The 57,074-nt window shown below is 66.4% G+C and carries 49 protein-coding genes, 1 tRNA gene and 1 pseudogene (1 of these 51 running past the window's edge); 18 read left to right on the top strand and 33 right to left on the bottom strand.

What is annotated here, in order from left to right; genetic code table 11:
- Together xerD and L879_RS0111370 are read right to left on the bottom strand one after the other, a co-directional pair.
- Positions 1 to 435 carry the beginning of a site-specific tyrosine recombinase XerD gene (gene xerD, locus L879_RS0111375; RefSeq protein ID WP_027316210.1) on the bottom strand. Its footprint begins 501 nt before the window's first position, so the window shows 435 of its 936 coding nt (coding positions 1-435); its start codon is at positions 433 to 435; its stop codon lies off the left edge, out of view.
- The gene (locus L879_RS0111370) at positions 432 to 584 is read right to left on the bottom strand and encodes a hypothetical protein (protein WP_027316209.1); all 153 of its coding nucleotides are present in this window, start codon (positions 582 to 584) and stop codon (positions 432 to 434) included. The genes xerD and L879_RS0111370 overlap by 4 nt, the downstream gene beginning before the upstream one ends.
- Before the next feature lie 137 nt (positions 585 to 721).
- Here L879_RS0111370 and L879_RS0111365 point away from each other — a divergent pair, with 137 nt between their 5' ends.
- The 3 genes from L879_RS0111365 to L879_RS21415 are packed head-to-tail and all read left to right on the top strand — an operon-like array spanning position 722 to position 3,824.
- Positions 722 to 1,354, top strand: a complete 633-nt coding sequence (locus L879_RS0111365) for a shikimate kinase (RefSeq protein WP_027316208.1) — start codon at positions 722 to 724, stop codon at positions 1,352 to 1,354.
- Positions 1,351 to 2,499: a 3-dehydroquinate synthase gene (aroB, locus tag L879_RS0111360; RefSeq protein ID WP_027316207.1), complete on the top strand. Its 1,149-nt coding sequence runs from the start codon at positions 1,351 to 1,353 to the stop codon at positions 2,497 to 2,499. Before L879_RS0111365 ends, aroB begins: the two co-directional genes overlap by 4 nt.
- Positions 2,496 to 3,824, top strand: coding sequence for an HlyC/CorC family transporter (locus tag L879_RS21415; RefSeq protein WP_051435251.1), 1,329 nt, complete (start codon positions 2,496 to 2,498; stop codon positions 3,822 to 3,824). Before aroB ends, L879_RS21415 begins: the two co-directional genes overlap by 4 nt.
- Here L879_RS21415 and L879_RS0111350 read toward each other — a convergent pair.
- The 6 genes from L879_RS0111350 to L879_RS0111325 form a co-directional block, all read right to left on the bottom strand.
- Entirely contained in the window at positions 3,790 to 4,659 is an 870-nt protein-coding gene (locus L879_RS0111350; RefSeq protein ID WP_027316206.1) for an alpha/beta fold hydrolase, read from the bottom strand. The genes L879_RS21415 and L879_RS0111350 overlap by 35 nt on opposite strands.
- Entirely contained in the window at positions 4,656 to 6,452 is a 1,797-nt protein-coding gene (locus L879_RS0111345) for a glucan ABC transporter ATP-binding protein/ permease (RefSeq protein ID WP_027316205.1), read from the bottom strand. Before L879_RS0111345 ends, L879_RS0111350 begins: the two co-directional genes overlap by 4 nt.
- Before the next feature lie 68 nt (positions 6,453 to 6,520).
- A complete protein-coding gene (locus tag L879_RS21410; RefSeq protein WP_161634662.1) occupies positions 6,521 to 8,452 on the bottom strand; it encodes an ABC transporter ATP-binding protein/permease in 1,932 nt (643 codons plus the stop codon).
- A gap of 133 nt (positions 8,453 to 8,585) precedes the next feature.
- On the bottom strand, positions 8,586 to 9,083 hold the full coding sequence (locus tag L879_RS0111335) for a CAP domain-containing protein (protein ID WP_027316204.1): 498 nt from the start codon (positions 9,081 to 9,083) through the stop codon (positions 8,586 to 8,588).
- Positions 9,080 to 11,584 carry a DUF3772 domain-containing protein gene (locus L879_RS21405; RefSeq protein WP_035459398.1) on the bottom strand — a complete coding sequence of 835 codons (2,505 nt, stop codon included), beginning with the start codon at positions 11,582 to 11,584 and terminating at the stop codon, positions 9,080 to 9,082. Before L879_RS21405 ends, L879_RS0111335 begins: the two co-directional genes overlap by 4 nt.
- Positions 11,585 to 11,757: 173 nt before the next feature.
- Positions 11,758 to 12,045: a hypothetical protein gene (locus L879_RS0111325; protein ID WP_027316203.1), complete on the bottom strand. Its 288-nt coding sequence runs from the start codon at positions 12,043 to 12,045 to the stop codon at positions 11,758 to 11,760.
- A gap of 332 nt (positions 12,046 to 12,377) precedes the next feature.
- Between L879_RS0111325 and L879_RS0111320 the strand changes: the two genes are divergently transcribed.
- A complete protein-coding gene (locus L879_RS0111320) occupies positions 12,378 to 15,128 on the top strand; it encodes a glycoside hydrolase family 2 protein (RefSeq protein ID WP_027316202.1) in 2,751 nt (916 codons plus the stop codon).
- An 18-nt stretch (positions 15,129 to 15,146) separates the two neighbouring features.
- Here L879_RS0111320 and L879_RS21400 read toward each other — a convergent pair whose 3' ends face one another.
- The 10 genes from L879_RS21400 to L879_RS21385 form a co-directional block, all read right to left on the bottom strand.
- On the bottom strand, positions 15,147 to 16,379 hold the full coding sequence (locus L879_RS21400) for a glycoside hydrolase family 1 protein (RefSeq protein ID WP_035459396.1): 1,233 nt from the start codon (positions 16,377 to 16,379) through the stop codon (positions 15,147 to 15,149).
- Positions 16,369 to 17,679, bottom strand: coding sequence for a family 1 glycosylhydrolase (locus L879_RS0111310; protein WP_027316201.1), 1,311 nt, complete (start codon positions 17,677 to 17,679; stop codon positions 16,369 to 16,371). Before L879_RS0111310 ends, L879_RS21400 begins: the two co-directional genes overlap by 11 nt.
- 18 nt (positions 17,680 to 17,697) lie before the next feature.
- Positions 17,698 to 18,852, bottom strand: coding sequence for a UDP-galactopyranose mutase (gene glf / locus L879_RS21395; RefSeq protein ID WP_035459395.1), 1,155 nt, complete (start codon positions 18,850 to 18,852; stop codon positions 17,698 to 17,700).
- A 6-nt stretch (positions 18,853 to 18,858) separates the two neighbouring features.
- Positions 18,859 to 20,076 (bottom strand): glycosyltransferase family protein, encoded by a 1,218-nt coding sequence (locus tag L879_RS0111300; RefSeq protein ID WP_027316200.1) that lies wholly within the window; start codon positions 20,074 to 20,076, stop codon positions 18,859 to 18,861.
- A 194-nt stretch (positions 20,077 to 20,270) separates the two neighbouring features.
- Positions 20,271 to 20,582: a polyhydroxyalkanoic acid system family protein gene (locus L879_RS0111295; RefSeq protein WP_027316199.1), complete on the bottom strand. Its 312-nt coding sequence runs from the start codon at positions 20,580 to 20,582 to the stop codon at positions 20,271 to 20,273.
- A 66-nt stretch (positions 20,583 to 20,648) separates the two neighbouring features.
- Positions 20,649 to 20,954, bottom strand: coding sequence for a hypothetical protein (locus L879_RS0111290; RefSeq protein ID WP_027316198.1), 306 nt, complete (start codon positions 20,952 to 20,954; stop codon positions 20,649 to 20,651).
- A 126-nt stretch (positions 20,955 to 21,080) separates the two neighbouring features.
- Complete coding sequence (locus L879_RS21390; RefSeq protein ID WP_051435249.1) at positions 21,081 to 21,437, bottom strand: hypothetical protein; 357 nt, start codon at positions 21,435 to 21,437, stop codon at positions 21,081 to 21,083.
- A gap of 58 nt (positions 21,438 to 21,495) precedes the next feature.
- On the bottom strand, positions 21,496 to 21,915 hold the full coding sequence (locus L879_RS0111280; RefSeq protein WP_027316197.1) for a septal ring lytic transglycosylase RlpA family protein: 420 nt from the start codon (positions 21,913 to 21,915) through the stop codon (positions 21,496 to 21,498).
- Between the two features lie 433 nt (positions 21,916 to 22,348).
- On the bottom strand, positions 22,349 to 23,770 hold the full coding sequence (locus L879_RS0111275; RefSeq protein WP_027316196.1) for an MATE family efflux transporter: 1,422 nt from the start codon (positions 23,768 to 23,770) through the stop codon (positions 22,349 to 22,351).
- Between the two features lie 197 nt (positions 23,771 to 23,967).
- Positions 23,968 to 25,458: a response regulator gene (locus L879_RS21385; RefSeq protein WP_154664186.1), complete on the bottom strand. Its 1,491-nt coding sequence runs from the start codon at positions 25,456 to 25,458 to the stop codon at positions 23,968 to 23,970.
- Between the two features lie 140 nt (positions 25,459 to 25,598).
- Between L879_RS21385 and bglX the strand changes: the two genes are divergently transcribed.
- The 3 genes from bglX (at position 25,599) to L879_RS0111255 (ending at position 29,629) form a co-directional block, all read left to right on the top strand.
- The gene (gene bglX, locus L879_RS0111265) at positions 25,599 to 27,854 is read left to right on the top strand and encodes a beta-glucosidase BglX (RefSeq protein WP_027316195.1); all 2,256 of its coding nucleotides are present in this window, start codon (positions 25,599 to 25,601) and stop codon (positions 27,852 to 27,854) included.
- An 86-nt stretch (positions 27,855 to 27,940) separates the two neighbouring features.
- On the top strand, positions 27,941 to 28,735 hold the full coding sequence (locus L879_RS0111260) for a YoaK family protein (protein WP_438268101.1): 795 nt from the start codon (positions 27,941 to 27,943) through the stop codon (positions 28,733 to 28,735).
- A 54-nt stretch (positions 28,736 to 28,789) separates the two neighbouring features.
- Entirely contained in the window at positions 28,790 to 29,629 is an 840-nt protein-coding gene (locus L879_RS0111255) for a DUF1206 domain-containing protein (protein WP_027316193.1), read from the top strand.
- Positions 29,630 to 29,651: 22 nt separating this feature from the next.
- Here the strand turns inward: L879_RS0111255 and L879_RS0111250 are convergent.
- Positions 29,652 to 29,728: transfer RNA gene (locus tag L879_RS0111250), tRNA-Arg, on the bottom strand.
- A gap of 114 nt (positions 29,729 to 29,842) precedes the next feature.
- Between L879_RS0111250 and L879_RS21380 the strand changes: the two genes are divergently transcribed.
- The gene (locus tag L879_RS21380) at positions 29,843 to 30,652 is read left to right on the top strand and encodes a thermonuclease family protein (RefSeq protein ID WP_154664185.1); all 810 of its coding nucleotides are present in this window, start codon (positions 29,843 to 29,845) and stop codon (positions 30,650 to 30,652) included.
- Positions 30,653 to 30,658: 6 nt separating this feature from the next.
- Positions 30,659 to 32,080 (top strand): M48 family metalloprotease, encoded by a 1,422-nt coding sequence (locus tag L879_RS21375; RefSeq protein ID WP_035459391.1) that lies wholly within the window; start codon positions 30,659 to 30,661, stop codon positions 32,078 to 32,080.
- A gap of 98 nt (positions 32,081 to 32,178) precedes the next feature.
- Here L879_RS21375 and L879_RS0111235 read toward each other — a convergent pair whose 3' ends face one another.
- The 6 genes from L879_RS0111235 to L879_RS0111210 form a co-directional block, all read right to left on the bottom strand.
- Positions 32,179 to 33,051: an RNA polymerase factor sigma-32 gene (locus L879_RS0111235; protein ID WP_027316192.1), complete on the bottom strand. Its 873-nt coding sequence runs from the start codon at positions 33,049 to 33,051 to the stop codon at positions 32,179 to 32,181.
- A 171-nt stretch (positions 33,052 to 33,222) separates the two neighbouring features.
- Complete coding sequence (locus L879_RS0111230; RefSeq protein ID WP_027316191.1) at positions 33,223 to 33,801, bottom strand: CarD family transcriptional regulator; 579 nt, start codon at positions 33,799 to 33,801, stop codon at positions 33,223 to 33,225.
- 517 nt (positions 33,802 to 34,318) lie between these two features.
- Positions 34,319 to 34,657: a ferredoxin FdxA gene (gene fdxA, locus L879_RS0111225; protein ID WP_027316190.1), complete on the bottom strand. Its 339-nt coding sequence runs from the start codon at positions 34,655 to 34,657 to the stop codon at positions 34,319 to 34,321.
- A 44-nt stretch (positions 34,658 to 34,701) separates the two neighbouring features.
- Entirely contained in the window at positions 34,702 to 35,004 is a 303-nt protein-coding gene (locus L879_RS0111220; protein ID WP_027316189.1) for an RNA-binding S4 domain-containing protein, read from the bottom strand.
- A gap of 12 nt (positions 35,005 to 35,016) precedes the next feature.
- Positions 35,017 to 38,115: a helicase-related protein gene (locus tag L879_RS0111215; RefSeq protein ID WP_027316188.1), complete on the bottom strand. Its 3,099-nt coding sequence runs from the start codon at positions 38,113 to 38,115 to the stop codon at positions 35,017 to 35,019.
- Positions 38,116 to 38,305: 190 nt separating this feature from the next.
- Positions 38,306 to 39,181 carry a DUF3108 domain-containing protein gene (locus L879_RS0111210; RefSeq protein ID WP_035459389.1) on the bottom strand — a complete coding sequence of 292 codons (876 nt, stop codon included), beginning with the start codon at positions 39,179 to 39,181 and terminating at the stop codon, positions 38,306 to 38,308.
- Between the two features lie 233 nt (positions 39,182 to 39,414).
- On the opposite strand from L879_RS0111210, the gene rpmB reads away from it, so the two are divergent.
- Complete coding sequence (rpmB, locus tag L879_RS0111205; protein WP_027316186.1) at positions 39,415 to 39,705, top strand: 50S ribosomal protein L28; 291 nt, start codon at positions 39,415 to 39,417, stop codon at positions 39,703 to 39,705.
- A 98-nt stretch (positions 39,706 to 39,803) separates the two neighbouring features.
- On the top strand, positions 39,804 to 40,436 hold the full coding sequence (locus tag L879_RS0111200; RefSeq protein WP_027316185.1) for a queuosine precursor transporter: 633 nt from the start codon (positions 39,804 to 39,806) through the stop codon (positions 40,434 to 40,436).
- Between the two features lie 99 nt (positions 40,437 to 40,535).
- Here the strand turns inward: L879_RS0111200 and L879_RS22815 are convergent, their stop codons facing one another.
- From L879_RS22815 to L879_RS21370, 5 genes and pseudogenes are all read right to left on the bottom strand, one after another.
- Positions 40,536 to 41,462, bottom strand: a complete 927-nt coding sequence (locus L879_RS22815) for a calcium-binding protein (RefSeq protein ID WP_051435246.1) — start codon at positions 41,460 to 41,462, stop codon at positions 40,536 to 40,538.
- Positions 41,463 to 41,613: 151 nt separating this feature from the next.
- Positions 41,614 to 42,618, bottom strand: a complete 1,005-nt coding sequence (locus L879_RS0111190; RefSeq protein WP_027316183.1) for an esterase-like activity of phytase family protein — start codon at positions 42,616 to 42,618, stop codon at positions 41,614 to 41,616.
- A complete protein-coding gene (gene cobT, locus L879_RS0111185) occupies positions 42,615 to 44,513 on the bottom strand; it encodes a cobaltochelatase subunit CobT (protein ID WP_027316182.1) in 1,899 nt (632 codons plus the stop codon). Before cobT ends, L879_RS0111190 begins: the two co-directional genes overlap by 4 nt.
- Positions 44,514 to 44,652: 139 nt before the next feature.
- A complete protein-coding gene (gene cobS, locus L879_RS0111180; RefSeq protein WP_027316181.1) occupies positions 44,653 to 45,642 on the bottom strand; it encodes a cobaltochelatase subunit CobS in 990 nt (329 codons plus the stop codon).
- 115 nt (positions 45,643 to 45,757) lie between these two features.
- Positions 45,758 to 46,383 (bottom strand): annotated as a pseudogene (locus tag L879_RS21370) (J domain-containing protein).
- A gap of 88 nt (positions 46,384 to 46,471) precedes the next feature.
- Between L879_RS21370 and L879_RS0111170 the strand changes: the two are divergent.
- Positions 46,472 to 46,738, top strand: coding sequence for a BolA family protein (locus L879_RS0111170; RefSeq protein ID WP_027316180.1), 267 nt, complete (start codon positions 46,472 to 46,474; stop codon positions 46,736 to 46,738).
- Between the two features lie 63 nt (positions 46,739 to 46,801).
- Here L879_RS0111170 and L879_RS0111165 read toward each other — a convergent pair whose 3' ends face one another.
- Positions 46,802 to 47,968, bottom strand: a complete 1,167-nt coding sequence (locus tag L879_RS0111165; protein ID WP_027316179.1) for an acetyl-CoA acetyltransferase — start codon at positions 47,966 to 47,968, stop codon at positions 46,802 to 46,804.
- A 156-nt stretch (positions 47,969 to 48,124) separates the two neighbouring features.
- Here L879_RS0111165 and L879_RS0111160 point away from each other — a divergent pair, with 156 nt between their 5' ends.
- On the top strand, positions 48,125 to 48,703 hold the full coding sequence (locus L879_RS0111160) for an LOG family protein (protein ID WP_027316178.1): 579 nt from the start codon (positions 48,125 to 48,127) through the stop codon (positions 48,701 to 48,703).
- Between the two features lie 243 nt (positions 48,704 to 48,946).
- Here the strand turns inward: L879_RS0111160 and L879_RS0111150 are convergent, their stop codons facing one another.
- Positions 48,947 to 50,095, bottom strand: coding sequence for a 2OG-Fe(II) oxygenase (locus L879_RS0111150; RefSeq protein WP_027316176.1), 1,149 nt, complete (start codon positions 50,093 to 50,095; stop codon positions 48,947 to 48,949).
- Between the two features lie 370 nt (positions 50,096 to 50,465).
- Between L879_RS0111150 and L879_RS22810 the strand changes: the two genes are divergently transcribed.
- A complete protein-coding gene (locus L879_RS22810; protein WP_154664184.1) occupies positions 50,466 to 51,923 on the top strand; it encodes a M10 family metallopeptidase in 1,458 nt (485 codons plus the stop codon).
- A 116-nt stretch (positions 51,924 to 52,039) separates the two neighbouring features.
- Here L879_RS22810 and L879_RS0111140 read toward each other — a convergent pair whose 3' ends face one another.
- Positions 52,040 to 52,942, bottom strand: coding sequence for an EamA family transporter (locus L879_RS0111140; RefSeq protein WP_027316174.1), 903 nt, complete (start codon positions 52,940 to 52,942; stop codon positions 52,040 to 52,042).
- Positions 52,943 to 53,130: 188 nt separating this feature from the next.
- Here L879_RS0111140 and L879_RS21360 point away from each other — a divergent pair, with 188 nt between their 5' ends.
- The 4 genes from L879_RS21360 to L879_RS0111120 form a co-directional block, all read left to right on the top strand.
- On the top strand, positions 53,131 to 54,507 hold the full coding sequence (locus L879_RS21360; protein ID WP_051435271.1) for a D-alanyl-D-alanine carboxypeptidase family protein: 1,377 nt from the start codon (positions 53,131 to 53,133) through the stop codon (positions 54,505 to 54,507).
- Positions 54,508 to 54,671: 164 nt separating this feature from the next.
- Positions 54,672 to 55,577 carry a DMT family transporter gene (locus tag L879_RS0111130; protein ID WP_027316173.1) on the top strand — a complete coding sequence of 302 codons (906 nt, stop codon included), beginning with the start codon at positions 54,672 to 54,674 and terminating at the stop codon, positions 55,575 to 55,577.
- 5 nt (positions 55,578 to 55,582) lie between these two features.
- The gene (locus L879_RS0111125; RefSeq protein ID WP_027316172.1) at positions 55,583 to 56,731 is read left to right on the top strand and encodes a CobW family GTP-binding protein; all 1,149 of its coding nucleotides are present in this window, start codon (positions 55,583 to 55,585) and stop codon (positions 56,729 to 56,731) included.
- 125 nt (positions 56,732 to 56,856) lie between these two features.
- The coding region (locus tag L879_RS0111120; RefSeq protein ID WP_027316171.1) for an IS630 transposase-related protein at positions 56,857 to 57,074 on the top strand (218 nt) is incomplete at its 3' end.

The following is a 57,074-nucleotide window of genomic DNA, read 5'->3' as shown; positions in this document are numbered from 1 at the left end:
GGCCATGCGGGCCGCCCGCAGGCGCTCCGCAGGCGGGGCATCGGGGTTTTGCACGCCCTCATGGGCGACCCGGAGCAGGCGGTCGACCTCGGCAACGGACAGGACCTTGGGCAGCGCCCTGCCCCGCTTCGGGGCCGACACGGCGGCCGTCGGATCGGCGGGGGCATAGCCCTCCACGTAGAGGAACTTGTGGAACTGGCGCACGGCGGAGAGGCGGCGGGCGGCGGAGGAGGCCTTCAGGCCCCGCTCCTCGAGGCTCGCCATGAAGCCGCGGATGGTGGCGGCGACGGCTTTATCGGGCTGCCCCCCGGTTTCCGCCAGATAGGCGAGGTAATCGTCGAGGTCGCCCCGATAGGCTTCGAGCGTGTTCCTGGAAGCGCCGCGCTCGGCGGCGAGCATGTCGAGGAAAAGGCTTGCGAGGCGCGCGCCGCTCATGAAGCGGAGGGCGTGGTGCGGTGGGTGGGCACCGGAACCGTGATCTCGCGCGGGTCGGGGTCGACGAGGGTCGCGAGGGCGAACATGGCCGCAAAGCCAAGGCCCGCGAGAACGACGAGAACGACGAGGAACCGAAAGAGCGTGGGCAACCTGAGCCTCTTGATGCGTTATCCCGCTAGAACCATGCCATGGACCCGAAGGCAAGTCCCTGCCATTGGTCAAGTTTCCGAGGACAGGGGGATAACGTCCTTGTGACAGCGCGCCGCGCCCGTGCTAGGACAAACCCATGAACAATTTCAGCCGCTTCAATTCGCTCGATGAAGGCGGCGGGCAGGACCAGTCAAGCCGGCGCGGCCCTTCCATCAGCCGCCAGCTCGGCATGCGATCGCTTGTGCTCGTCGGTCTCATGGGCGCCGGGAAAAGCACCGTGGGCCGCAGGCTCGCGCAGGCGCTTCACTTGCCGTTCCGGGACGCCGACCACGAAATCGAGGCCGCGGCGGGCATGACCATCCCCGAGATCTTCGCCATCCATGGCGAGGAGCATTTCCGGGACGGCGAACGCCGCGTGATCGCCCGCCTGCTGCAGGAGGGCCCCATCGTGCTCGCCACAGGCGGCGGGGCCTTCATGAACGAGGAAACCCGCAAGCGCATCGCCGAGCGGGGCATCTCGATCTGGCTCAAGGCCGATCTCGACATCCTCATGCGCCGGGTCCGCAAGCGCTCGACGCGGCCGCTCCTCCAGAACCCCGACCCGGAAGGAACCATGCGCCGCCTCATGGAGCAGCGCTATCCGGTCTACGCCACGGCGGACATCACCATCGATTCCCACGAGGCGCCCCACGACCGGGTGGTGGCCGATATCGTCAAGGCCCTGAACGCATGGCTTTCTCAGGAACATCAGGGAAGCGCCCGAGCATGACCAGCGCCGCCGCCCGGACGGGCAGCCCATCCTTCATCGCGGTCCCCGTGCCGCTCGACGGCAGGGCCTACGACATCCTGGTCGGACGCGGCCTGATCGGGACCGCGGGCGCGCGCATCGCGGCGCTCGGCGCCCGGGCCGCCGCCATCGTGACCGACGAGCATGTGGGCCCGCTCTATGCCGGGGCGCTCGCCCGGTCGCTGGAGGCGCAGGGCCTGCGCTCATCAATCATCACGCTTCCCCCCGGCGAAGCCACCAAGTCGTATGCCGGCCTCGAGCGGGTCTGCGATGCGGTGCTCGCCGCGAAGATCGAGCGCGGCGACCTCGTGATCGCCCTCGGCGGCGGCGTGATGGGAGACCTCGCGGGCTTCGCCGCAGCGGTGGTGCGCCGGGGCGTGCGCTTCGTCCAGGTGCCGACCACCCTGCTCGCCCAGGTCGATTCCTCCGTCGGCGGCAAGACCGGCATCAACTCGCGCCACGGCAAGAATCTCGTCGGCGCGTTCCATCAGCCGAGCCTCGTCATCGCCGACACCGCCCTCCTCGATACGCTGCCGGTCCGCGAGATGCGCGCCGGCTACGCGGAAGTGGCGAAATACGGCCTCATCGACGACGCGCGCTTCTTCGCCTGGTGCGAGGCGAACTGGCAGGGCATCTTCGCGGGCGGCCCCGAGCGCGACGAGGCGGTGGCGCAGAGCTGCCGCGCCAAGGCCGCCGTGGTGGTGCGCGACGAGCACGAGAACGGCGACCGCGCGCTGCTCAATCTCGGCCACACCTTCGGCCATGCGCTCGAAAAGATCACGGCCTACGATTCCGCGCGCCTCGTCCATGGCGAAGGCGTCGCCATCGGCCTCACGCTCGCTTTCCGCTTCTCCGCCGCGCTGGGGCTCTGCCCGATGGCCGATGCGGAGCGCGTCGAGGCTCACCTGACGGCCGCTGGACTTCCCACGCGGCTGGCCCATGTTCCGGGAGGCTGCGGCACGGTGGATGCGCTGCTCGAGGCTATGGCGCAGGACAAGAAGGTGAAGGGCGGCGCCCTGACCTTCATCCTGGCGCGCGGCATCGGGCAGAGCTTCATCGCGCCCGGCATCGAGGCCGAGAAGGTTCGCGCCTTCCTCGACAGTGAACTTCAACCGTCGCGCGCATGATCGAAGAATCCTCCGGCGATCTCTGGCTTGCCATCCTGGTCGTCATCTTCTGCCTTCTCCTCTCCGCCTTCTTCTCGGCGGGCGAGACCGCCTTCACGGGCGCCTCGCGCTCCCGCATGCTGGTTCTGGAGAAGGGCGGCGACAAGCGCGCCAAGCTCGTGAACCGGCTGCTCGCGATACGCGAGCGCTTCATCGGCACGGTTCTGATCGGCAACAACATCGTCAATATCGGCGTCTCGGCCTTCGCCACGAGCGTGCTGGTCGCGATCTTCGGCCAGGAAGGTGCGATCTACGCCACCGTCATCATGTCCGTCCTGGTGATCGTGTTCGCGGAGGTGCTGCCGAAGACGATCGCGATCTCCTCGCCCGAGACCGCCTCGCTCGTCCTGTCGCGGCCCATGTCATGGGCCGTGGCCTTCCTGGGGCCGCTCGCCATCACCATCGAGCGCCTGGTGCGGCTGATGCTGCGGCCCTTCGGCATCAGGATCGGGGAGAACACGGCGATCCTGTCCGCGAGCGAGGAAATCCGCGGGCAGGTGGCCCTGCTGCACAAGGAAGGCGGCGTCGCGAAGGCGGAGCGCGACATGCTGGGCGGGCTTCTCGACCTCAAGGACCTGACGGTTTCGGAGGTGATGGTCCATCGCACCAAGATGCGCACGATCAACGCGGATCTCTCCTCCGAGGAAATCGTGCGCGAGGTACTGTCATCGCCCTATACCCGCATGCCTCTCTGGCGCGGCAGCCAGGAGAACATCGTCGGCGTGCTGCACGCCAAGGACCTGCTGCGCGCCCTCGACGCGGTGGGTGGCGATGCAGGCAAGCTGAAGGTCGAGGCCATCGCGCTCGAAACCTGGTTCGTTCCGGATACGACGTCGCTGCGCGACCAGCTGCGCGCCTTCCTGGCCAAGAAGACGCACTTCGCCCTCGTGGTCGACGAGTACGGCGAGGTGATGGGCCTCGTGACGCTGGAAGACATCCTCGAAGAGATTGTCGGCGACATCAAGGACGAGCACGACCTCTCGGTGCAGGGCGTGCGCCTCCAGCCCAACGGCTCGGTGAACGTGGACGGCTCCGTGCCGATCCGCGACCTCAACCGCGCCATGGAGTGGAACCTGCCGGACGAGGAGGCCACCACCATCGCGGGTCTCGTCATTCACGAGGCGCAGACCATTCCCGACACGGGCCAGATCTTCACCTTCCACGGCTTCCGCTTCCAGGTGCTGCGCAAGTCGCGCAACCGCATCATGGCATTGCGGATCACGCCGCTGTCGGCGGTCGACGGGTTGCCCGTCAAGCCCGCAGGAAATCCAGCAACGCCGCGTTGACGGCTTCCGGCTCCTCGTGCTGGACCCAGTGGGAGGCGTTCTCGATCCAGCGAACATCGCCAGAACGGCACAAGGAAAGACTCGCCTCCGCCAATCCCCTTTCGAGAAACCGGTCGCGGCATCCCCAGATGACGCGCGCCGGCGGGCGCACGGCGGGGTCCTCCATGGCGGGCCTGAACGGGAGCGCCCGATACCAGTTCAGCATGGCGGTCAGCGCGCCGGGCTGCGACCACGCTTCCTCGTAGAACCCCATGTCCTCCTCGGAGAACGTGCCGGGGCGGCTCGTGCGCCAGAGCGCATCCTTGAGGCTGCGATAGCCGTTGGCTGAGAGCATAACCTCGGGCAGTCGCGGGATCTGGAAGAAGCCGACATAGAGACTTCTCAGCATCTGGCTCGGATGCGCGCGCAGATAGGATCCGGCCACGCTGGGATGGGGCGCGTTGAGAACCGCCACCCTGTCCACGCGATCCGGGCAGCGGGAGGCCGTCCACCAGGCCACCAACCCGCCCCAGTCATGGCCGACGACGGAAAACGTTCTGCGGTCGAGAGCGTCGGCGAGCCCTGTCACGTCCTTCGCGAGCGTATCGAGATCGTAGGCGCGGCGGCCCTGCGGCTTGTCGCTGAAGCGATAGCCGCGCTGGTCGGGCGCGAGCACGCGAAATCCCGCTTCGGCCAGGGGGCCGATCTGATAGCGCCATCCCCACCAGAACTCCGGAAAGCCGTGGAGCAGGATGACCAGGGGCCCGGTTTCCGGCCCGGCCTCGACGACCTGCAGCGTGACGCCGTTGACGCGGCGGCGGATGCCTTGCGCTTTCGGATCGAAGGCGGACGTCATGCGTGCGCCGATGCCTTGGCCACGCGCTTGCCCGGCTCATCGGCGGCCATGAACTGCGCCTTGGCGAGCTCCGCGAAGCGTCCGCCCCGGGCTACGAGATCGTCGAAGGTGCCGCTTTCGACGACGCGGCCCCCATCGAAGACGAGAATGCGGTCGGCGTTGCGGATGGTGGCGAGCCGGTGCGCGATGACGAAGGTGGTGCGCCCGCGCATGACCTCGTCGAGGGCCATCTGCAGCTTGCGCTCGGTGGCGGCGTCGAGCGCGCTCGTCGCCTCGTCGAGAATGAGAATCGGCGGGTTCTTCAACAGCGCGCGCGCGATCGAGAGGCGCTGGCGCTCGCCGCCGGAGAGAGAGCGCCCGCGCTCGCCGATGACGGTGTCGAGTCCTTCCGCCTGCCGTGCGATGAACTCGATGGCCTGCGCGCGCTCCAGCGCCTCGATCATCTCCGCATCCGTGGCGTTGGGCAGCCCGACCTGGAGATTCTCGCGGATGGTGCGGGCGAACAGCATCGGCTCCTGGAACACCACGCCGATGTTGCGGCGCAGGGATGCGAGGGTTACGTCGCGGATGTCGAGCCCGTCGATGCGGATGGAGCCCGATTGCGGATCGAAGGCCCGGTGCAGCAGGCCCAGCGTCGTGGACTTTCCGGAACCGGTGGCGCCGACCAGCGCCACGTTCTCCCCGGCCTGCGCGGCGAAGGAGACGTCCTGCACGGCGGAGCGCTTGCCGTCGTAGGAGAAGCTCACATCCTCGAAGGCCACGTCGCCGCGAAAGCGCTCGACGACCTTGGCATTCGGGCGATCGTGAACGGCGGGCGTGGTATCGAGGATCTCGAAGAATTCCTGCAGCTTCGGCGCCTGCATGAAGAGCTGGTTGATGAAGCTCACCGCCTGCTCCAGCCGCCCGATGAGCATGGTCGCCATGCTCATGAACATCACGACCTCGCCGATGGTGGCGAGCCCGTTCAGGTGAAGCCACGTGCCGAGCAGGAAGATCGCGGTGACCGTGATGGTCGCCGATGCGCGCGAGGCGACGGAGGCGAGCGCCCACCAGGACAGGACCGGATTCTGCGCCTGGAGCAGCTGCTGGATGATGAGGCGCAGCGAGCGCGCCTCGGCCTCGACGCGGGTGAAGGACTGGATCACCGGCACGTTGCCGAGCGCATCGGAGGCATGTTCCGCAAGGCTCGAATGATAGCGCTCGACGGAGCCCTGCAGGGTCTCGGTCTTGCGCAGCACGATGGCGGTGAGCACTGTGAAGATGCCGACGAGCGCAACGAGCAGCAGCCCGAGCCGCCAGTTCAGGAACACGGTGAGGGGCAAGAGGACGATGAGTGCGATCAGCGCCGCCAGATGCTCGCGGAAGAAGCCGAGCCAGAGCCAGGACATGGCCCCCGAGCCGTCGAGCATTACCTTGAGCACGCGGCCCGAATGGGTGGTGGTGTGGAAGGCGAGCGGCAGTTCGAGCACGTGCTCGAAATAGTTCGCCACCACGGCCAGCCGCCGCCGGTGGGCGAGCCGGTCGGCATGCAGCGCCACGAGGGCGCCGGCGGCGATGGAGAACAGGCCGAAGGCGACCCAGGCGACAATCAGCGGCGTCAGCACGCCGAAGGAGACGGGCGGCGCGCCCACTCCCTGGCCCCGCGTGAGCACGTCGATGATGCGGCCGAAAAGGATGGGCTCCGCGAAGGCGGAAATGGCGAGCCCCACATTCGCGAGCGCCAGGACGGCGCCGACCCTCAGATCGGACCCGAGCAGGCCGAGGACGCGGATATAGAGCCTGATCAGGCGCATGCGGTTCTACCTGTGAAGGAACCCGATCTTAGAACATCGAACCCGCCAATGGACATCATTTTTGGAGGTCAACTTTCCTGGGGCCGCAGCCTGCGTCGGAAGCGGCCGATCCAGCGCGGCCCGAGTCTCGGCTTTTCGGATCGGGCCTGTCTCTGGGGCCGCGCGAGGAGCACGGCGCCCTCGCTCGTCTTGCGGATGTGCAGCGTGCGGGTGTGGAACTCCTCCAGCCCCGGGCGGTGCCCGATGGACAGCACGCTCGCGCCCTTCAGCTCGTTCTCGAAGAGCGCGAGCATCGAGGCCTGGTTCTCCTCGTCGAGGGCGGAGGTCGCCTCGTCCATGAAAACCCATTGCGGCCTGTGCAGGATCACGCGGGCGAAGGCCACCCGCTGCTGCTGGCCGAGAGACAGGCTGCGGTCCCAGCGCTCGTGCCGGTCGAGCATCTCCACGAATTCGCCCAGGCCGCAGCGCTCGAGGGCCGCGCGCACGTCCGCATCCGCGAAGGTGTCGGGCGAGGCGGGGTAGCTCACGGCGGCGCGAAGCGTTCCGAGCGGCAGATAGGGCCGCTGCGGCAGGAACATCATCTGCTCGGGCTGAGGGATGCGGATCTTGCCGGAACCCCAGGGCCAGAGTCCGGAAATGGCGCGGAAGAGCGTGCTCTTTCCGGAGCCCGACTCGCCCATGATGAGCACCCGCTCGCCGGGCCGGATCTCGGCCGTAGCGTCCTCGATGAGAATGCTGCCGTCGCTCAGCGCGATCGCCACGCCCTCAAAACTGAGCCAGCCCTGGGGATGGGCTGCGATGTCGATGCGGCGGTTTTCCGCGGCGACCTCGTCGAGATCGATGGCGGCCTGCCGGAAGGTGGCCACGCGTAGCACCGCCGAGCGCCAGTCGGCAATCTTCGGAAAATTGTCGACGAAGTAGCGCAGGGCCGCCTGGACCTGGTTGAAGGCTCCCACCACCATCATCATCTCGCCGAAGGAGAGACGACCTGCGAAATAATCAGGCGCGGCGGCGAGGATCGGCACCACGATGGCGAGCCAGCCGTAGCCCGAGGTGATCCAGGTGAGCCGCGCCAGGCCGCCGGAAAGACGCCGCGACGCCGTGAGGACGGCCTCGACGAAGTCGTCCAGGTTGCGCCGCTCGTCCGGCTCGCCGTTGTAGAGCGCGACGCTCTCCGCGCTCTCGTTCACGCGCACGAGGGCGTAGCGCAGTTCCGCCTCGCGGGCGTAGCGCTCCGTGTTGAGGCGGATCAGCGGGCGGCCGACGAGCCAGGTCAGTCCCGAGCCGAGCCCCGCATAGCCCATTGCGACCCAGACCATGTAGCCGGAGATGGTGATGGCGGTGCCACCGATCGAGAGGCTCACGGGACCCGACAGGCCCCAGAGCACGCCGATGAAGCTGACGAGCAGGAGAAGGGCCTGCAGCATGCCGACCCCAAGCTCCGTCGAGAGTTCGGAGAACAGGCGGCAATCCTCCTGCATGCGCTGGTCCGGCTGGGCGCCGCTCTGGCCCACGAATCCGAGCTGATAGGCGTGGTTGGGCTTCAGCCAGAGGTCGAGCAGGACCTGGGTCAGACGCTCCCGCAGCCGGATCTTGAGACGCTCCTGCAACCAGGTCTGCGCCACCACGAGGCCGAGAAGCACGGCGACGATGACGACGAAGACCAGAAGCTGATGGAAGAAGGCGGAGGTATCGCGCTTCGACACCGCATCGAAGAACGCGCCGTTCCACTGGTTGAGCCGCACCTGTCCGAACATGTTGCCGATGAGGACAACCAGAATGGCGGCTCCGAGCCGGAGCATGGGCCAGCCCTTGCGGTTGCGGAGCATGTCCCGAAAGAGCAGGAAGAGCTCCCGCCCGATGCTCGGCTTCACCGTATCATCGAGGTCCTGCTGGGGTTCGGGCTGATGAGCTGCGGCGGCCTTGGCTTCCTTGGCCAGGGTGTTGTCCTGACCGGGCCCGACCTCCTGCTCGCGGCCTGTCGCTGGGGGCGGCGGCATCTGCCTGCCCAGTTTGGGGTCGAAATCCGGCATGTGTTGAAACGCGCACTTTCAGTTTGGGAGAACTCTCAAGCTAAAGCGCGTGGCCGGGGGTTGGTTCCGGGGCCCCCTCGGTCCGTCTTGCCGCAAGCGGTCAGCGCCTGTCGGTCGCGACGGCCAGGACCCAGTAGACCTTGTACTTGGAATTCGGGGCATAGGCCGTGGCGATGCCGATTCGCGCGGCCCTGGAATCGAGGAGCACCCGGTTGTGCTGCGGGCTCTCGCGCCATCCGGAAAAGGCCTCGGCCAGGGTATGGTAGCCTGCGGAGAGATTAACGGCCGGGGCTACGTATCCCATGGCGGCGAGCCGCCCCTTGAAGGCTTCCGCCGAGCTCGGCCTGTCGGCTATCGCCATGGCATCGGCCTCCGCCTGGGCCGCCGCCTGGAGGTCGGGATCGAGGGTCAGGGGGCGCAGGCCGTTATTGCCCCGATAGGCTCCGATCATGTCGCGGGCCATGGCGGCATCGACCTGCGCCTGGGCATCGGCCAGGGAGACGTAAAAGCTCGGTGTCCGCCCGCTCTGGCTGCGCTGCTCGTTCTGGCAGGCGGAAAGGGCAAGGGCGGCGAAACTGATGAGGATGAGACGCTTCATGCGGGCGTCTTATCCTTGAGAAGGGTTAAGGTTTCGTCCTCTTTCTCCTCGGCCTGCGGACCCTTTTGCGCCTCTTCCTCGGGTTCGGGCGCGGGAGCCTGCGCGGGAGCGCCCACGCCTGCCTTCCGCAGGCCGCGGAAGATCTCGAAATACAGGTCGCTCGACACGCGTCCGGCGGAATCGATGTCGTCCACGAAGCAGACGAGATCGAAGTCGATGGTGTTTTCCGTCACCTTCTTGAACAGGACCCGCGGCGCCGGCTCGCTCATGATCTCGCGATGCGCCAGGGCGGCCTTGCGCATGATCTCCGCCACCAGGTCCGGATCCGTCGCGCGCGGCACGGGAATGGAGACGAGCACGCGCCCGATGCGGTCGTTGCGCACGCGATTACGGACGACGCCGGAAATCAGGTTCGAGTTGGGCACGATCAGCATCGCCCGGTCGCCGGTCTGGATCTCCGTCGAGCGCACGTTGATCCGGCGCACATAGCCCTCCGCATCGCCCACCACCACGAGATCACCGACGCGGATCGGACGCTCCCAGAGCAGGATGAGGCCGGAGATGAAGTTGTTGACGATGGATTGCAGGCCGAAACCGATACCGACAGAGAGGGCGCCGGCGACGATGGTGAGCCGCTCCAGGCTCAGGCCCAGATAGGAGAAGGAGATGACGCCCGCCGTGATGATGCCCACATAGCCCGCCGCCGTGCGGATCGAATTGCGCAGGCCCGCATCGAGCTCCGTCGCCGGCAGGAAGGTGTTGTCGAGCCAGCGCTGGATGACTCGGGTCACGGTGAAGCCGATGGCGAAGAGCAGGGCCGCGATCAGGATGGACGACAGGGAGATGGTGACGTCGCCGACGCTGAAGCCGAAGAACAGCGCCCTGAGCGAACCCATCACATCCGTCGATTCGATGCCCCAGGGCAGGAGCACGAGCAGGATCGCCAGGACGATGAGCGCAAGTCGCACGATGCCGCTCGCCAGGATGCCGATCTGCTCCAGGGAGCGGCGGCGCAGGCCGGTATTGGCCTGGAGCGTGGTGGCGAGCCGTGTCTGCCCGCGCAGGGAGCCGCCGATGAATTCGTCCGCGAAGGCGATGCCGAGGATCAGGAGCGCGATGATGATGGAAATGCCCACCGCCTGATCGACCAGGAAGGAGGCGAGCGCGATATAGCCGCCCACCACGCTGCCGATGACGAGAACCGCCAGGACCCAGCCGAGGCTGCGCAAGGGGCCGCCGAGATCGACCTCCATCGGGACATAGGGGCCGAGGCAAGCCTCTTCCTGCTCCTCGCGGTTCGCGAAGCGCCGCAGGAACTCCGCGAAGAGGAGGGCCGCTGCGAGCGCGAAGAACGCCCGGGTGATGACCGTGATCGGGAGGGCGGCCGCAATGGCCTTGTTGAAGGACTCGATGACCTTGCCGATGACGATGACCGTCGCCAGGGTGACGGAGAAGTTCATGATCCGCGCGGCCGAGGCATCGCGCACCGGGATCAGCCGCCATGTGGTGTGGTCCGGCGCGAGAATGGCATCGATCAGAGCGCGCACGAAGGCGATGAAGGCGAGCCCCCCGAGAAGCGCCCTGACCACCTGTTCCAGCCGGGTCGGCACGATGTCGACGGAATCGAACGCGACCCAGACGACCCAGCTTCCTGCGATGGCCGGCGCCGCTCCCAGAAGGAAGACGGCCAGCGCCGCCAGCAGGCGGCTGCGGCGCGAGGGATCGGTGATCCCGGGATCGCGCCGTACGAGGCGCGGCGCGATGGACCGACGGCCCGCATAAAGGGCGATGGCGATGCCGACGGCGAGCCCGAGCAGCAGCAGCACGCCGAGCGTGGCTCTGCGCCGGAGCTGGTCGAAGGCATCCTCGGCGATGATCCCGAGCGCCCGCAGCTCGCGCGGAATCGCCTGGACCACGCTCATCCAGAGATCGGGGCTGAAAAGACCGTCGCTCTGTTCGAAAAGCGCGCGGGTGAAGCCCGCCCGGCGCATGTCGCCGATCTGCGCGCTGAGCTGCTCTGCCTGCACCAGAAGGGTGCGCCCGAGACGCTGGGTCTCGTCGAGCTCCGCCACGGCCGCTTCGCGCTCCGCGCGGTCGCGGGCCACATCGGCGCTCTCCTCGGGCTGGCCTTTGTCGGGTTTGGGCCCGAGCTGGCTCAGGCGCTGCTTGCTGGCCTCGAGCCGCGGCGCCTGCTCGCTGATAACGTTACGGATCTCCGAAAGAATAGGCTCGATCTGCTGCCGGATCGCCTGCAGATCCCCATCGGACATGGTGCGGGCCTGGATGGCCGCTTCCTTCTGGTCGAGATCGGCCTTGAAGCCGTCGAGCTTGGCGCGGGCGGCCTTGGTCTCCGAGGAAATGACGGGCGGTGCCGCCTGCGGCTGGGACGGGGCCTGAACCTGCGCCTGAGGATCGGGAGCGGCCGGGGCTTGCTGCGCCTGGGACGGGCTGCCCGCCGCAACGCTCAACACGATCATGGCGGCCTGCAGGAGCCGCTTCATGCCAATCCTCGTCATTCACTCTACCCTATCGCATGGCCTGGCGCGTCGGGCGACGCTGCGGCGACGCTTGTTCGCGAATCATTACGGCGAAAACTCGCCGCCGGGCAAACCGAGCGCAACAAAAAAGCCGGAGCGGCGATAACAGCCGTCCGGCTTCCCATAGGGTAATGCGATTAAGGCTTCGGCGGCTCGCTGGCCGAGGGCTGCGCGCCGGGGACAGGATAGGCCGGGTTCGCAGGCTCGACCCGGCTGCTGGGGTTCCGGGTCGAACCCGTCGTCGAGCCCGTGGTGGCCGAGCGGGCGGCATCCGTTCCGGGATTGTCGGGCGAACGCGCGGACACCCAGATCATATATCCCGCGACGGCAACGACCAGAAGCAGCAGCGACCCGACCAGAACGCCCAGGACCGGGCGTCCGGGTCCACCCTGGCGAGCACGATCGTCGGGAATCTGTTGAGCCATCTCCTGCCTCTTCGAAAAGCGTGACGTGTGGGGCGAGCCGCAGGGCCCGGTCGTGTGATGGCAACGCCAGATGGCGCAGGCGGTTCCTGCCGCGATCCGGACCGCCGGCGTTCGCCAGGCAGGCCCGTGCCGGCGGCAGCGGATCCAATGGGGCCGTTTGCCGTTGTCCGGAACGGGCCGCGAACCGGTATCGGAGATCAAGGGCGATGAGTCGGACAAGCTTGAGCGGTGCGCGGTGTCGCAGGCCGGGCGGGCGCCTGCGACAGCCGGTTCTCAGTCATGTTTTCGCCGCTTTCGGCACCCTTGGCTAATCTCTGATTCAAGGAGAGATCATGCAGGACAATCGCATCAGTCTGGACGGGACTTGGGAGTTTCTGCACGTGGCCGACGACCGTTTGTCCGGCCCGGCGGAGGTTCGCCAGATCACGGTGCCGAGTCCCTGGCAGGCCCAGTTCTCGGACCTGCGCATGCGCGCCGGCATCGGCATCTACCGCAGGACCATCGAGATCGGCGAGGACTGGCTCGGCGACAGTGTGTGGATCCGCTTCGGCGCGGTCTTCCACAACACCAAGGTCTTCGTGAACGGCGAGATGGTCGGCCACAACGAGGGCGGCTTCCTGCCCTTCTCCTTCGACGTCACGCCCTATCTCAAGCCCGGCGCGAACGAGATCAAGGTGCGCGTCGACAGCCCCACCGACAACCCGGCCGAGTTTCCCGACTCGCCCTTCGCCGAGATCCCCTTCGGCAAGCAGAGCTGGTACGGCCCCCTCTCCGGAATCTGGCAGTCGGTCTATCTGGAGCGCCGCATTCCCGACCACATGAACCGCGTGCGCCTCGTGCCCAGCCTGGCCACGGGCCGCGTGGCCTCCGGCGTGTTCTTCGCGCGCCCGCTGACGGAGGCGACGCAGATCCGCATCCAGGTCGCCGATCCGTCGGGCGACGTGGTGCTCGACGAGATGCACGAGACGCAGGTGGGCGTGACCTCGATGCCGTTCGAGTTCGCGATCCAGGATGTGCGCGCCTGGTCGCCGGACCATCCCCATCTCTATCGCATCCGCCTGGAGCTGATCCGCAACGGCGCAGTAATGGACGCCATCGGCGACACGTTCGGCTTCCGCACCATCGAGACGCGCAACGGCAAGTTCTATCTCAACGGCGAGCCGCTTTATCTGCGCGCCGCGCTCGACCAGGATTACTATCCCGACACGATCTGCACCGTTCCCTCGGTGGAGTTTCTGGAAGATCAGTTCCGCAAGGCGAAGGAGCTCGGCCTCAACTGCCTGCGCTGCCACATCAAGGCGGCCGATCCGCGCTATTACGAGGTGGCCGACCGGCTGGGCATGCTCATCTGGACGGAGCTTCCGAACGGCGGCATGGCCACCGACCGCTCGCGCGGGCGCAAGGAAAAGCTCCTCAAAGGCATCGTCGACCGCGACGGCAACCATCCCTCCATCGTCATCTGGACGATCATCAACGAGAACTGGGGCGTCGATCTCGTCAACGACGCCGACCACCGCGACTGGCTCAAGCGCACCTTCGCCTGGCTCAAGGCCTATGACCCCACGCGCCTCGTGGTCGACAACTCGCCGCTTGCGCCGAGCTTCCATGTGGAATCGGACATCGCGGATTATCACTTCTACGCCGCCTATCCTGATCACCGGGCGCAGTGGGACCAGTTCGTGGACGAATTGTCGAACCGCGCCTCCTGGCTCTACTCGCCCCATGGCGATGCGGTGATCACGGGCCGCGAGCCTCTCATGTGCTCCGAGTTCGGCAATTGGGGCCTGCCCTATCCGAAGGATCTGCGCGACACCAGGGGCGAGGAGCCCTGGTGGTTCGAGACCGGCCACGACTGGGGCGAGGGCGTGATGTATGCCCACGGCGTCGAGAACCGCTTCTCGGACTGGAGCATGGACCGCGTCTTCGGCGATCTTCGCCGCTTCGTGATCGCCGCGCAATGGCAGCAGTTCCGCGCGCTCAAGTACGAGATCGAGGCGATGCGGCGCAAGCCCAGCCTCGCGGGCTATGTCATCACCGAACTGCACGATTGCCACTGGGAATCGAACGGTCTTCTCGACATGCGCCGCAACACGCGCGTGTTCCATGAACTCTTCCACATCGTGAACTCGGACACCATCGTCGTGCCGAAATGGGAGCGCGCCTCCTACTGGTCGGGCGAGAAGGCTTCTCTCGAGCTTTCCGTCGCTCACGGGGCCGGACCCGTCCTGGAGGATTGCAAGCTGGAGATCGCGGTCTGCGGCGAAAGCCAGATCCTGTCCCTGCCGCGCCTCGAGGCACCGACCGTCCTCGACCTGGGCCGCGTCGAGCTTCAGCTGCCTGCCATGGACGAGCCCTCGCTGCGGCGGATCACCCTCGCCTTGCGCGGATCCGACGGACGCGTCATCGCGCACAACCATGTCGACATCGCGATTCACCCCCAGCGCGCCAAGCCCATGCATGCCCGCGAGCTGGTGTGGTCTCCGGACGATGACATCCGCGAGCGTTTCCAGGCGCTCGGCTACACGTTGGCCCGCGCCTTCGAGGAATCCACCGTCGTCGTTTCCCGCACGCATAACAAGGCCATCGCCGACCATGTGCGCGCGGGCGCCAAGCTCCTGCTGCTGCCGGAAACCGACATGCCTCTCTATCCGTTCTTCCCGCACTGGCAGGCGGTGAAGGTGCGGGCGCGCCATGGCACGCTCTGGTCCGGCGACTGGGCTTCGTCCTTCGGCTGGCTGCGGCGCTCGGGCCATTTCGCGCGCTTCCCTTCGGGCCCGTTGCTCGACGAGACCATGGACCGGGTGCTGCCCGAATTCGTGATCTCGGGGTGCAACCTGCTCGACTTCCAGGCGCGCGTCTTCGCAGGCCTCGCGGTCGGCTGGATCCACAAGCCCGTGGCGCTGGGCGTCGAACGTTCCTACGGACGCGGCCGCATGGTTGCATCGACCCTGCGCCTGCTGCGGGATGAGCCTATGGCCGATCCGACGGCGACGATCCTGACCGACGCCCTGGTGGAGCTCGCCATGGAATCGCGAATCGCCCGTCTGGAGGAAGCGGTGCGGGCCGCGGAAGCCGCGGCCTGACACGTCGCGCGACCGCGTTCATTCCGCCGCCGCGCGCACCGAACGTCCGTGTCTCCTGCCAGGATTGCGGCTGAGGCGCAGCATCCTTTCACGGCGCTTCAGCCGCCTGGCATGCAGCGCATCGAGCCTCTGCGCGTCCTGAAAGGCCTCCAGCATGGGCTGGTAAGGAATGCGTTCGCCGTGCGGCTCCCGATGGCAGACGGGATCCCACAGGCCCATGGCGGTCCAGTCCTCGGGAGAATGCCATTCGGGCATGCCGAGGATCGGGTACAGGCAAACCCCGTGCAACGGCACGTCCTCGCGCAGCAGGGCATCCGCCTCCTCGGCGACCTCCCGCAGCCAGGGGCCGCGACGCTCTCCCACATGGGCCGTTTCGGTGATCAGGAGATCGCCGCCGTAGCGCTTGTGAACCTCACGCACGAGGTCCCCGATTTTCATGCGGCGCGGATCGCCGTCGGAAAGCGGGGGGATCAACCCGTCGGGTCCGGGTGCGATGCGCCATTCCCACTGGTTCGTCCAGTAATAGTTGATGCCGACGATATCGAGATGGGCCCGGCTGCCGCCAAGCTCGGGCAACAATCGGCCGCACAGCATGTCCCAGGATTGGAAGACAAGGCGGTTGTTGAAGTCATGCGCCTCGTCGTGGCATTCCGGCTTGTCGTCCGGCAAGGCGACACGGCAGAGCGGGTCCGCGTTGACGATCCGCGCATCCGGGCGAACGGAGCGGATGGCGTCGATTCCCTGGATGGCCGCGTTCACGAGCGCCACCTTCAGATCCCATCCCCGCCCCTCGGCGTGAGGCGCGAACAGACCTTTCTCCCCGGCCGCATAGGCCATGAAGGACGGTTCGTTGACCGGCGTGACGTAGAGCGTTCCCTCCGTATGCCGGTCGGCGTAGCGCGCGGCCGCGTAGCAGTAGTCCGCGAAGATCTTCGGGAAATCCACACTCCATAGATCGACATGGGTGGGAAAGCCGTAATGGAAGAGATCCCAGATGACCTCGATCCCGTTCTCCCGCGCAGCCTCCATGAAGGGATCGACGGACGAGAAATCGTAGCGCCCCTTGCCGGAATCGATCAGCGGCCAGCGCATCACCTCCCGTGCGGCGCGGATGCCGAGATCGGCGAGCATCCGGTAATCCTCCCGGACGGTGGTCTCATGCCCGGTGGCGACAACCTGATCGAACCATTGGCCGTGCCGATTATAGCCTGTCGACCCTTCGAACCCCGCCAGAAAGAAGCTATGAAACATGCAACCGTTCTCCGCTTGCATCGGCGATGGCGGACAAGGGCCCCACCGCGGAGATGCCACCTTTCACATAGGACCGGTAGGAATCCGCGAGAGGTGTCGCCGTGCGCTCAAGGGTCACGGGATCGAGATCCCACAGGCCCATCCTGATGAAATATTCCGCGGGCTCGCGCGAACCCTGCCGGTAGGCCCAGGCCACCATGTCGAACATGGGCCACCACGTATAGCCGACGAGAGGAACGCCTTCGCTGCGAAGCACACGTACGCTGGCGAGCGAATCGTCCATCCAGCGCTGGCGCTTGGCGACGGAGCCCAGCGACGCGGTTTCGCTGACGAAAAGCGGCGCTCCGTATCGCGCGTGATAGAGCCTGCCGAGACGGGCCACGAGATCGCCGGAGGCATAGGGCTGCCGGATGCGCAAACGCCCGCCCGCCTCGCGCCGCAGGCGCTTGTGCGTGAACATCGGATAGAGGTTCATGCCGATGAACGGCAGGTCGATGGCATTCTCCTCGAACCAGTCGAGATCGCTTTCACGTGCCCCGTTTTCGAGAAGCCATGCCCTGAGCCTGTGCTCGCGGCCGACGCGCCCGCTGACGAGGTCGAGAGCGAGAAAGACGATCTCCTGGCGCAGCTCCACTTCGTCGGCCAGGGCCGGATCCTGGGTTTCGTAGAGATCCGTCGCATCCACATGCACCGGGACGATCTGAGGATCGACGGCCTGCAAGGCCTGGCAGGTGCGGACGATCCCCTTGGCGAGCGCGATCATGACCGCGATGAAGCCGGGCCAGCCCCGGCGGAAAGGCGGCCACCAGCCCAGCCGGCCGCAATACCAGGCCGTGATGCGCGGTTCGTTGAGCGGCGTGTACCAGAGAATGCGGCCCTGAAAGCGCTCGGCGAGGCGCGCCGCGTATTCGCTCACCCTTTCGGGATAGGCAGGATCGAGATAGGCGCCGTCGAGCCAGCGCGGCAATCCGTAATGCACCAGATCGACGATGGGATCGACGCCGAGATCGAGAAGGCGCCCGAGCGCCTCGTCGCAGAAGCGCCAGTCCCACCGGCCCCGCTCGGGTTCGATCCTGTGCCAGGGAACGCCGTAGCGCACCGTCTTGACGCCGAGCGAGGCGACGAGATCCAGGTCCTCCCGCCAGCGCTCGTAATGCCCCGTCAGCTCGTATTCGTCGAGGATGCGCCCGGTGGACGGCCAGGGCTCCGTGATGAACGTGTCCTCGATCCCCGTCGCCCACCAGAAGGCGTCCGGGGCGACGAGGCGAGACAATTCGGAACGGGCCGGAACCGAGGTCATGGCCGGGCCACCGCGCCGTCAGGACGCAAGCGCGGCCTTGGACCGGATCACCTGAACGCCAAGGCTGTCGGCCCCGACCGGCACGGATTCGCCGATGCGCCGGAAGGTGGCGAGCGCCTGGCCGACGATCTGGTCCATGTTGTAGTAGCGATAGGTTGCGAGACGGCCCACGAACCACACATCGGGCGTCGCAAGCGCCAGGCGCTCGTATTTCTTGAACAGCTCCTGGTTCTCCGCCTTCGGAATCGGATAATAGGGATCGCCTTCCGCCGACGGATATTCGTAGGTGAGCGCCGTCTTCGCGTGCTCCTGACCCGTCAGGTGCTTGTATTCCGTGACGCGGGTATAATCCTGCGTCTGGGGATAGTTCACCACGCCCACCGGCTGGTGCCAGCTCTTGTCGAGCGTCACGTGCTCGAAGCGAAGCGAGCGATAGGGCAACCTGCCGAACTGGAACTTGAAATATTCGTCGATGGGCCCGGTATAGATGACGCGCCGATGGGGGATGGTCTTGCGTACATCCTCGTAATCGGTCTGCGTCATGACGTGGATATTCGGGTGACTCACCATCTTTTCGAACATCCGGGTGTAGCCGTGCTTCGGCATGAACTGGAACTCGTCGTTGAAATAGCGGTCGTCCCGGTTCGTGCGCGTCGGCACGCGCGAGGTCACCGACTTGTCGAGCTCGGACGGATCGAGCCCCCATTGCTTGCGCGTGTAGCCGCGGAAGAACTTTTCGTAGAGTTCACGGCCCACGGCCGAGACCACCACATCCTCCGACGTCCTGATCTCGCCCGGCTTCTCGGCCCGCGCGGCGAACCAGTCCTGAAGCTGCTCCGGCGTGAGGTTCAGCCCGTAGAGCTTGTTGACGGTATCGAGGTTGATCGGGATCGGCACCAGCATGCCGTCCACCTCCGCGAGCACCCGATGCTCATAGAAGCGCCATTCGGTGAAGCGGGAGAGATAATCGAAGATCTGCTTGGAATTGGTGTGAAAGATATGCGGCCCATACTGGTGGATGAGCAGCCCGTTCTCGTCATACCGGTCATAGGCGTTTCCGCCGATATGGTTGCGGCGGTCGATGAGAAGGACACGTTCGTTGCGTTCGTTCGCGAGACGCTCCGCCAGGACGCTGCCCGCAAAGCCAGCGCCGACAATCAGCCAATCATACATTCCGCATCACTCCGCAGGCGTTGTGGCATAACCGGGAAGGGACGAGGCGGGACGATCCTTGGCGGTTTCCCCCATGGCCTCCAGCATCAGCCTGTGCATCGACGCCCAGGTCTTGTCCCATGAACCCGCGGCGAGATGACGGTCCACTTTGGCAAGCCATGGATCCTTCGGACGCTCGAGAAGGGTCTCGACCTTGGCGACGACCTCCTGCGCAGTGCGGGCGATCTCCACCAGCCCCTTTTCGCCGTAGGGCCGCATCACGTCGGTGATCGGCGTCGAGACCACGGGCACGCCTGCTGCCAGGAATTCCGGCGTCTTCGTCGGGCTGATGAACTTCGTCGCCTCGTTGAGGGCGAAGTTCATGAAGCCCGCATCCCAGCCCGAGAGGTAATGGGGCAGCTCGTTGTAGGACTTGCCGCCGAGCCAATGGATGTTCGCCCGCCGCGGCAGGATCGACGGATCGATCTTCACCACCGGACCGATCATCACGAAGTTCCAGTCGGGCCGCAGAGCGGCGGTCTCGGCCAGGAGATCGAGATCCATGCGCTCGTCGACGACGCCGAAGAAGCCGATACGGACATGCCCGATCGCCGCCTGGTCCTCGGGATCCCGACTCATCGAACGGGCCTGCGCGAAATGATGGAAGTCGATGGAGGATGGGAAGGCGTGAACGCTGCGGTGGCGGTTCTTCTTGGCCTCATAGAGACTCAGGCCGCCCGTGAAGACGAGGTCGCAGCGCGCGAAGAGAGCGTTTTCCAGATCGAGCAGTTCCTGCGATGCGCCCCGGAAGAGGGACAATTCGTCCATGTTGTCGTAGATGCACAGGTCGCATTCGAGATCGCTGGTGAAGGCCATCGCCATGGGCGTGTAGTACCAGAAGACGCGAGGATTGACGGCTTCGCGGCCGATCAGCTCTTCGATGAGATCGTGCTGCTCGGCAAGCACGTCTTCATGCGACAGGCCTTCCGGAAGGATCGGAACCGCGACGGTGACGCCCTGCGGCCGGCCGCTCACGTCCATATGCGGCCTCACGCCCGCCTTGAAGAGCGGCTCTTCGACGATCAGCACATCGTAATGCCTTGCAGCGCGGCTCAGCAGATGCTGCGGGCGTTGCCAGACGAAGTCCCAGCGCAGATGGGAAAAGCAGACGAGAAGCGTTTTGTCTGAACCGGCTTTGACAGGCGATCGAAAGGCATAGGATTGCGTCGTCAAACGCTCATGCATAGTGCCATCCTCAAATACAGATGTGTGGTCGCGCTCGGACGAAAGAATTAAGTCCGGTGTGAATGAGGCGATGTCTTAAATGAAGCGCACCGGCAAAGGGTCGCGGCCGCAATCGATTGGAAAACTCGGAAGGAGCCGATTAGTTCCGTCTGCATTCATCTTCGTGAACGGCTATTCATGCGAATAGCCTTGAGTCACTTCTTCTCGAGCATGAGCGTGCCCTGCTTTTGAATGAAGATCTTTGCCTTCTCTGCAACCATCGCGAGGATCCACGGCAGCTGCACTTCCACATGGACCTGATCCTGCATCACTTCCAGGTGGCCCTGGACATGCTGGCCCATGGCGCCGACGCGGAAATCCATGCGGTTTCCGCTCCAGCTTTCATCGATGGAGGCGACCTTGTCCCCGAACTGGGATTTCAGGCGCTCCAGGCCGCCCTGCAGACGGTGCACGGCTTCGGCCTGGCCGAGATTGTGGGGAATCGAAACGAGAAGAGGCTTGGTCATCGTGATGCTCCGCTTTCAACGACAAGCGAAGCCGTGGCGATCGGTTCCCCGGTCGCCGGCGGCGCATTACAGCATCTCCACGCGGATTGCGCGAATGACGATGGTTTCCTGATCGAAGCGGCGCTCCAGATCGGCGCGGTAGCGCTCCCACCAGGCATGGTCGATTTCGCGCGCCATGACCTCGAACACGACGATGTCGTCATGCGCCGTGTGCCCGCCCTCCTTCCAGACGCCTTCGGCCGGGGCGCGGGTGAAACTGGTCACGCCGCCGAAACGCTCCGACAGTTCCCCGCGGACCCGGCCATAGGCTTTGCCATCGAACCGGCGGCCCGCATTGTCGGCCAGCGGCAAAAGGATCTGAACCAGATGCATCGCCCTCCCCCGTCAAACGCCATGGTCAGCGACAGCAAATAGTCCGGGGGATGCAAAAGGCGAGGCTTGAGCGGGAAGCCCGGACGGGCCAGAACGGAGACCGCCGTCCGGGCCGGACGCCCGATGTCAGGCGTTCAGGGCCGCGAACATCTCCCGATCCGTGTCGGGATAGCCGTCGTCGACCCGATAGCGGCCCGAGGGCTTGGAGACGCGCCAGGGCCAGTCCGTTGAAGCGTGAAAGGCTTCCGACGGGCGCAGCCGCCGCACCGTGCCGTCGTCACGCATTTCGTCGATCACGACGAAGCCGAAGATGGTCAGCCGCGTGGCCATGGCCTTGGTCGCGCGGTCGCCCGCCTCGATCGGCAGGGAACCCGCCGCATAGACGGCATCCATCAGGCTCTTCTGATCGCGTCTGGGATTGGCCGAGGAGCGCGCGCCCGGAAAGCGGATCACATTCGTCGGCTGAGACGATATCGATTCCATGTAAGCAACCCTTGGTCCCGAATCGGCCCAAGAATCGCCGCAAGGAATTAAGAAGCGCCTAATCGAGCCGATGCAGGGACACGTAGGCCGTGCCCGCGCTCGTCAGGCCGAGCTCCTGAGCGGGCCCCTTGGCGAGATCGATGATCCTCCGGTGAGTGAACGGGCCGCGATCGTTGACCCGCACGACGACCGAGCGGCCATTCGATTCGTTGACGACCTTCAGCCGCGTGCCGAAAGGCAGGGAGCGGTGGGCAGCCGTCATGGCCTGGGCGTTGAAGCGCTCCCCGCTCGCCGTCTTGCGGCCGTGGAAGCCGGGTCCGTACCAGGAGGCGGCGCCGCGCTGAATCGCTTTGCCGGTCCCGATTGCCGGACTTGAGATGGATCCTGTGACCGAGGGGTCGTTCGAGGCGGTCGTATTGCAGGCTGCGACAAGAAGAAGAGGCATCACTGCCGATGCCCGCGTAATGATGTTCTTCAAGGACAGTCTTCCCTTCCATTTCTATGGAAAGTCAAACTGAACCTTAAAGAGGCGAGAATAAGGCACCTCGATTTTTTCGAGCCGGGATCATACTTCAGAGCAGTGAAGTTCTTGGCTTGATTTAGCCTGAGACTGCGCTATCGCGCGGGGATATTGCCTGAACGACGCTTCATATTCCGTTAAGGAAAATCCAAACTTCCTTTACAGGCTCCGGATCCGGCAAGGCAGCGCAAGCCGTCCGGTGCGGACCGACAATCCGCGCCGGCGAAAACCGGGCTGCTGCTGAAGAAGGCGGGCCTAGAGCATCGTGCGGAAAAGTGGACCCGGTTTTCGCTGACGCGGCCCTTCGGGTCCGCCCTCAACGCTGCTCTCACTCAAGAAGAAAGCATCGGATCGATCCCAAAAGTGCAAGTCCACTTTTGGGTCCGATGCTTTAACGCGCGAAGGCTTCCTGGACGTCCTGCGGCGTGGCCGTGACCAGGCCCAGCCGGTCGCGGCGCAGCCAGCGCCACAGCATCAGGGAGGCGACCGCGGCGAGGCCGCTGGCCAGCCCGATCCAGATGCCGATGCCCCGCAGCGAAGTTCCGAACGCCAGGATGACGCCGAGCGGCAGGCCGACGCCCCAATAGCCCAGCGCGGCATAGAGCATGGGCACGCGGGTGTCCTGAAGGCCGCGCAGCATGCCCGCGCCGACCGCCTGCGCGCCGTCGGCCAGCTGGAAGATCGCTGCCACCACCAGGAACGAGCGCGCCAGAGCGATCACACCCGCATTGTCAGGATCGCTGAGATCGAGGAAGGCGCCGAGCAGCAGATGCGGCGCGAACATCATGAGCGAGGCCGTGACGCCCATGAAGCCCATGGTCAGCGCGAACGACGTCCAGCCCGCACGGGTGACGCCCTCCGCGTCCTGCGCCCCATAGGCGCGCCCGACGCGCACCGTCACGGCCTGGCTGATGCCGAGCGGAACGGAGAAGCAGAAGGACGCGATCTGCAGCGCGACCGCATGCGCCGCGAGGTCGTTCTCCCCGATTCGGCCCATCAGCATGGCGGCCGCGTTGAAGATCGTGACCTCGAAGGTCAGGGTCAGGCCGATGGGAATGCCGATGCGCCACAGGGTGCGATAGCGCGGCCAGTCGGGACGCCAGAAGCGCCCGAAGATGTGATAGCGCCGGAGCCTCGGATGGAACAGGATCACCAGGGCGAGCGCCACGAACATGAAGGTGCTGGAGATCACCGTGCCCAGCCCGGCCCCGATGAGGCCCAGGGCCGGCAGGCCGAGGGCGCCGAACATCAGGGCATAGGCGGCGGCGAAATTGACGGGCACGGCGAGCAGGCCCATGAACAGGGCCCAGCCCGGACGTTCCAGCGCAGCCAGGAAGGAGCGCAGCACCAGGAAGAACAGGAAGGGCAGAAGGCTCCATTGGAGCGCGCGCATGTACTGGCCGGCATTGTGGGCCAGCACCGGCTCCTGGCCGATGGCGAGGAGGATCGCCTCCCCGTTCCAGGCCACGATCCAGATCGGGATCGCCACCGTCACTGAGGCCCAGAGTCCCTGGCGGACCGTGCGTCGCACCTCGCGCACCGAGTGGCGGCGGCGGCCCAGCTCCTCGGCGATGATCGGCGAGGTGGCATTGACGAGGCCAATGCCGAAAATGAGGAACGCGAAATAGAGGTTGGTGCCGAGCGCCCCGGCGGCCAGCGCCTCCGAGCCCATCCAGCCCATCAGGATCACATCGGATGTCATCAAGGCGTTCTGCGCCATCGTGGCGAGGACGAGGGGCCAGCCGAGGGACAGGGTCGCGCGCAGTTCCGCCAACCAGGCGGCGCGCTCGGTCGGGGAAGAGCGAGGAATCATGGTGTCAGGCTTGTAACCAAACAACGGCCCGAACGCCACAGGAACGGACCGGAAAGAACCCGCCCACTGCGCCGGCAATCCGGATGCACAAGCAACGAACGCATCCGTCAAAGCGTGTCCGGCATGAAGCGCCGCTCAACAATCGAAGCGTCAAGCATCGGCCGCGAGCTCAGCTCGCGGTCGTTGCTCACGCGCCGTCAGCGCCGGCGCGTCGATGTGCGCGGGAAGAGCGGGATGACCTTGTCGTCGCTGGGCAGGGAGAGGTGCCGTTGAATCGCGGCATGGAGATCGCGGCTGAGAATGGGCTTGTGAAGAAGCGGGAATTCGCTGTCCTCGCCGCTCACGAGCGGATTGCCCGTGATCAGCACTACGGGAAGGTTCGGGTGGGTCTGACGCACCTCGCGCGCGAGCATGACGCCGTTCATGGTGCCCGGCATGGCGACATCCGCGAGCACGAGCGCGGGCCTGCGGGCGTTCAGGAGCTTCACGGCCTGCGCGGCGTCGGTCGCGATGCTGGCGACGTAGCCGAATTCCTCCAGGGTGGATTGCAGGGCGAGGGCGACTTCGAGCTCGTCGTCCACCACAAGGATCTCCGTGTGATTGGGCACGCCCTCCTCCGGCAGGTCCTCCTCCCTCGGAACGCCGGAAGGCAGCCATGCGGCCGCCGCGGCCCGCGGCAGATAGAGGACGATGGCCGTCCCCGCTCCGTCCCGGCGCACCTCGGAGGCGCCGCCGAGCGCTTGCAGGAAATGCAGGCTCCGGCGCAGGGACATCCAGGACGAGAGGTCGAGGTCCCGCAGGGCGAAAGCCTGTTCCGGATCGGCCTCCGCTGCAGGGCGCCCGTCCTCGGGGCCGGCGCTGCGGATGGTGAGCTGCACGAAGTCGCCCTCGCGCGTCAGGTCGGTCAGGGTTCCCTTGGCCACCTGCACGTTCCTCGCCTCCAGCGTGATGGTGCCGCCCTGAGGCAGGGCATCGCGCACATGCGCGCTCAGCGTCACGATGGCGGTCTGGATGTCGTCCGGGCTGGCCTCGATGGACCAGAGGTCGTCGGCGAGAGACAGGCGCAGCTCGACCGTGTCGCGCAGAAGCGAGCGGCTCAGAAGATCGGCGACGGCATGGATCTGCTCGGCGATGTTCACGTACTGAACCGGCGCCTCGCCCGGTCGGGAGAAGGCCGCCGACTGCGCGATGAGCTTGGCGGCCTGATCGGCGGCGACGAGGGCGGACAAAAGCTTGCGCTGCAGGATCGGTTGGTCCTTCAGGTGTCGCGCCGCCGCGTCGATATTGGCGCTGATCACCATGAGCCGGTTGTTGAGGTCGTGGGTGATACCGTCCCGCAGCCGCTCGACCGCCTGCGCCTTCTGCTCGCGGCGCAAGCTTTCGTCCTCGTCGGATGAAATCGCTCCCTCCGCCGGGGGCAGCAGGACCTCCGGCTGGCGCGCGGGGGGACCGGCGAGATCCTCGAAGACCGACAGCTCGTCTGGCGCGCCACGCTTCCGGTCCCGGAGAGCCCGGCGAAACTGGCCGGCCAGCAGCAGGGGCATCCCGGTGGCGACCAGCAGGAAAACCCCTGCCGCGGCCGCGATCAGGGCGGAATTCCTGACATAGGCGGCGCCCGCCAGCGAGAACCCCGACAGCATCAGGGCGCAGGACAGAACCAGGAGCGACAGCTTCATCAGGGCAGGCAAAGACGGTATTCCACTTTTGAAAATATGATTTGACCGGGAGGTCCCCAGACGCCACTTGCAACGCTTATGTGTATCACAACCGGGCGGCGCGCGAGGGCGGCCTCGCGATAATGTGTTACTGCTCGACAAAGGAGACGAGAGTGCGGCTTTCTGATGTCCACGGCTTGGCGCGGCTGGCGCTCGCGCTGGTTCTGACGGGTCCGTTCCTGCCGCAGGCCAAAGCCCAGGAAGCGCCCGGACCGTCCATCGAGCGCCGCGTGAACGAGCTGCTCGGGCGGATGACCCTGGAAGAGAAGGTCGGCCAGCTGAACCTCGTCTCCCACGGGCCGCCCCTGCGCTGGGAGGACATTTCCGAGGGCAAGGCCGGGGCGCTGCTCAATTTCAACAGCGCCCAGGACGTGGCCCGCGCCCAGGCCCTCGCGCGCCAGAGCCGCCTCAAGATCCCGCCGCTCTTCGGCCTCGACGTGCTGCACGGCTTCCGCACCCAGTTCCCGCTTCCGCTCGGGGAAGCCGCCGCCTTCAGCCCGCGCCTCTCCCGGCTCGCCGCCGAATGGGCCGCCCGCGAGGCGTCCTATGTGGGCGTGAACTGGACCTTCGCGCCCATGGCGGACCTTTCCCGCGACAGCCGCTGGGGGCGCATCGTGGAGGGCTTCGGAGAGGATCCGGTGCTCGGGGCCGCGCTGACCGCCGCCCGGGTGGAAGGCTTCCGCGACGGCGGTCTCGCCGCCTCCACGAAGCATTTCGCGGGCTATGGCGCGCCCCAGGGCGGACGGGACTACGACACCACCTATATCCCGCGCGCGGAAATGTACGACACCTACCTGCCGCCGTTCCGGGCCGCGGCGGAGGCGGGATCGGCCAGCTTCATGGCCGCCTTCAACGCGCTCAACGGCGAGCCTTCGACGGCGAACGGCTGGCTTTTGACGGACGTGCTGCGCGGGCAATGGGGCTTTACCGGCTTCGTCACATCCGACTGGGTGGGAATCGGCGAGCTGGTCAACCACGGCATCGCGGCCGACGGCGCGGAAGCCGCCCGCAAGGCGATCCTCGCCGGGGTCGACATGGACATGATGGGCCAGCTCTACATCAAGCACCTGCCCGACGAGGTGCGCGCGGGCCGCGTGCCGGAAAGCGTGGTGGACGAGGCGGTGCGCCGCGTGCTGCGCACCAAGTTCCACATGGGTCTCTTCGACCGCCCGGACATCGATCCCTCCCGCCTGGACTCGGCCTTCCCGACGCCCGAATCCCGCGAGGCCGCCCGCGCGGTCGCCCGCGAGACCTTCGTGCTGCTGCAGAACCGGGGCGACGTGCTGCCCGTGCCCGCGAGCGCCCGCTCAATCGCGGTGATCGGCCCCCTGGCCGATGCGCCGCAGGACCAGCTGGGACCGCACGCCGCCCGCGGCCACAAGGAGGACAGCGTCACCATCGTAGAGGGCATCCGCCGCCGCGCCCAGGGCTCGGGAATCACGGTGCGCCATGCCCCGGCCTGCGACCTGCTCTGCCGCGACGCGAGCGGGCTTCAGGCCGCTCTCGAGGCCGCCCGGCAGTCGGATTTCGTCATCGCCGTCTTCGGCGAGCCGCAGGAGCTCTCCGGCGAGGCGGCCTCCCGCGCGGATCTGGCGCTCAACGGCAAACAGGCGGAGGTGCTGGAAGAGCTCGCCAGGACCGGCAAGCCCATCGCCCTCGTCCTCATGGGCGGTCGCCCGCAGGTGCTGGGCCCCGTGGCCGAGCGGATCCCGGCGATCCTCATGGCCTGGTATCCGGGCACGGAGGCGGGCCCGGCGGTGGCCGACGTGCTGTTCGGCGACGTGAGCCCGAGCGGCAAGCTCCCGCTCACCTGGCCGCGCTCCACGGGGCAATTGCCCCTCTACTACAACCGGCTGCCGACGGGCCGCCCGACGCTCCCCAACAACCGCTTCACCCTGCAATACATCGACGAGGCGATCACGCCGCTCTATCCCTTCGGCTGGGGCCTGAGCTACACGAACTTCGCCTATTCCGGCGCGGCGCTGGCCAAGGCGCAGCTCAGCGAAGGCGAGGCGCTGGAGGTCTCGGTGAACGTGACGAACACGGGCGCGCGGGACGGCCAGGAGGTGGTGCAGCTCTATATCCGCGATCCGGTGGCGAGCCGCAGCCGCCCCCTGCGCCAGCTGAAGGCCTTCGAGAAAATCGCCCTCAAAGCCGGCGAAACGAAGCGCGTGACCCTTCGGGTGCCGGTGGAGTCCCTCGGGTTCCACCTCGACGACGGAACGCTCCTGGTGGAAGCCGGCGCAATCCAGGTCTTCGTCGGCGGATCGTCCCTCGCCGAGCAGGTCGGCGAGGCCGAGATCGCGCAGACCTTCCGCATCCCGCCCATGGGGCGGCGCGCCTCAGCCTCCAGCCCGATCGCCCAGTAACGGGCAAGGCGCTGCCCGGCCTTTTCCCGCCGGGCAGCCTTTCGGCGCATTGAACCTGTCAAGGGATCGGGATTAGGCTGGGCTTCATGATGAGCGCCCCGTCGACAAAGCCGGAATCCCGCGATTTCACCATCCGCGCGGTGAAGGCCATCGCGGCGTCCGAGCGGACGGGAACGGCGGATACCCTCCTGGGCATGGCCCTCACCTTCGTGGCGGGCGCGATCAATGCGGGCGGCTTCCTGGCCGTCGGCCAGTATACGTCCCACATGTCGGGCATCCTTTCCGCCATGGCCGACAACACAGCCCTCGGCTCACTCGAGCTCGTGGGGCTCGGGCTCGCGGCCTTCCTGCCCTTCGTCGCGGGCGCGGCCTGCTCGGCCATGCTGATCAACTGGGGCCGCCGGCACCATCTCGGCAGCCGCTACGCCATGCCGCTCATGGTCGAAGCCTTCCTGCTCCTCGGCTTCGGCCTCCTGGGCTGGCTCGCCTATCCCTCGCCGGGCTTCGTCGCCGCCGCGGTGCCGCTCCTGTGCTTCATCATGGGGCTGCAGAACGCCACCGTGACCAAGATCTCCGGCGCGCGCATGCGCACGACCCACGTAACGGGCATCGTGACCGATATCGGCATCGAGCTCGGCAAGCTGATCTACTGGAACCGGAACCCGGACAATCCCGAGCGGGTCCTGGCGGACCGGGGCAAGCTGCGCCTGCTCAGCCTGCTGCTGGCCTCCTTCTTCATCGGCGGCGTCACGGGCGCAATCGGCTTCAGCCAGATCGGCTTCCTGTTCTCGCTGCCCTTCGCCCTCCTGCTGCTCCTGCTCGCCGGCCCGCCCCTGGCCGAGGACGCCGCGACCCTGACCCGGCAGATGGGACAGCGCTGACGCGGAACCCCCGCGAAGGCTTGGCGGTTCATTCCCGACAGAGTGGAGCCACCCATGCCGCGTCTCAGCCGTAACCCTGTCGAAGCCCTGGCGCGGTTGGGCTATGGCGCACGCGGCGTCGTCTATGGCCTGGTCGGCGGCCTGGCTCTGCTGGCCGCCATCGGGTCCGGCGGCCAGACCGGCGGCAGCCGAAGCGCCCTGCAGACATTACTGGCTCAGCCCCTGGGCCGGTTCTGGCTCCTGCTCATCGCGCTCGGTCTCTTCGGCTTCTGCGCATGGCGGGTGCTGGAGGCGCTGACCGATGCCGACAGGCGCGGCTCCGACATGAAGGGCTGGGCCGTTCGGGGGGCGCATCTTGTCAGCGGGTTCATCTATGCAGGCCTTGCTCTCTTCGCCGTGAACCTCGCCCTTGGGCGCGGCTCCGGCAGCGGGGAGGATCAGGCCGCCAGGGACTGGACCGCCTGGCTTCTGAACCAGCCCTTCGGCCGATGGCTGGTGGGGCTGGCGGGTCTTGCCGTCATCGGCGCCGGCCTCGGCTTCGTCGCGAAGGCCTGGCGTGGCCGGGTGGCGGAACGCCTGTCCCTCCCCGCCGACGCGCAGGGCTGGGTCTGCGCCCTGGGGCGCATGGGCTTTGCCGCGCGCGGCGTCGTCTTCCTGCTGATCGGCGGCTTCCTGGGGCTTGCCGCCCTGAACGCCTCGTCCTCGGAAGCCCGCGGCCTGGGCGGCGCGCTCCAGGCCCTCCAGCAGCAGCCTTATGGCTGGGTGCTCCTGGCGCTCACTGCGCTCGGCCTCTTCGCCTTCGGCCTCTTCGGCCTCGTCCAGGCCCGTTACCGCCACATCGATGCCCCCGACCTGGAAGACGCCAAGGCCGCCGTCGCCCGGGCCGGGTCATGAACACGTTGTCGGAAGAAAAATCTGGCGATCCCGGGAAGACTCGAACTTCCGACCTTCGGTTTAGGAAACCGCTGCTCTGTCCTGCTGAGCTACGGGACCGCGTGAGACGAGGGGATTTAGCACGGTCGGGAGGGGCATTCCAGAGGCTTGCGGGGTTTCGGCATCGGCGAAGCGAGCATGGCCGTCTGCGCCGAAAGAGGTATGATCCCTCCCATGACGGGACCGGCCCTTCGGATCATCTGGATTTTGAGCCTCGCGGCCGCTCCGGCGGCTTTCGCGCTGCCTGCGCCTTCGGCAGGGATCCCGGCGGAATGCCGCGACGAGGCCCGAACGGACCGCCTGGAGGGCCTCAGCCCCGAGGGCGATCTCATCCTGGCCTCGGGCCGCCTGGCGAAGCTGTCCGGCCTGCGCCTGCCGGACGGACTGCCCCACCGGGACGCGGCCCTGGCCTGGCTGCGGGGGCGGATCGGCCGGCCTGCGCTCGTGCAGGGGCCGGAGCGCCCGGACCGCTGGAACCGTATCGCCGTCCGGATCCGGTCCTCCGACGGGCCTCAGGCCCTCGACTGGGGGCACGGCCTCGTGGAAGCCGGCCTCGCCTTGGTCGATGCGGGTGCGGACGAACCCTTCTGCCAGCCGGAATTGCTGGCCTTCGAGGCGACGGCGCGCGAACGACGCCTTGGTCTTTGGGCCGATGACCGCTATAAGCCCGTTGATGTGAATCAAAGCGAGCGCCTGCGCGAGCGGATCGGCACCTTCCTGCTGGTCGAGGGCCGCGTCAGGAGCGTCGGCGAGCGCAAGCAGCGCACCTATTTGAACTTCGGGGGGCACTGGGCAGAAGACTTCACGATCATCATCCCCAGGAAGACCTGGAAACGGATGCTGGACCGCGGCCTGGACGCCGAAGCGCTGAAGGGCCGCCGGATCAGGGCCCGAGGCATTTTGGAGCCTTGGCAAGGAACGGCTTTTTCCATTGTCATACCGGACATGATCGAACCCCTCGAGGGCGACCGTCTGCCACGATGAACGCGCATGAGCACACCACGTCCAAAAGGTAGCCTCAGGGTCCTCGGCAGCCTCATGCTCGCAGCCTCTCTCGCGGGCTGCGCCGGGTTCGGCGACGTCTCCCTGCCGGCGAACGCGCCGCGGGTCATCGGCCCCGACCGCGACCAGGACCACGTGCGCCTGGTGCGGGCCTTCGGCGGCGAGGGCCGGGCCCCGCAGCTTCAGCAGCTCCTGACGGACGTGACGAACCGGCTGGTGATGGCCACGGACCGCCCGGACGAGGCCTTCCAGGTCACGATCCTCAACTCGCCCCTGGTCAATGCCTTCGCCCTGCCGAACGGCCGCCTCTACGTCACGCGCGGGCTCCTGGCGCTCGCCAACGACACCTCCGAGGTGGCGGCGGTGCTCTCCCACGAGATCGCGCACGTCACCCTCCGCCATGCCTCCCAGCGCAGCGAGCTGCAGGCCCGCTCGAACCTGATCGAGCGCGTGGCCGAGAACGTGCTGAACGACGCCGAGGAGGCGGCCATGGCGCAGTCCCAGTCGCGCTCGGCCCTGGCGAGCTTCTCCCGCGCGCAGGAGCTGGAAGCGGACCGGATGGGCGTCAGGGTTCTGGCCCGGGCGGGATTCGACCCGTTCGGCGCTCCCCGTTTCCTCACGGCCCTGGGCCGTTCGGGCACGAGTTCGGATATCTCGACGGCAGATCGCGACGCCTCGCATCCGCGCACCAACGACCGCGTGGCGCGGGCGCTCCAGGCGGCCCGCGCCACGGAGATGGCCGGGATGGGCGAGACGGGACGGCTGGCCTATCTCACCGCGCTCGACGGCCTTTCCTACGGCGACGATCCGGCCGACGGCGTCGTGAAGGGGCGCCGCTTCATCCATTCGCGGCTGGGCGTGGCTTTTGAGGCGCCCGAGGGCTTCACCCTCGAAAACACCTCCCAGGCGGTTCTCGGCGCCTCGGCCGACGGCGAGCGGCGCCTGCTGTTCGATGCGGCCGACACGCCGGACGGGCAGAGCCTGGAGGACGTGCTGCGCTCCACCTGGACGGACACGATCGAACAGGGCTCCCTGACCTCGTTCACCGTCAACGGCCTGCCGGTGGTGACTGCTCTCTCCAACGGCAAGGAATGGACCTTCCGCCTCTCGGCGGTCCGGATCGGCAACACCACCTTCCGCCTCATCATGGCCACCCGCAGCACCCGGGGCGACCTGGAGAGCATGTTCCAGCAGACCTTAAGCACCGTCCGGCAGGTGCAGCCCGAGGAGGCCCGGCGCATCAGGCCGCTCAAGCTGCAGATCGTCACCGCCCAGCGCAGCGACACCGCGCAGACCCTCGCGGCGCGGATGCCGATCGACCGCCCCCTGGACCGCTTCCTCCTCCTCAACGGTCTCAGCCGCAACGCACCCCTGAAGGTCGGCGAGCGCTACAAGATCGTGGTGGAATAGGACGCCTCTTCAGGCCCGACAAAGCAAACGGCGGAGCGATTGCCGCTCCGCCGTTCGAACCTTCGCCCGATGCCGGGTCTTGGGAAAATGCCGTGCCTCTACACGAAGGCGCCTGTGGCCTGAGGGTATTTCTCGATGAGCGCGCGCTTGAGCTTCTCCAGGGCGCGGTTCTCGATCTGGCGAACGCGCTCCTTCGAGATCCCGAGCCGGTCTCCCAGGAATTCCAGGGTCACCTGCTCGTCGTCGAGACGGCGGGCCCGCAGGATGCGCAGCTCGCGCTCGTTCAAAACTTCGAGAGCCTGCCGCAGCCAGCGCACCCGGCGCTCGGTGTCGATCACGTCGCTGACGCTCTCGTCCGGCAGCGGGCTGCTGTCGACGAGGAATTCCACGCGCTCGGCGGAATTCGACGCGTCAGCATCCAGAACAGGCGCGTTCAGCGAGGTGTCCGGCGCGGACAGGCGGGCATCCATGAGGGCCACATCGGCCTTCGAGACGCCGATCGCCTCGGCGATCTTCTCGTGGACATCCGAAGAGATGCGCTCTTCCCCGCCGCGGGTCAGGCGGGCGCGAAGGCGCCGCAGGTTGAAGAAAAGGGCCTTCTGGGCGGAACTCGTTCCACCGCGGACGATGGACCAGTTGCGGAGGATGTAATCCTGCACGGAGGCGCGGATCCACCAGGTCGCATAGGTCGAGAAGCGCACCTCACGCTCCGGCTCGAACCGGGCGGCGGCCTCGAGCAGCCCCACATGCCCTTCCTGGACGAGATCGGCCATCGGCAGGCCGTAATGGCGGAAACGGGCTGCCAGCGCGATCACGAGGCGCATATGGGCAGCCGTCAATTGGTGAAGCGCTGCTTCATCGCCGGCCTCTTTCCACCGCACGGCAAGCTGATGCTCCTCTTCCCTCTCGAGAAAGGGCGCATTCATGGCGGCGCGGACGAAGCGGCGGCGAACCCCTGAGATTTCTCCCATTGTGTGCTCTCCCTTGGCAGAGACACAACGAGCGAGGCCGCAAAAAGTTCACGCCCAACGGCCAAGTTCTGCAAAATAGATTCCGAGCCTTGAAAAACAAGGCTTCGGAACGAAAAAAGCCCGGCCTGAAGCCGGGCTCTTTCGGATAGATGCAGTTCTGAGATCGTCCGGTCAGGCGGCCTCTTCCTGAACGTCGTCGGCCTCGGCCTCCGCCTCGGCGCCCTTGGCGCGGCGGGGGGACTTGGCCAGGCTCTGCTCGATGAGCTTCAGGGCCTCCGTATCCGTAATCTTGTTCACGGCCGCGATCTCGCGCACGACGCGGTCGAGGGCGGATTCATAGAGCTGGCGCTCGCTGTAGGACTGCTCGGGCTGGGCCTCGGAGCGGTAGAGGTCGCGCACGACTTCCGTGACGGCGATCAGGTCGCCGGAATTGATCTTGGCCTCGTATTCCTGGGCGCGGCGCGACCACATGGTGCGCTTCACGCGGGCACGACCCGTCAGAACGTCCAGAGCCTTTTGCACCAGGGCCGGTTCGGCAAGCTTACGCATGCCAACGCTGGCAGCTTTCCCCGTCGGAACGCGAAGAACCATCTTGTCCTTATCGAAAGAGACGACGTAGAGCTCCAGTTTGAAACCTGCGATTTCCTGCTCTTCGATGGCCGTGATGCGGCCGACGCCGTGAGCGGGATAAACGATCGCTTCGCCGGACTTGAACCCAAGGCGCGGGGCGGACTTCTTGGCGGTTGTCATGCGAGAGAGGCCTCCTTGCATGGACCTCGCCGGAGGGCGAGGGCTGCAGTTCCACAGGGCAGGGACCCTGGGGAACAAGATAAGATGCGAGCGTCACGGAACTTGACTATTCCGTTCGTCTCCCTGATTAAGCCAGCAGCTGAAAACGCTCTTGCCCTTGACCAAGGCAGCAACGCTCCCTTAAGTCAAAGGACGCGAATCTTTGCTTCATTGTGTGAACCGCCGGTCTGCAGAGACGGTGCACGGCTTGAGCGCAAGCGACGGCATTTGCGGACCCTATCACAGTCCGGCCGAAAAAGCAAAAATATTTCAAAGCACAGCGTAAAGACGCGCCGTTTCGGCTCCTGTCCCGAACCTCGAACGCCAGCCTCCGAAACGGATTCTTTGCCCCCGACCGCGCACCGGCGGCAAGGGATCGTCAAAGCCGCCTTTGCATGGGCCGCGCGGCTTCTTTCAGGCCATGGTCGCGCCGTGAGCGATGCCGTCGGAAGGCGCGGCCTTCCGCTTGAAACGCGGATCAGTCGCCCTCGCCGGGATTGGGCGAGAAATAGGCCTCGAACTTGCCAGCCACGCCGTCGAATTCCTTGGCGTCTGCGGGCGGGTCCTTCTTCACGGTGATGTTGGGCCAGCTCTTGGCCATGTCGGCGTTGAGCTTCAGCCATTGCTCGAGGCCCGGCTCCGCATCGGGCTTGATGGCCTCCGCCGGGCATTCCGGCTCGCAGACGCCGCAATCGATGCATTCGTCCGGGTGGATGACGAGCATGTTCTCGCCCTCGTAGAAGCAATCCACCGGACACACCTCGACGCAGTCCATGTATTTGCACTTGATGCAATTTTCAGTGACGACGTAGGTCATGAACGGTCCTTCGAGGGTCTGTTCGAACGGGGTATGGCGCCGCTCTATCCTTTGTCGGCCTCGCTGACAAGCGGCCCGTTGTCCCGGTTGAGATCGGCGTAGAGCTGCCTTGCTTCCGGCGCAGGGCCGCGGCGCTCGCCGAGCCCCTCGATCCGGACCACGAGGGTGGCCCGGGGAAGGGCGAGAGTCACCACGTCGCCGACCGCGACCGCCCTGGCGGCGTTGTCGATGCGCTGGCCATTGATCCGGACATGGCCGCCGGTCACCAGCTTGGCGGCCAGCGTCCGGGTTTTCGCAAAGCGTGCGAACCACAGCCACTTGTCGAGCCGCTGCCGGTCCTCACGCATGCGGTCACAGCCTCACTTCTTGCTGTCCTCAAGCTGGGCCTTGAGAGCCATGAGCTTGGCGAAGGGCGAGTTCGGGTCCGGCTGCTTCTCGCGCCTTTCGTGACCGCCCTCGCGGCGGTTGTCGGCGCGCTTGTCGGGACGGGGGCCGCGGCGCTCCTCCCCGCGGCCGGGGCCGCGCGGCGGACGGTTCTGCGGACGCCCGCCCTCCCCTTGCGCCTCGCGGCGCTCGGGACGGGGACGGCGCTCGCCGGACTGCTCGCCCTGGGCTTCCCCGTGGCGGGGACGGCGGTCGCCGCGCTCCTGCCGGCCGCCGCGGGCCTCGCGGCCATGGCGGGGCTGGCCGCCCTCATGGTGACGGCGGCCCTGGCGCCAGACCTCGATCGTCTCGGGCTCGGCGGATCCTTCGTCGGCGGGCTCTGCGGGAGCCGCAGCCTCACCTTCCGCGAGCATGGCCTCGGCCGCAGCGGCTTCCTCCGCCGGCTGGGCGGCGGACGCCTCGGATGCCTCCGGGGCGACAGCGCCCGCCTCCTCGGGAGCGGTGTCGGACGCCTCGGCTTCTACAGCCTCGAGAGAAGCGGCAGCCTCGCCCTCGGCGGGCGCGGCCTGAGGCTCGACGGCCTTCGGCGCTTCCACGAGCGGCACGGTGATGGCCGGGCCGGGGCGGCGCTCCATGACGTAGCCGAGCGACTTCAGGATGGTGGCGAAATCCTCGCCCGCGCAGCCCACGAGCGACGTCATGGCGACCGTCGGCACGAAGCCCTCGCCATCGGCGGCGCCCGCCGGCGGCTCGCCGGGGGTGATGCCGGGCCGATAGGCGATGGCGGGACGGATCAGGTCGGCCAGGCGCTCCAGGATGTCGACGCGCACGGCGCGTCCGCCCAGGACGCGGAAGCCAGCGGCGCGGTAGAGGCCATGGGCGATCTCGGGATCGACCGGGATCGAGGTGCGGCCGGACTGGGCGAGATGGGCGATCTCGTCGATGCCCTTCTGGTCGAGCCCGCCGTTCTGCAGCGCCCAGAGCTGGGTCGCCAGGACGCGCGGGGCGGGCTTCAGCAGGGCCGGAAGATAGAGATGATAGGCGCCGAAGCGCACGCCCACCTTGCGCAGGGACGCGCGGGCGTCCTGGTCGAGGCTGCGCACGTCGTTGAGGACCTTGGCGCGCTCCAGCACGCCGAGCGCCTCCCCAATCTGGAACCCGATGCCGCGGGCCAGGCCCGTGAGCTCCGGATTGTCCTCGAGCTGCAGCAGCGGCCCGAGGAGGCGCACGACATAGGCCTTCAGCCAGGCGCGCAGGCGGGTATCGACCTTGTCCCGGGCCGGGCCCGTGAGATGCTCGTCGGAGAGGATGCGCAGGCGCGGCTCGAAGAGCTTGTCGCCGGGCTCCAGCTTCGCGACCGGATCGCCCATCCAGCGGATCGTGCCGTCGTTCGACAGCACGAGCATGGCGTCCGGGGTTTCGGCGAACCGGTCCGCCCGCGCCTCGATCTCGCCGGCCAGCGCCTTGCTGGCGGCATTGCGCAGGGTCTTGGCCTCCGTGGTGTCGGCCTGGGGATCGGGCACGAAATGGAAGCCGTGCAGGTGACCGATGTGCTGACCCTCGACGGTGACGTCGCCGGTGGTCGTAATTTCCGCTTCGAGCATTGTGTTCTCTCTCAAGCGCCGCATGAGAACGCTGGTCCGCCGGTCGATGAATCGTTGGGCGAGGCGTTCATGAAGCGCATCCGATAGCTTGTCCTCTACCTGACGCGCAACATCCTGCCAATGCTCCGGATCCTTCAACCAGTCGGGACGGTTAGCGACGAAGGACCAGGTGCGGACCTGGGCGATGCGGTTGGAGAGGGTGTCGATATCCCCGTCGGTCCGGTCCATGGCGGACAGATGGCGGGCGAACCAGTCGGCGGGGATGGCCCCGTCCTTCATGACGAAACGGTAGAGCTGGCCGATGAGATCCGCATGGCTTTGGGGGGAAACCTTGCGGTAATCCGGCACCTGGCAGACCTGCCAGAGGCGCTCCACGGCATATGGCGTACGGGCGAGGGCCTGGATGTCGTCCTCGCGGGACAGGACTTCGAGGGCCGTCACGTCCTCGCCCGAGGGCGCCCGCACGAGGCCGTGCTCCCGCGGCTGCTGGCCGAGCGAATCGCGCAGCCGGGGGAGCGAGGAGAAATCCAGGTCCGGGTTGCGCCATTGCAGGATGCGCACCGGGTCGAAGGTGTGGTTCTCGAGCGCCTCGACGGTTTCCGCAGAGAAAGGCGGGCAGCGGCCGGTGGAGCCGAAGGTGCCGTCGCGCATGTAGCGGCCCGCGCGGCCGGCGATCTGGGCGAGCTCCGGGTTGTTCAGCTTGCGGAACTGGAAGCCGTCGAACTTCTTGTCCGACGCGAAGGCCACATGGTCCACGTCGAGGTTGAGCCCCATGCCGATGGCGTCCGTGGCGATCAGGTAATCCACGTCCCCGTTCTGGTAGAGCTCGACCTGGGCGTTGCGGGTCCGGGGCGAGAGGGCTCCCAGCACCACGGCCGCGCCGCCGCTCTGGCGCCGGATCAGCTCGGCGATGCCGTAGACTTCCTCCGCCGAGAAGGCCACGATGGCCGAGCGCCGGGGCAGGCGCGACACCTTCTTCTCCCCCGCGAAGGACAGCTTCGACAGGCGGGGCCGCGTGACCACGTGAACGCCGGGGATCAGCGCCTCGATCAGCGGGCGCATGGTCGCCGATCCGATGAGCAGGGTCTCCTCGCGCCCGCGCTGGTTCAGGACGCGGTCGGTGAAGACGTGGCCGCGGTCCAGGTCGGCGGCGAGCTGGACCTCGTCCACAGCCACGAAGGCGAGATCGAGATCCCGCGGCATCGCCTCGACCGTGGAGATCCAATAGCGGGGACGGTCCGGCTTGATCTTCTCCTCGCCCGTGATCAGGGCGACGTTGTGATGCCCCGCCTTCTCCACCACCCGGTTGTAGACCTCGCGGGCGAGCAGGCGCAGGGGCAGGCCGATCATGCCGCTGTCATGGCCGAGCATCCGCTCGATGGCGAGGTGGGTCTTGCCGGTATTGGTCGGGCCGAGCACGGCCGTCACGCCGCGCGCACGCACTTGCGGAGGAAGGGAACGACGGGCCATGCCTGGATGTCGGGTAATGCTTGAACGTCCCGGTAAAAGTTCGAGGGCTTCAGGGCCGGGCACCGGTCAAGGCAACCTGCTCCAAAAAGCAGCCTGAACCCGAAGGCCGGCTGCGGGCCATTCCCTTATATGGGACCGGCCTCCGCTTTCGCTACCCGCCCCGGGCCGGTTTGCCAAGGCTTCCCGAGGCTTATTGGATCGCTCCGGCGGTGATGGCGCCCTCGGCCTTCACGGCCCTGCGGGTGGGCTGGGCCGGCTTGCCGTCCTCCTCCACGGACCAGAGGGAGGCCTGCATCTCCCCCATGCCGATCATGGTGCGCACCGCGACCTTCAGAGGAAAGAGCAGGCGCGGCCCCTCGACGGGCGCGAGCCAGACGGCGATGTCCCGGTTCTCCTGCATGAACTTGGTGGCCGGACGCTCGGCCCGGTGGCCAGAAATCGGCACGTAGCGCACGTTGCAGACGAGAACGGGGCCGGAATAGCCGGGCACCTCGACATTCTTCGTCTCCGCATAGGAGAGAACCACGTTCATGCGCGACGCGCCGTCGAAGACGGGGATGGTCCGGTTGCAGTTTTCCGGGTCGGTCAGGCTCGCCGAGGCCAGAGCGGGCATGAGCAGCGCGCTCATGGGGTCGACGACGCCCTTCTTGTCCTCGGCCTTGACCGGAACCCTGTCGGGCCTGGGCTCGAGGGGCGGATCGATCTCGACCTTGGCGACCCGGCCGCCTCTCAGCCCCATGCGCACGCTGCGCTGGTCGTCGGAGGTGCTCGACACGACCGCAAACGCGCTCGACAGGGGCGTCTCCCGCCCGAGCCTGCCGGACGCCGCGGCCACGCCCTTGCCACCGGTCAGGATCATGGCGAGCCCGGTCAGCTTCGCCGAGGCTTCCATCTGATATTTCGTGCCGTAGAAGGACGACGACAGGTCGGCCTTGCCGAGGGGCAATCCGGCCAGCGAGAGGTCGTAGGTCACCTTCAGGGTCTGAGCCCGCGGGCTCTGGGCCTGCGCGGCCGAGCCAAGCCCTGCCAGGGCGAAGATGACGAAAGCTGAGGCGATGAGGCGCATAGGGCTGTTCCGATAGTCTATTCCGTTGCATCGCACGAGATTCGGAATAAATCGTGACCGCGGCGACGAAAAAAACGAGGTGCGACGTCGCACTATTCTTGACGTATGCCCCGTTTCTGGCCTATAGGCTCGCACCTTCCAAGGACTTCTGGTGTCCGGCCACGCGGGATCTGCGATCAGGCAAACCCGCGGAATTCAAGGTCGCGACCCTCTATTGACGATAGGATTGAACCATGTCGCGCCGTTGCGAACTGACCGGCAAGGCCGTGCTGAGTGGCCACCTGGTGAGCCACTCAAACCGCAAGACGAAGCGGAAGTTCCTGCCGAACCTCTGCAACGTCACGCTCCAGTCCGAGGCCCTGCAGCGCTCCGTGCGCCTGCGCGTCTCCGCCCATGCTCTGCGCTCGGTCGAGCACCGCGGCGGCCTCGACGCCTTCCTGGCCAAGGCCAAGGCCGAGGAGCTCTCCACCACCGCCCTGGCGGTGAAGCGCGAGATCGAGAAGAAGCTCGCCGCTGCGAACTAATCTCGGATCGGCTTTGAGATCTGCTTCGCGGGCGGCCTTGGTGCCGCCCGTTTTGCGTTGTGTGTAATGCTCAAGCATCCGCCCGGAAGAGACCGCTCATGACCCAGACCGGCCGCCGCGACTTCCTCATCGCGCTCATCGCGATGACCCTGGTCGTCCTCTCGTCGAACATCCTGGTCCAGTATCCCTTCCAGCATCTGGGCCTGCAGGATTACCTGACCTGGGGCGCCTTCAGCTATCCCTTCTCGTTCCTGGTCACCGACCTGTCGAACCGCCGCTTCGGCCCCCATGGCGCGCGGCGGGTGGTCTATGTCGGCTTCGTCCTGGCCGTGGCGCTTTCCGTGATGCTCGCGACGCCGCGGATCGCCATCGCCTCGGGCGCGGCCTTCCTGACGGCCCAGCTGGTCGACATCAGCATCTTCGCCCGCCTGCGCGACCGGGCCTGGTGGATGCCCCCCTTCGTCTCCTCTGTGATCTCGTCGGGGCTCGATACGGCGATCTTCTTCTCCTTCGCCTTCTATTGCGGCCTGATCCCGGGCTTCGAGCAGACGATCAGCGACACGCTGGCGCGCGCAGGCATCGCGGATGCCTGCATCGCTCTCCCCTGGGTCAATCTCGCCGTCGCGGATTACCTGGTGAAGCTCGCCCTCGCGGCCCTGGCGATCGCGCCCTACGGCGCGATCCTGCGGCTCATGCGCGCCACCGCAACGCACCGCCCCCAGACGGCTTGACCGCTTTAAGGATTGAAGGCCCTTGCGAAAGGGGCGGCCTTTTGAAGGCCGCCCCTTTTTTATTGCCCGGAGGCTCGCCGGGAGAGCGGATTGAAGCGCTCAGAGAATGAAATCCGAGCTGTAGAGCTTGGACACGGTTGTCTTCACCTGGATCGAGAAATCGGCAACGCCGTCGCCGTTCACGTCGCCGCTGAGATAGAAGCCTGTCGAGGTCTTGGTCCATTCAACCTGGCCTGCCGACTTGGTGAAGTCCTTCACGAACTTGAAGACCTGGTCGCCCGACCGTTTCGTGTTCGCATCGATTCCTGACAGGTCGATCTTGTCCCCACGCTTGAAATCGGTGATCAGGTCCCGAGCCGAAGACGTGACACCGCTGTCCGAACGGGCTTTGAAGACGAACCGGTCATGGCCCCCGCCTCCGGTGAAAACATCCCGCCCGGATCCTCCTTCGAGGATGTCGCTGCCGTATCCGCCGCTGAGCTTGTCGCGTCCGCTGCCGCCCCGCAGATGATCGCTGTCGTTGCCGCCGGACAGGCTGTCGTCCCCGCTGTCGCCGAACAGGTCGTCGTCGCCGCCGGCGCCCTTCAGGCTATCGCGCCCGGTCCCGCCACGCAGGTCGTCCGCTCCCCTGCCGCCGTCGATGTCGTCGTCTCCGTCCCCGCCCTTGACGTGGTCGTCATCGTCGCCGCACAGGATGTCGTCATCCTCCGGATCGTCCTCATCGTCTTCGTCGTCCTCATCGTCCTCGATCTCCAGATCGACCATGTCGAGGAATGTGGATGCCTTGAGCGAGAGGCCGGTGATGCTGATGTCGGTCCCGGTCCCGTTCGTCAGAGAGAGGCCGGTGATCGTGCCCGTGCTCGGGAGGCCGTAGGAACCCGAGAAGCCCGTTCCGGTCAGGACGAGCTTGTATCCGGCATAGGACGGGGACGTGAAATCGACGGTCCAGGTCGTTGCCGACGAGGTGAAGGTAAAGGTTTTCTCGAACAGGCGCTCGAGATCGCTGAAATCGATGAATGACGACATGGTACCCACGGAACAGCTTAATTAGCCGATGCTCATACAATACCACATCGTTTTCGATGTGCTATAGGCTTGGCCGTAAAAAAGGCCGCGGCTTCTTTACGCAATTCGAAATCGATCTGGCGGCGCTGGACAAGGGCCGCCGCCCGCCCGCTCACGCGGCGAGCGCGAATTCGAGCAGCAGGGTCCTTTGAAGGGCGCTGAAGTTGTTGTCGGAGATGAGGGAGAGAACGGTCTCGCCGCCCTCGCGATGGACGGCCAGGCCTTCCATGTTGTCGACCTGGTGCGAGGCCTCGCTCTCGTAGAGGGTCTCGCCGTCGACGCGCGCGCCCGGCCCGATGGCCTTCGCCTCGATGCGGCGCAGGCGGCAGCCGAAACCGCCGAGGAGCGAGAAGCGCCGCTCCAGGATGACGGCATCGCCCCCGGGCAGGAAGGCGAGATCGGTCACGTCGTAGCCACCGGTGAGGTTCACCTGGAAGCTTCCCTGCCGCGGCCCGGTGAGGATGAAGCCGCTGCCGCCTTCCGCGATTCCGACCAGGGCCCCGCTCAACGGCGAGCGCCCGGGTGCGATGCCGAGCGCCTCCAGCCCCCCGTTGCCGGGCAGATCCGCAAGCGCCTTGGGCACCGGAATCGGAACGCCCCGGACGATGCTTCCCGCCGCATTGCGCTCGAAGCGGATGACCGCGTGGTTGCGCTCGACCCCAATGAAGACGCCGCTGCCGGACAGCGCGAAGCTCTCCGTGTCGTAATAGCGCGACCGTCTCAAGGGAATGCCGCTGTTCAGGATGAGGGGCGAGAGCACCGCGCCGGACAGGCCCGACAGCCGCCCGTCCGAGGTCACGATCCGGGCCTTCAGCACTTGCGCGTTGTCGGCCAGGGCGATGAGGTCCTGCCCGTCGCCCGAGCGCCACAGGCCGGAAAAGCCGCCGAAGGCCGAGACCGAGGAGCGCAGGTCGATCCCGGAGCGGAACAGGAGCGCGCCGAAGCGGTTGCGGTCGGGATCGGCGGTGGAAAGACGGCCGATCGGCTGCGCCTCCACGGAAACCGGCATCGCGCGCCCGAAGGCCTGCGGGCGCTGCGCGAGGGCGGCGCCGGTGCAGGCGGCACTGGCGGCGACCGCGCCGCCGCCGACCAACAGGCTCCGGCGCGTGAGCCTCAAGCGACGGCCCTGCGGCGGGGCGCGCCGCGGGCCGGAGGTCCGGCATTCTCCTCGAAGAGTTCCGCGAGCTTCTCCGTCATCACGCCGCCGAGCTCCTCCGCATCGACGATGGTCACGGCGCGGCGGTAATAGCGCGTCACGTCGTGGCCGATGCCGATGGCGATGAGCTCGACCGGCGAGCGGGTCTCGATCTCCTCGATGACGTAGCGCAGGTGCCGCTCGAGATAGTTGCCGGGATTGACCGAGAGCGTCGAGTCGTCCACCGGCGCGCCGTCCGAGATCACCATCAGGATGCGCCGCTGCTCGGGCCGGGCGAGCAGGCGCTTGTGCGCCCAGTCGAGGGCCTCGCCGTCGATGTTCTCCTTCAGCAGGCCCTCGCGCATCATCAGGCCGAGATTCTTGCGCGCGCGCCGCCAGGGCGCATCGGCCGACTTGTAGATGATGTGGCGCAGGTCGTTGAGACGGCCCGGATTGGCGGGCTTGGCGTTCTGCAGCCACAGCTCGCGGGCCTGCCCGCCCTTCCAGGCGCGGGTGGTGAAGCCGAGGATCTCGACCTTCACGCCGCAGCGCTCCAGCGTGCGGGCGAGAATGTCGGCGCAGGTCGCCGCCACCGTGATTGGGCGGCCGCGCATGGAGCCGGAATTGTCGAGCAGCAGCGTGACCACCGTGTCGCGGAAGTTCGTGTCCTGCTCCTGCTTGAAGGAGAGGGGCTGGAACGGGTCCATGACAATGCGCGGCAGGCGCGCCGGGTCGAGGGCGCCCTCCTCCAGGTCGAACTCCCAGGCGCGGTTCTGCTGCGCCATGAGGCGGCGCTGCAGGCGGTTCGCCAGACGCCCGACGACGCCCTGAAGATGGGCGAGCTGCTTGTCGAGATAGGCGCGAAGCCGCGTGAGCTCGTCCGCATCGCAGAGATCCTCCGCATGGATGATCTCGTCGAACTTGGCGGTGTAGGCCTTGTAGTCGGGACCGCGCGCCTCGTTGGAGCGGGACGGTGGCCGCCAGGATTCACCGGCCTCGTCCGAATCCGCCTCCTCGGCTTCCTCGGGCATCTCGCCGGAAGGGCCCTCGGCCTCTTCCGTGGCGCCGTCCTCCAGCTCGTCGCTGGAATCCTCGCTGACCTCCGTCTCGGCGCGGTCGCCTTGGGCTTCCTGCTCGGACTCGCCCTCGCCCTGCTGCTCCTGCTGCTCGGTTTCGGTCTCGTCTTCGTTCTCCTCGTCCTCGGAATCGAGGGCTGCGTCGTCGGCCATGTCGAGGGAGGACAGCATCTCGCGGATGCTGCGGGCGAAGCTGCGCTGGTTCTCGATGTTCTTGAGCAGGCCATCGAGATCCTTGCCCGCGCGGTCCTCGACGAAGTCGCGCCAGAGATCGACGATCTTGGCGGCGGAGGCCGGCGGCTTCTCGCCGGTCAGGCGCTCGCGCACCATCAGGGCCAGCGCGTCCTCGAGCGGCGCATCGGCGCGATCCGTGATGTCCTCGTACTTGCCGCCGCGATGATATCGGTCCTCCAGCATCGCGGAGATGTTGGAGGAAATGCCCGCCATGCGCCGGGAGCCGATGGATTCCACGCGCGCCTGCTCGACCGCGTCGAACACCGCGCGGGCCGCCTGGCCCTCGGGCGCGAGCTTGCGGTGAAGCGCGGTGTCGTGGCAGGCGAGCCGCAGGGCCATGGCATCCGCATTGCCGCGTAAGACAGCCACGTCCTGCGGCGTGAGCTTGCGCGGCGGCTCCGGCAGGCGCGCCTTGTCCGTGCCCATGAGCACCGGGCGGTCGGAGGCGAAGGCGACCTCGAGATCCGGCTTGCGCGCGATCGCCTTCATGGTGCCGGCGATGGAGCGCTTCAGCGGCTCCGCCGGCGCTTCCTTCTTCTCACCCGGTTTGCGGTTCGAGATGGACATCTCACCTCTCCTGACATCCGCTTTCCGTCATCCCCGCGAAGGCGGGGATCCATAAACACAGGCTGCGTTCCAGCCCTGCACCGTCAGCGGCTATGGATCCCGGGCTCCGCCGCGCGGCCCCGGGATGACAGGCGTGCAATTACGACAGCACCATGTTCACGGCGCTTTCCGGCAGTTCCTTGCCGAAGGAGCGCTGGTAGAACTCGGCGACCAGCGCCCGCTCCAGCTCGTCGCACTTGTTGAGGAAGGTGACGCGGAAGGCGAAGCCCGTATCACCGAAGATCTCGGCGTTCTCGGCCCAGGTGATCACCGTCCGCGGGCTCATGACGGTCGAGAGATCGCCGTTCATGAAGGCGGAGCGGGTCAGGTCCGCCACGCGCACCATCTTGTTGACGATGTCGCGCCCTTCAGGGCTCTCCTGGTAGTGCTTCGCCTTGGAGAGGACGATATCCACCTCCTTGTCGTGCGGCAGGTAGTTGAGCGTGGTCACGATGGACCAGCGGTCCATCTGGCCCTGGTTGATCTGCTGCGTGCCGTGATAGAGGCCCGAGGTATCGCCGAGACCCACCGTGTTGGCGGTGGCGAAGAGGCGGAAGGCGGGGTGAGGCCGGATCACGCGCTTCTGGTCGAGAAGCGTGAGCTTGCCCGACTGTTCCAGCACGCGCTGGATCACGAACATCACGTCCGGACGGCCCGCGTCGTATTCGTCGAACACGAGGGCGATGTTGTGCTGGAGCGCCCAGGGAAGGATGCCGTCCTGGAAAGCGGTGACCTGCTTGCCGTCCTGGAGGACGATGGCGTCCTTGCCCACGAGGTCGATACGCGAGACGTGGCTGTCCAGGTTCACGCGCACGCAGGGCCAGTTGAGGCGGGCGGCCACCTGCTCGATATGGGTCGACTTGCCGGTGCCGTGATAGCCCGTGATCATCACGCGGCGGTTGCGGGCGAAGCCCGCGAGGATGGCGAGCGTCGTCTCCCGGTCGAAGAGGTAATCGGGATCGAGATCCGGCACATGCTCTTCCGCCTGGGAAAAGGCCGGGACCTCCAGATCCGAGTCGATGCCGAAGACCTGTCGCACGGACACCTTCATGTCGGGCAGAAGGGTCGTTGTCTCGGTTTGTGCCGTCATAGGGGCCTCTTGGTGGAATGGAAGTGTCTTGAAGGTGTCATGGGCTTCTTAAACCCCATAACGGAATGGCGCAATTTCCTAAAAGGCCGGGCTGTCCTGCATGAAAGGTCTCTTTTCAGCAGAGCCCGGCGGCCTTGAGGGTATCGTGCGCCTTGAGATGTCGCGCAGCCGTTCCTCGAACGAGCGGTCGCCGCCGTTGGCGTCCGGATGGAAGCGTTTCACCAGGGCCTTGTACTGGGCCTTGATGGCCGGCCCGTCGGCGGTCTCGTCGAGGCCGAGAATGTCCAGGGCGCGCCGCACGGCGCCCGTGTGGCGCGGCCGCCTCGGCTCGGGAGCGGCCCGGCGGGTCCGCGCCTGGGTGAAATCCTCTCCTCTCAGGATCCCGAGGGGGTCGAAATAGCCCCAGTCCCGCGTTTCTCCCTTGGCCGCCTGCCCTTCCCCGCCGGAGGCGTTCACACCCATGGCCCAGGTGGGGCGATGGCCGACGATGGAATCCTTCTGGAAAGCCGCCACGGCCGAATCGGACATGCCGGCGAAATAATTGTACGAGGCGTTGTATTCACGCACATGCTGGAGGCAGAAGCGGAAATACTGCCCTTCCCGGTCCCGCCCCTTGGGCGCGCGATATTCGCCCGCGGCCTTGCAAGTGGGGTGCTCGCAGACGGGTCCCTTGACCTCCTGCGGCTCCTCGCAGGAGGGTTTGATGCGGATGCGGTCGAAAAGAGGCGAGTTGAGATCCATGATTCAGCGATTATGAGTGGCTTCAGGCCCAGAGCCAAGGCCTGAGAGCTTTTGGCCGCAGACCCGTTCAAAAAGGTTTACACATCGCATGACCCTGACTGACTGGATCAAGCAAACGTTGCAGGAGCACCTGCACCCGCTCCAACTGACCGTCACGGACGAGTCGGAACAGCATCGCGGTCATGGCGGATGGCGGGAGGGGGGAGAAACTCACTTCAGGGTACATATCGTATCGGACGCCTTCACGGGCAAGAGCCGCGTCGAGCGTCACCGCCTCGTGAACGGCGTGCTGAAGGAGGCCTTCGACCGGGGCCTGCACGCCCTGGCCGTTCAGGCCAAGGCGCCGGGGGAGTAGGGCGCGGTCCGTTGTCATTCCCGGCCTTCTGCCGCCGGGGATGACAAGGCGCCCCGTGCCTGGTTACTTGATCCGCTCGAGCACGCTCACGTAATTCGCGACGGCCGCGCCGCCCATGTTGAAGATGCCGCCGAGCTTCGGGTTCCGGACCTGGATGCCGCCCGCTTCTTCGCAGAGCTGCATGGCGGAGAGCGCATGCATGGACACGCCCGTCGCGCCGATGGGATGCCCCTTCGCCTTCAGGCCGCCAGAGGGATTCACCGGCAGCTTGCCGTCGCGGTTCGTCCAGCCTTCCTTGACCGCTACCGCACCCTGGCCGGGAGGCGTCAGGCCCATCGCCTCGTATTCGATGAGCTCGGCGATGGTGAAGCAGTCGTGGGTCTCGACGAAGGACAGGTCGGAGAGCTGGATTCCCGCCTGATCCAGCGCGCGCCGCCAGGCCTCCGCGCAGCCCTCGAACCGGACGATGTCGCGCTTCGACATGGGCAGGAAATCCTGCGCATGCGCCGTGGCGCGGAAGGCGACCGCGCGCTTCATGCGCAGGGCCGTCTCCGTATCGGCGATGACGAGGGCGGCCGCGCCGTCGGAGACGAGGGAGCAATCCGTGCGCTTCAAGGGGCCGGCCACGTAAGGGTTCTTGTCGCTCTCCGTGCGGCAGAACTCGAAACCCAGATCCTTGCGCATCTGGGCATAGGGATTGTCGACGCCGTTCCTGTGGTTCTTCGCGGCGATCATCGCCAGGGCGTCGGACTGGTCGCCGTGGCGCTGGAAGTAAAGGCCCGCGATCTTGCCGAAGACCCCAGCGAAGCCGCCCGGCGTTCCGCCGTCCTCGGGCAGGTAGGACGCCTTGAGGAGGATGTTGCCGATCTCCGGGCCCGGCGTCCTCGTCATCTGCTCGACGCCGACCACGAGCACGGTTCTGGCGCGCTTCGCTTCGATGGTCTTGATCGCCTGGTGCACGGCGGCCGAGCCGGTGGCGCAGGCGTTCTCGACACGGGTCGCAGGCTTGAAGCGGAACTTGTCGCTGGCCTGGAAGACGAGGGAAGCCGTGAAATCCTGCGGGGAGAAGCCGCCGTTGAAATGGCCGAGCACCACCTCGTCCACGTCCTCCGGGCCGATGCCCGCATGGTCGAGCGCCTCGCTGGCGACGCGGACGATCAGGCTCTCGACGGTCTCGGCGTCGAGCTTGCCGAAGGGTGTATGCGCCCAGCCGACGATGCAGGCTGTCATGGGTGTCTCCTCAAGGATGGATTCTCGAGGCACAAGGTGGCGCTCTTTGCCCCGTTCAGCAAGTCGGAGAATGGGGACAGGCAGTCGCCGGGGCTTGAGCCCCGAGCGGTCCTGCCGTCTATCCATGGGAGATAACGAATCATGAAGGACAATCCCATGCGCCTCTGCGTCTTCTGCGGATCCAATGCCGGGCAGGACCCTCTCTACCTCGCCATGGCGCGCGCCCTGGGAGAGGCCTTGGCCGCAGGCGGAATCGATCTGGTCTATGGCGGCGCTTCCGTCGGCCTCATGGGCGCGGTCGCGGATGCGGTTCTGGCCAAGGGCGGCCACGTGACCGGCGTGATGCCTCAGGCGCTGGTGGACAAGGAGATCGCCCATCGGGGATTGAGCGACCTGCGGGTGGTGGGCTCCATGCACGAGCGCAAAGCGCTCATGGCGGAGCTGGCGGACGGCTTCATCGCCCTGCCCGGAGGCTTGGGCACCTTCGAGGAACTGTTCGAGGTCTGGACCTGGGCGCAGCTCGGCTATCACCGCAAGCCCTGCGCCCTGCTCAACGCAGGCGGTTTCTACGACAAGCTGGCGGACTTCCTGGACGACGTGGTGGCGCGCGGCTTCGTGAAGCCGGTTCACCGGGCCATGCTGATCGTCGAGAACGAGCCCGCCGCGCTGATCGAGGCCATCCGCGCCTACGAGCCGCCCAAGGTGGACAAGTGGATCAAGGCGGGCGAACGATGAGCAAGATCGTCGCCGCCCTCGTGCGCAACCGGGACGGGAGCGTTTCGGTCGTGCGCTGACACGGCGCGGAGAGCGTCATGCAGCCCGGCTGCCCGCCCTGCTCGCGCGGGACATAATCCTGCCCCCGAGAGCATTTTTCGGCAAAGTGGATCCGGTTCGCCGTCAAGAAAAGCGGCACGACAAAGAAGAGAGACGATTCGATCTCAATGGAAACGGCTCTCCCCCTTCTCATAGCGCCGGACGTCAGGCCTTGTAGGCCTCCACGCCCTCGCCGAGGCGGGCATTGTTGGCCTCGCGGATCTTGGCCGCCTCCTCGTCATAGAGGAAGGGCAGGAAAGCGAAACGCCGTCCGGACGTGACCTTCGACACCGCGTGCAGCAGCGGGGTCGAGAACACCACGGCGCCGCCCAGGGGCGCCTTGTAGCTGCGCGGCCCGTATTCCGGGAAACTGACCTCGCCGCCCTCGAAGTCGTTGTTGAGGTTGATGGAGACCGCGAAGCGGCGATGGGCCGTGCCGCTCGTCGTGTTGTCCCGGTGTGCGCGGAAATGCCCGCCATCCTCCGATGCGTAGCAGGAGACGATGTAGCGCTCCATGCGGGTCGGCTTGAAGAAGTGCACGCGCTCGATCTCGGGGTTCACGCGGCGGATGATGCGGTGCTGCAGCTGCCGCATCAGGTTTTCGTCGGTGATCGTGTAATCCTTGCGCCGCTTGTGGTTCGGGTCGTGCGCCGCGACGGTCTTGCCGTCCACCTCGCGCATGAAGCCCGATTCCTCGCCGCCATGCCGCTCGTAGAGATTGATCAGGTGACGGCAGAATTCGGGCTCGAACACATCGGGAATGACGAGAACGGGAGCCGGAAGCTCGACCCCGGCATAGAGACCGACGGGCGGCAATTCCCGCAGATAGGCCATGACCTTCTCGCGGTCGCCGCCATCCTGTTCGAAGGGGAAGATGGCCCGCACGCGCAGGGACGGATTGAGAACCATCCAGAACCGGCGAACCGGGATCTGCGTCTGTCCTGGCGCCGCATTGTGCGGGAGAGCGCCGTAAAGACGCCCGACCGAGCCGTCGAAATCCCAGAAGTGGCGGATGCCGGGGAGAATCTGCCTCGCCCGCATCTCCGACTCGTCCGACGGATCGAAGCTCACGCCGAAGAGCGCGATCTTGTCATCGTCGAAGAGGTCGCGATGTTCCTCCTGGAACGACGCCAGCGTCGCGCGACCCACCTCGTCGGATCCCAGGCCGTAGAAGCAAAGAACGATGTAGCGGCCGGCCACCGTGTCGAAGCTGAAATGCGGATTGCTGGTCGAGTTCTGCTTGAACCAGGGAACTGGATCGCCGACTTGGAGAACGCGGTAAGCGGGTTGCACAGGATCGGCAGCGTCGGTCATGAAACGGTTCCAGCCCTTATGTGAAATGTAACGTTGTTCGTTATCATGTTGCTGCCGCAACGACAAGCCAAAGCGTCGCCGTAATCTATCCGGCAAAGGCATGTCTCATGGTGCGAACGTCAGATCGCACCATCGGCTCGGGCGGATCGAACGGCCGTTCCAGAGAGCACGGATCATCGCGCGCTCGGAGGTAGTCCGCAATTGTCCCTGCCGGGGCATGAGACGCGTGTTTCAGAGCCCATCGATCCGGCGTTAAACTCAGCACGATTCCAGAAACGAGAAGAGGAGACTGCCGGGGCAGGTCCATCGTGGACCCGGTGTCGTCGAACACCGTCCACACCTGACGTTTTCAGAACGTGGAGTGCTGGAGATGACCGCCCGCAATTCTTCCCTTTCGTCCGAACACAGCCCGACGGCATCCCGTGAGTACAACCTGCTCGATTCGACCTGGCTATCGGGCAGCAATCGGATCGACTCGCTCCTGTCGGCCTTCAAGTGGCACCAGCTGTCGGGAACGATCTCGACAACCCTCACCTACAGCATGGCAGGTTTGGGAGATTCTCGGTATATTGAAACCTATCCCGATGGCGACGGCGATACGCGGCCGCCCTACAACGATGGCTGGATGACCCTTAACAGCTTCGAGATGCAGCAGGTCCGGCTCGCTCTCTCGAAATGGTCGAACGTCGCGAATATCACGTTCACGGAAGTTCAGGATTCCCAAACGGTCGCGGGCGATCTGCGCTTCGCCTTCACCTCGGATGCGCCAACAGCCTATGCCTATTATCCCGGCGGCAATCCCTGGAGCGGAGATGTCTGGCTGGGCGACAACCCGTACAATCACAACCCGCAGCTCTATACCTACGGTTTCGGCAGCGTTCTGCTGCACGAGATCGGCCATGCACTCGGTCTCAAGCATCCGCACCAGGAGACGAACGCTTACAATATCGGTCCGGTCGCAACGTTTGGGAACGATGCCCTTCTGTACACGGTGATGAGCTATTTCGATCATGTCGGAGACGAGAATGACGGCATCGAAAGCTCGCGCCTTCCGATCACGCCGATGGTATCGGACATCGCCGCCATCCAGTGGCTCTACGGCGCCAACATGACGTACAACCGCGGCAACACGGTCTACGATTATTCATCCTACGACCAGATTCTCGAAACCATCTGGGATGCTGGCGGCAACGATACGATCGCGTGGGGCAACAGGCCCGAGGCCGTCGTCATCAACCTGACGCCCGGCTCCTACAGCGAGATCGGGCCGGGCTATTCGACGGGCGATCTGGAATTCGAGACGCGTACGCTCGGCATCGCCTACAATGCCTGGATCGAGAACGCCAAGGGCGGCAGCGGAAACGACAGGATCACCGGGAACGTGATGGCCAACAGGCTGTATGGCGGAGCGGGAAACGACACGCTGAGCGGCGGCAGCGGAGCTGACAACCTCAGCGGAGGAGCAGGAAATGATTGGCTGAACGGCGGCGCGAATGCCGACATCTTTACGTTCAGCACGCGTCTGAACCGCAAGACGAACGTGGATACGATTTACAAGTTCTCCCATGCCGACGATACGATCTACCTCGACAACGGCGTGTTCACGAAGCTCGGATCCGGTTCGACGAGCGCACCGAGAAAGCTGAAGAGCGCCTATTTCGAGGTCGGTTCCCGGGCCGACGACAGGAACGACTACGTCATCTACAACAAGAAAACCGGCGTTCTGTCCTACGATGCAGACGGTTCTGGCTCCAAGCATGCGGCCATCGAGTTCGCCAAGGTCGCGAAGGGCCTTTCGCTCAAATACGACGACTTCTTCGTCGTCTGAGAAGACATGGATCGAGGCGCGCCGCACGCAAAACCGGTTCCCTCTTTTGCGTTCGATGCTTCTGGTTTGGCGCATCTTTGCAAGCAAAACCGGTTCCCACTTTTGCGTTCGATGCTCTAGCGATGCGAGAGGAGAAGCAGGGCGACGCCGCCCAGGATCAGCAGCATTCCGGCCACCTCGCGCTTCGTCGTCGCCTGCGCCAGGAAACGGTGGGACACCGCCTGCGCCATCAACACCTCCACGAGCGCCAGGGTGCGCACATTGGCCGCGGTCGTAAGAGCGAAGCCGATGAACCAGAACTGGGACGCGAGCGCCCCGAGGAAGCCCGCCCCCAGCGACGGGCACCAGGCCGCGAAGCTGCCCACCAGCGCCTTGCGGTCGAACAGGCCGAGCCAGGCGATCAGAATCGCCGTCTGCAATCCCAATCCCCAGGCCAGGGTCGTGGAAGCCCGGATGAGAGGCGAACCCGCCTCGAGGGACAGGATCGCGCCGCGGAACCCGATGGCCGCGAGAGCGAAGAAGGCGCCCGAGGCGAGGCCGAACACGACGGGCTTCAGGCCGGACGAGGTCAGCCCCGCGCCCGGCTTGACGGACATGAGCACGACGCCTGCGGTGGCGACCGCGATCGCCAGGGACGCGGCCGGCGTCAGGGTGTCCCCGAGGAGAACCAGCCCGAACAGCGCTACCTGCACCGGCTCGGTCTTGGTATAGGCCGTGACCACCGAGAAGGCCCTCTCACGCATGGCGGAGAGCATGAGGGCCGTGGCCAGAATCTGGGTCAGGGCGCCGCTCAGGACATAGGCGAGAAAGGCCGCATTGGGATGAGGCATGGTCTCGCCCGTCACGAGGCTCACGGCGGCGAGCGCCAGGAGCGCGAAGGGAAAGCCGTAGAGGAACCGGACCTGGGTCGCGCCCACGGTTCCGATGGTTTCGGTGAGCCGGCGCTGGGTCGCGTTGCGGCCCGTCTGGGCGGCGGCCGCCGCCAGGGTCACCGGAATCCAGAGAAGGGAAGCCGTCATATCAGTCCACAATCCGCGCCGCTCTTGCCACTCTCTTGCCATGGAATTTGTTAAGAAGGGGGGTTTAAGCAAGCAAAAAACCGCCCAACCTAGCCAAGGCCAGGGTTTGGCTCTAAAAATAGCCCAGCTGACAGGCGGGGCCGATCGATCCTCTCCTATCGTTGAACGAAGCCAAGGAGTCGTTCCGCATGAACGTTAGCCGCGCTCTCCGCGTGATCGCCTTCGCCCTTGCAGCCCTTGTCGGCGGCCCGGTCCTGGCCGCAGGCGGACCCGCCCTCGTCGTCGAACTCGAGTCCGGCCGCGTCCTCCACGCGGAGCGGGCGACGGACCCCTGGTTTCCAGCCTCCATCACCAAGCTGATGACGACCTATGTGGCGCTCGATCAGGTTCGCTCCGGCCACATGGCCATGGATACGCTTCTCGTCGTCTCCGACAGCGCGGCAGCCCTGCCCCCCTCCAAGATGGGCTTCAAGCCCGGTACGCAGATCCGGCTCGACAACGCCCTCAAGATCATGATGGTCAAGTCGGCGAACGACGTCGCCGCCACCATCGCGGAGAATATCGGCGGCTCCATCGACGATTTCGCGGCCCTCATGAACGCCCATGCCCGGCGCCTCGGCATGGTCGGCAGCCGCTTCGCCAATCCGCACGGTCTGCCGGACGAGCGGAACCAGACCACGGCCCGCGACATGGCGATCCTGGCCCGCGCGCTGCTCCGGGAATTTCCCGAGTACCGGAACCTGTTCGACATCGGCGCCGTGCAGTTCGGCCGCCGCATCATGCGCAACACCAACGGCCTCATCGGCCGCTATCCCGGAGCCGACGGCATGAAGACGGGCTTCATCTGCTCGTCCGGCTTCAACGTGGTGGCCAGCGCCACCCGCAACGGCCGCCACCTCATTACGGTCGTGCTCGGCGCTCCCTCCGCCAACGAGCGCACCATCAAGGCGGCCGAGCTGTTCGACCGGGGCTTCAGCAGCAAGGTGAACTTCACCAATCCGGAACTCGCGGCTCTGCCCGCCTCCGCCAATACCAGCCCGCCGGACATGCGCCCTGTCATCTGCGACCGCAAGGGGCCGATGCCGCAGGAGGAAGATGCGCCGGTCGTCGCAGAGACGGACAGCAACATCCCGAACCTCTTCTCCTCCGAGGTCATGGCTTTCGCGGGGGACACCGCCGCGAAGCCGGTGCGCACGGTGCTCGGCCCCCGCACAGCGGTGGAGCCCGAGCGGGTCTGGATCGGCCTGAATCCGCCCAGCGAGGCGGAGCTCGCCGCCCAGGCCGCCGCCGAAGATGCCGCCGAGCAGGCGCGCAAGGCCAAGACCGGCAAGGCAACGGCGGCCAAGAAGGGCAATGCGGTCGCCAAGCAGGCCGATGCCAAGGCACCGGACAGCGCCAAGACCACCGAGAAGGCTGCGGCCAAGGGCAAGGACCAGCCGCGCGCCAGCGTGAGCGTCAAGCCGGTCAGCGGCACCGCCAAGCCGGCTGCGAAACCGGCAGCGGATACGAAGGCCAAGGCTCCTCAGAAAGCGGAAGCCTCCAAGCCCAAGTCCGTCGCCAACTGAGCCTTTCCTTCATCGCAGCATCCTTGCAGCGCCCGGCCTTGCCCGGGCGTTTTGCCTTGCGCCTCGATCCGAAGAGGGGGGCCTGCTTGTGAGAACAATCTCTCGCCCTTGCATTTCCGGCCTATCCGGGCGAACGGTTCGGACCTCGCCTCGCCGGTTTTCCCATGACTCGCTCCTCGCCCGCCAGCGGCCTCGTCTTTGCCCTCGTCTCCGCCAGCCTCTACGGCTTCAACATCGTCTATGCCCGCATGGCGTCCTTCGCCGGGGCGAGCGGCTCGGCCATCGTGGTCTACCGGGTCTTCCTGATGCTGGTCCTGGTCGGCATCGTCGCCGCCGTGACGCGAAGCTCCCTCAAGGCGGCGCGGGAGGAGAGGGGCACCCTGCTGCTCCTCGGCATCGCCACCGCCTTCGTGGGCATCTGCTATCTTTCCTCCGTGGCCTTCATCCCGGTGACCGTGGCGGCGGTGGTGTTCTACACCTTCCCGATCCTCATCGTGCTCGCGAGCCCCTTCGTCGAGGGGACGAGGCTCACGCCGGCCCTGCTCGGGGTCGTCGCGCTGGCGACCCTCGGCGTCGCGCTCGTGGTCGGGCCGGTTTTCGGCGGCCTCGACTGGCGGGGGCTGGCGCTCGCCTTCGGCGCGAGCCTCGCCACGGCCATCCAGTTCTTCGCCGCAGCGCGCTGCCGCAGGACCGGCGTGATGGCGAAAACCTTCTGGATCCATCTGCTGGTCCTGCCGACCGCCGCACTCATCAGCCTGGCCGCGGGACAGCTGGTGCCTCCCACGGCCCTGGCCGTCGCGCCCTTTGCGGTCGCCATGACCATCGGCGGCTACGTGTTCGGCTTCGTGCTGCAATTCCTGGCGCTCGGCCGCATCACGGCGGTCGCGGCCGGGATCATCTATTGCACCGAACCGGTGGTCGCGGCGATTTCCTCGGCGCTCATCCTGGATGAGGCCCTGTCTCCCCTGCAAATGACGGGCGGCGCTCTTGTGCTGGCGGCCATCATCGCCAACGTAGTGCTGGAACAGCGCCGCCTGAAGGATGCGCCCCTGGTGCCGATTGCGGATTGAACACGATGACCAGCAGCCCCCTGTCCCCTCCCGCCCCCATTCCGCTCACCATCCTCACGGGCTTTCTGGGCTCGGGGAAAACAACCCTGCTCAACCGGATGCTCAAGAGCCCGGCCTTGCAGGACACGGTGGTCATCATCAACGAGTTCGGCGAAATCGGCCTCGACCACCTGCTCGTGGAGACCGTCGACGAGGGCATGGTGCTGCTCTCGGCGGGCTGCCTCTGCTGCACCGTGCGCGGCGACCTGATCGCGACGCTGGAAGACCTTCTGCGCAAGCGCGACAACGGCCGCATCCTGCCCTTCAAGCGCGTGATCATCGAGACCACGGGCCTTGCAGACCCCGCGCCGATCCTGCACGCGGTGCTCTATCACCCCTATCTCTCCCTGCGCTACGCGGTGGAAGGCGTGGTGACGGTGATCGATGCGGTGAATGGCGGAGCCACCCTCGACGCCCACCGGGAAGCCGTGAAACAGGCCGCCGTGGCGGAGCGCATCGTCATCTCGAAGACCGATCTCGTGGACGACGCAGCGGAGCTGTCGCGGCTTCGCGAAAGGCTCCATGGGCTCAATCCGGGCGCTACGTTCCTGACAGCGGATGCGCCCGTGGAAGCGGTCATCGCCGGCGGCCTCTTCGATGTCGAGGGCAAGATCGCCGACGTCGCCGAGTGGCTGAAGACGGAGGCCGTGGAAGAGGCCGAGCGCCAGAGCCACGCGCACCAGCACGGACATCATCACGGTCACGGGCATCACCACGGCCATCACCATCATCACGACGTGAACCGGCACGACGAGCGCATCCGCGCCTTCTGCCTCACGAGCGACCGGCCGATCCGCCAGGGCACGCTCGACATGTTCCTCGACCTGCTGCGCTCGTCGCAGGGCGCGAGGCTCCTGCGCGTGAAAGGCCTCGTGGCCCTGGCCGAAGACCCGGAGCATCCGGTCGTGATCCACGGCGTGCAGCACGTGATCCATGTGCCCGCCGTGCTGCCGCGCTGGCCGAGCGAGGACAGGCGCAGCCGCCTCGTCTTCATCGTGGACGACCTGGAGCGCGAGACGGTGGAAAAGCTCTGGAACGCCTTCCTCGGAAAGCCCGCCGTCGACCAGCCGGACGCGGCGGCGCTCTCGGACAATCCGCTGTCGTTGAGGCGCTAAAGCATCGGACGGGCGGACCCGCAGGATGCGCTAGAGCAAGGGCAATTCTGACGGAATCGTTTGGACTATACGATGTGACGGCTTCGTGATTCACTCATCTTGGCCCTCTTTGGAGGAGATGAGCGATGACCAAGTCCTACTCGTTGGACCTTCGCCGCCGCGTGGCGCGCTTTGTCGAGGCGGGGCACTCCTGTCATGCCGCTGCCCGGCACTTTGACGTGTCGGTCGCCTTCGTGGTCCGGCTGATGGCTGCCTATCGGGACACCGGCAGCCTAGCGCCCAAGCCGGAGGGCGGCTGGCGCTATTCCAAGCTCGACCCGCACCGCGAGTTCCTCATCCGCCG

It is taken from the genome of Microvirga flocculans ATCC BAA-817 (assembly GCF_000518665.1).
GTDB classification, from domain to species: Bacteria; Pseudomonadota; Alphaproteobacteria; order Rhizobiales; family Beijerinckiaceae; genus Microvirga; species Microvirga flocculans.
Note: the sequence above shows the minus strand (reverse complement) of the source record. Positions and strands in the feature narration are given on the sequence as shown.

Bases quoted from the DNA above. Each gene is read 5' to 3' on its own strand.
- L879_RS21415 (WP_051435251.1), top strand. From the start codon at position 2,496: ATGATCGAAGAATCCTCCGGCGATCTCTGGCTTGCCATCCTGGTCGTC.
- L879_RS0111350 (WP_027316206.1), bottom strand. From the start codon at position 4,659: ATGACGTCCGCCTTCGATCCGAAAGCGCAAGGCATCCGCCGCCGCGTC.
- L879_RS0111160 (WP_027316178.1), top strand. From the start codon at position 48,125: ATGCGCCTCTGCGTCTTCTGCGGATCCAATGCCGGGCAGGACCCTCTC.
- fdxA (WP_027316190.1), bottom strand. From the start codon at position 34,657: ATGACCTACGTCGTCACTGAAAATTGCATCAAGTGCAAATACATGGAC.
- L879_RS21410 (WP_161634662.1), bottom strand. From the start codon at position 8,452: ATGCCGCCGCCCCCAGCGACAGGCCGCGAGCAGGAGGTCGGGCCCGGT.
- L879_RS0111255 (WP_027316193.1), top strand. From the start codon at position 28,790: ATGCCGCGTCTCAGCCGTAACCCTGTCGAAGCCCTGGCGCGGTTGGGC.
- L879_RS0111165 (WP_027316179.1), bottom strand. From the start codon at position 47,968: ATGACAGCCTGCATCGTCGGCTGGGCGCATACACCCTTCGGCAAGCTC.
- L879_RS0111215 (WP_027316188.1), bottom strand. From the start codon at position 38,115: ATGGCCCGTCGTTCCCTTCCTCCGCAAGTGCGTGCGCGCGGCGTGACG.
- L879_RS0111290 (WP_027316198.1), bottom strand. From the start codon at position 20,954: ATGCATCTGGTTCAGATCCTTTTGCCGCTGGCCGACAATGCGGGCCGC.
- L879_RS21375 (WP_035459391.1), top strand. From the start codon at position 30,659: ATGAGCACACCACGTCCAAAAGGTAGCCTCAGGGTCCTCGGCAGCCTC.
- L879_RS0111130 (WP_027316173.1), top strand. From the start codon at position 54,672: ATGACTCGCTCCTCGCCCGCCAGCGGCCTCGTCTTTGCCCTCGTCTCC.
- L879_RS0111200 (WP_027316185.1), top strand. From the start codon at position 39,804: ATGACCCAGACCGGCCGCCGCGACTTCCTCATCGCGCTCATCGCGATG.
- L879_RS0111345 (WP_027316205.1), bottom strand. From the start codon at position 6,452: ATGCGCCTGATCAGGCTCTATATCCGCGTCCTCGGCCTGCTCGGGTCC.
- L879_RS22815 (WP_051435246.1), bottom strand. From the start codon at position 41,462: ATGTCGTCATTCATCGATTTCAGCGATCTCGAGCGCCTGTTCGAGAAA.
- L879_RS0111260 (WP_438268101.1), top strand. From the start codon at position 27,941: ATGATGAGCGCCCCGTCGACAAAGCCGGAATCCCGCGATTTCACCATC.
- L879_RS0111365 (WP_027316208.1), top strand. From the start codon at position 722: ATGAACAATTTCAGCCGCTTCAATTCGCTCGATGAAGGCGGCGGGCAG.
- L879_RS0111150 (WP_027316176.1), bottom strand. From the start codon at position 50,095: ATGACCGACGCTGCCGATCCTGTGCAACCCGCTTACCGCGTTCTCCAA.
- L879_RS21390 (WP_051435249.1), bottom strand. From the start codon at position 21,437: ATGGAATCGATATCGTCTCAGCCGACGAATGTGATCCGCTTTCCGGGC.
- L879_RS0111140 (WP_027316174.1), bottom strand. From the start codon at position 52,942: ATGACGGCTTCCCTTCTCTGGATTCCGGTGACCCTGGCGGCGGCCGCC.
- L879_RS21405 (WP_035459398.1), bottom strand. From the start codon at position 11,584: ATGAAGCGGCTCCTGCAGGCCGCCATGATCGTGTTGAGCGTTGCGGCG.
- L879_RS21380 (WP_154664185.1), top strand. From the start codon at position 29,843: ATGACGGGACCGGCCCTTCGGATCATCTGGATTTTGAGCCTCGCGGCC.
- L879_RS21360 (WP_051435271.1), top strand. From the start codon at position 53,131: ATGAACGTTAGCCGCGCTCTCCGCGTGATCGCCTTCGCCCTTGCAGCC.
- glf (WP_035459395.1), bottom strand. From the start codon at position 18,852: ATGTATGATTGGCTGATTGTCGGCGCTGGCTTTGCGGGCAGCGTCCTG.
- L879_RS0111170 (WP_027316180.1), top strand. From the start codon at position 46,472: ATGACCCTGACTGACTGGATCAAGCAAACGTTGCAGGAGCACCTGCAC.
- aroB (WP_027316207.1), top strand. From the start codon at position 1,351: ATGACCAGCGCCGCCGCCCGGACGGGCAGCCCATCCTTCATCGCGGTC.
- L879_RS0111275 (WP_027316196.1), bottom strand. From the start codon at position 23,770: ATGATTCCTCGCTCTTCCCCGACCGAGCGCGCCGCCTGGTTGGCGGAA.
- L879_RS0111320 (WP_027316202.1), top strand. From the start codon at position 12,378: ATGCAGGACAATCGCATCAGTCTGGACGGGACTTGGGAGTTTCTGCAC.
- L879_RS0111235 (WP_027316192.1), bottom strand. From the start codon at position 33,051: ATGGGAGAAATCTCAGGGGTTCGCCGCCGCTTCGTCCGCGCCGCCATG.
- L879_RS0111300 (WP_027316200.1), bottom strand. From the start codon at position 20,076: ATGCATGAGCGTTTGACGACGCAATCCTATGCCTTTCGATCGCCTGTC.
- L879_RS0111230 (WP_027316191.1), bottom strand. From the start codon at position 33,801: ATGACAACCGCCAAGAAGTCCGCCCCGCGCCTTGGGTTCAAGTCCGGC.
- L879_RS0111295 (WP_027316199.1), bottom strand. From the start codon at position 20,582: ATGACCAAGCCTCTTCTCGTTTCGATTCCCCACAATCTCGGCCAGGCC.
- L879_RS0111210 (WP_035459389.1), bottom strand. From the start codon at position 39,181: ATGCGCCTCATCGCCTCAGCTTTCGTCATCTTCGCCCTGGCAGGGCTT.
- L879_RS0111310 (WP_027316201.1), bottom strand. From the start codon at position 17,679: ATGACCTCGGTTCCGGCCCGTTCCGAATTGTCTCGCCTCGTCGCCCCG.
- L879_RS22810 (WP_154664184.1), top strand. From the start codon at position 50,466: ATGACCGCCCGCAATTCTTCCCTTTCGTCCGAACACAGCCCGACGGCA.
- L879_RS21400 (WP_035459396.1), bottom strand. From the start codon at position 16,379: ATGTTTCATAGCTTCTTTCTGGCGGGGTTCGAAGGGTCGACAGGCTAT.
- L879_RS0111325 (WP_027316203.1), bottom strand. From the start codon at position 12,045: ATGGCTCAACAGATTCCCGACGATCGTGCTCGCCAGGGTGGACCCGGA.
- L879_RS0111125 (WP_027316172.1), top strand. From the start codon at position 55,583: ATGACCAGCAGCCCCCTGTCCCCTCCCGCCCCCATTCCGCTCACCATC.
- L879_RS0111335 (WP_027316204.1), bottom strand. From the start codon at position 9,083: ATGAAGCGTCTCATCCTCATCAGTTTCGCCGCCCTTGCCCTTTCCGCC.
- cobT (WP_027316182.1), bottom strand. From the start codon at position 44,513: ATGTCCATCTCGAACCGCAAACCGGGTGAGAAGAAGGAAGCGCCGGCG.
- cobS (WP_027316181.1), bottom strand. From the start codon at position 45,642: ATGACGGCACAAACCGAGACAACGACCCTTCTGCCCGACATGAAGGTG.
- L879_RS0111220 (WP_027316189.1), bottom strand. From the start codon at position 35,004: ATGCGTGAGGACCGGCAGCGGCTCGACAAGTGGCTGTGGTTCGCACGC.
- rpmB (WP_027316186.1), top strand. From the start codon at position 39,415: ATGTCGCGCCGTTGCGAACTGACCGGCAAGGCCGTGCTGAGTGGCCAC.